The sequence below is a fragment of the Pseudomonas sp. 32A genome, from assembly GCF_052682255.1.
Genome location: NZ_JBQYLY010000001.1, coordinates 1,769,402 through 1,825,277, shown reverse-complemented (window position 1 = coordinate 1,825,277; position 55,876 = coordinate 1,769,402). Strand labels below are relative to the sequence as shown.

General features: G+C 60.5%; 58 protein-coding genes and 1 pseudogene (2 of these 59 cut by a window edge). 35 read left to right on the top strand and 24 right to left on the bottom strand.

Annotation, left to right across the window (positions count from 1 at the left end):
* The 6 genes from alc to ACUN0G_RS08360 form a co-directional block, all read left to right on the top strand.
* Window positions 1-413, top strand: the end of a protein-coding gene (gene alc / locus ACUN0G_RS08385) for an allantoicase (RefSeq protein WP_063032007.1). Its footprint begins 583 nt before the window's first position; 413 of the gene's 996 nt are visible here — the last part of the coding sequence; its start codon lies beyond the left edge, outside the window; the stop codon is at window positions 411-413.
* Window positions 414-565: 152 nt separating this feature from the next.
* Window positions 566-1,069: an ureidoglycolate lyase gene (locus tag ACUN0G_RS08380; protein ID WP_017479983.1), complete on the top strand. Its 504-nt coding sequence runs from the start codon at window positions 566-568 to the stop codon at window positions 1,067-1,069.
* A 50-nt stretch (window positions 1,070-1,119) separates the two neighbouring features.
* A complete protein-coding gene (locus tag ACUN0G_RS08375; protein ID WP_087694785.1) occupies window positions 1,120-2,421 on the top strand; it encodes a urate hydroxylase PuuD in 1,302 nt (433 codons plus the stop codon).
* A 187-nt stretch (window positions 2,422-2,608) separates the two neighbouring features.
* The gene (locus ACUN0G_RS08370) at window positions 2,609-3,961 is read left to right on the top strand and encodes a nucleobase:cation symporter-2 family protein (protein ID WP_445573100.1); all 1,353 of its coding nucleotides are present in this window, start codon (window positions 2,609-2,611) and stop codon (window positions 3,959-3,961) included.
* Window positions 3,962-4,004: 43 nt separating this feature from the next.
* Window positions 4,005-4,400 carry a hypothetical protein gene (locus ACUN0G_RS08365; RefSeq protein ID WP_421553336.1) on the top strand — a complete coding sequence of 132 codons (396 nt, stop codon included), beginning with the start codon at window positions 4,005-4,007 and terminating at the stop codon, window positions 4,398-4,400.
* Window positions 4,397-5,182 carry an outer membrane protein OmpK gene (locus ACUN0G_RS08360; RefSeq protein WP_258344551.1) on the top strand — a complete coding sequence of 262 codons (786 nt, stop codon included), beginning with the start codon at window positions 4,397-4,399 and terminating at the stop codon, window positions 5,180-5,182. The genes ACUN0G_RS08365 and ACUN0G_RS08360 overlap by 4 nt, the downstream gene beginning before the upstream one ends.
* A 139-nt stretch (window positions 5,183-5,321) precedes the next feature.
* Here the strand turns inward: ACUN0G_RS08360 and ACUN0G_RS08355 are convergent, their stop codons facing one another.
* Together ACUN0G_RS08355 and ACUN0G_RS08350 are read right to left on the bottom strand one after the other, a co-directional pair.
* Entirely contained in the window at window positions 5,322-6,473 is a 1,152-nt protein-coding gene (locus ACUN0G_RS08355; RefSeq protein ID WP_445573099.1) for a patatin-like phospholipase family protein, read from the bottom strand.
* A gap of 32 nt (window positions 6,474-6,505) precedes the next feature.
* Entirely contained in the window at window positions 6,506-7,441 is a 936-nt protein-coding gene (locus ACUN0G_RS08350; protein WP_445573098.1) for a lipid A biosynthesis lauroyl acyltransferase, read from the bottom strand.
* 118 nt (window positions 7,442-7,559) lie between these two features.
* On the opposite strand from ACUN0G_RS08350, the gene minC reads away from it, so the two are divergent.
* The 5 genes from minC (at window position 7,560) to ACUN0G_RS08325 (ending at window position 11,857) form a co-directional block, all read left to right on the top strand.
* On the top strand, window positions 7,560-8,297 hold the full coding sequence (minC, locus tag ACUN0G_RS08345; protein ID WP_017479977.1) for a septum site-determining protein MinC: 738 nt from the start codon (window positions 7,560-7,562) through the stop codon (window positions 8,295-8,297).
* 200 nt (window positions 8,298-8,497) lie between these two features.
* Window positions 8,498-9,310, top strand: coding sequence for a septum site-determining protein MinD (gene minD, locus ACUN0G_RS08340; protein ID WP_003209098.1), 813 nt, complete (start codon window positions 8,498-8,500; stop codon window positions 9,308-9,310).
* 3 nt (window positions 9,311-9,313) lie between these two features.
* Entirely contained in the window at window positions 9,314-9,568 is a 255-nt protein-coding gene (gene minE, locus ACUN0G_RS08335) for a cell division topological specificity factor MinE (RefSeq protein ID WP_003175252.1), read from the top strand.
* A 191-nt stretch (window positions 9,569-9,759) separates the two neighbouring features.
* Entirely contained in the window at window positions 9,760-10,395 is a 636-nt protein-coding gene (locus tag ACUN0G_RS08330) for an RluA family pseudouridine synthase (RefSeq protein ID WP_008432172.1), read from the top strand.
* A 172-nt stretch (window positions 10,396-10,567) separates the two neighbouring features.
* Complete coding sequence (locus tag ACUN0G_RS08325; RefSeq protein WP_087694780.1) at window positions 10,568-11,857, top strand: M18 family aminopeptidase; 1,290 nt, start codon at window positions 10,568-10,570, stop codon at window positions 11,855-11,857.
* Between the two features lie 123 nt (window positions 11,858-11,980).
* Here the strand turns inward: ACUN0G_RS08325 and ACUN0G_RS08320 are convergent, their stop codons facing one another.
* Both ACUN0G_RS08320 and moaB read right to left on the bottom strand, forming a co-directional pair.
* Window positions 11,981-13,207, bottom strand: coding sequence for a molybdopterin molybdotransferase MoeA (locus ACUN0G_RS08320; protein ID WP_445573097.1), 1,227 nt, complete (start codon window positions 13,205-13,207; stop codon window positions 11,981-11,983).
* Entirely contained in the window at window positions 13,191-13,730 is a 540-nt protein-coding gene (gene moaB, locus ACUN0G_RS08315) for a molybdenum cofactor biosynthesis protein B (protein ID WP_003209092.1), read from the bottom strand. The genes ACUN0G_RS08320 and moaB overlap by 17 nt, the downstream gene beginning before the upstream one ends.
* A 75-nt stretch (window positions 13,731-13,805) precedes the next feature.
* On the opposite strand from moaB, the gene mobA reads away from it, so the two are divergent.
* Window positions 13,806-14,408, top strand: a complete 603-nt coding sequence (gene mobA, locus ACUN0G_RS08310; RefSeq protein WP_421525781.1) for a molybdenum cofactor guanylyltransferase MobA — start codon at window positions 13,806-13,808, stop codon at window positions 14,406-14,408.
* A gap of 80 nt (window positions 14,409-14,488) precedes the next feature.
* Entirely contained in the window at window positions 14,489-14,710 is a 222-nt protein-coding gene (locus ACUN0G_RS08305) for a YgdI/YgdR family lipoprotein (protein WP_258344546.1), read from the top strand.
* Window positions 14,711-14,775: 65 nt separating this feature from the next.
* Here the strand turns inward: ACUN0G_RS08305 and ACUN0G_RS08300 are convergent.
* The 3 genes and pseudogenes from ACUN0G_RS08300 to ACUN0G_RS08290 all read right to left on the bottom strand — a co-directional run.
* Window positions 14,776-15,651: pseudogene (locus tag ACUN0G_RS08300) on the bottom strand (pseudouridine synthase); the annotation flags it as partial.
* Window positions 15,652-15,721: 70 nt separating this feature from the next.
* Window positions 15,722-16,057, bottom strand: a complete 336-nt coding sequence (locus tag ACUN0G_RS08295; RefSeq protein WP_003209087.1) for a hypothetical protein — start codon at window positions 16,055-16,057, stop codon at window positions 15,722-15,724.
* A 74-nt stretch (window positions 16,058-16,131) separates the two neighbouring features.
* Window positions 16,132-16,368: a glutaredoxin family protein gene (locus tag ACUN0G_RS08290; RefSeq protein WP_445573096.1), complete on the bottom strand. Its 237-nt coding sequence runs from the start codon at window positions 16,366-16,368 to the stop codon at window positions 16,132-16,134.
* 141 nt (window positions 16,369-16,509) lie between these two features.
* Between ACUN0G_RS08290 and ACUN0G_RS08285 the strand changes: the two genes are divergently transcribed.
* Window positions 16,510-18,231: a cation:proton antiporter gene (locus ACUN0G_RS08285; protein ID WP_421553340.1), complete on the top strand. Its 1,722-nt coding sequence runs from the start codon at window positions 16,510-16,512 to the stop codon at window positions 18,229-18,231.
* Here the strand turns inward: ACUN0G_RS08285 and ACUN0G_RS08280 are convergent.
* Window positions 18,218-19,426, bottom strand: a complete 1,209-nt coding sequence (locus ACUN0G_RS08280) for an ammonium transporter (RefSeq protein ID WP_258344543.1) — start codon at window positions 19,424-19,426, stop codon at window positions 18,218-18,220. The genes ACUN0G_RS08285 and ACUN0G_RS08280 overlap by 14 nt on opposite strands.
* 348 nt (window positions 19,427-19,774) lie before the next feature.
* Between ACUN0G_RS08280 and ACUN0G_RS08275 the strand changes: the two genes are divergently transcribed.
* From ACUN0G_RS08275 to ACUN0G_RS08240, 8 genes are all read left to right on the top strand, one after another.
* The gene (locus ACUN0G_RS08275; RefSeq protein WP_026078283.1) at window positions 19,775-20,089 is read left to right on the top strand and encodes a DUF883 family protein; all 315 of its coding nucleotides are present in this window, start codon (window positions 19,775-19,777) and stop codon (window positions 20,087-20,089) included.
* Between the two features lie 2 nt (window positions 20,090-20,091).
* Window positions 20,092-20,478 (top strand): phage holin family protein, encoded by a 387-nt coding sequence (locus ACUN0G_RS08270; protein WP_063032049.1) that lies wholly within the window; start codon window positions 20,092-20,094, stop codon window positions 20,476-20,478.
* The gene (locus tag ACUN0G_RS08265) at window positions 20,475-20,816 is read left to right on the top strand and encodes a hypothetical protein (protein ID WP_421525785.1); all 342 of its coding nucleotides are present in this window, start codon (window positions 20,475-20,477) and stop codon (window positions 20,814-20,816) included. The genes ACUN0G_RS08270 and ACUN0G_RS08265 overlap by 4 nt, the downstream gene beginning before the upstream one ends.
* 92 nt (window positions 20,817-20,908) lie before the next feature.
* The gene (locus ACUN0G_RS08260; protein ID WP_445573095.1) at window positions 20,909-22,072 is read left to right on the top strand and encodes an EAL domain-containing protein; all 1,164 of its coding nucleotides are present in this window, start codon (window positions 20,909-20,911) and stop codon (window positions 22,070-22,072) included.
* 72 nt (window positions 22,073-22,144) lie between these two features.
* Entirely contained in the window at window positions 22,145-23,476 is a 1,332-nt protein-coding gene (locus ACUN0G_RS08255) for a deoxyguanosinetriphosphate triphosphohydrolase (RefSeq protein ID WP_258344540.1), read from the top strand.
* A gap of 225 nt (window positions 23,477-23,701) precedes the next feature.
* Entirely contained in the window at window positions 23,702-24,118 is a 417-nt protein-coding gene (locus ACUN0G_RS08250; RefSeq protein WP_445575532.1) for a response regulator, read from the top strand.
* Window positions 24,119-24,359: 241 nt separating this feature from the next.
* A complete protein-coding gene (locus ACUN0G_RS08245) occupies window positions 24,360-24,986 on the top strand; it encodes a response regulator (protein WP_445573094.1) in 627 nt (208 codons plus the stop codon).
* 8 nt (window positions 24,987-24,994) lie between these two features.
* Window positions 24,995-28,627 (top strand): transporter substrate-binding domain-containing protein, encoded by a 3,633-nt coding sequence (locus ACUN0G_RS08240; RefSeq protein WP_445573093.1) that lies wholly within the window; start codon window positions 24,995-24,997, stop codon window positions 28,625-28,627.
* A gap of 116 nt (window positions 28,628-28,743) precedes the next feature.
* Here the strand turns inward: ACUN0G_RS08240 and ACUN0G_RS08235 are convergent, their stop codons facing one another.
* Complete coding sequence (locus tag ACUN0G_RS08235) at window positions 28,744-29,226, bottom strand: GAF domain-containing protein (protein ID WP_258344537.1); 483 nt, start codon at window positions 29,224-29,226, stop codon at window positions 28,744-28,746.
* A complete protein-coding gene (locus ACUN0G_RS08230) occupies window positions 29,223-30,113 on the bottom strand; it encodes an ATP-binding protein (RefSeq protein ID WP_421525789.1) in 891 nt (296 codons plus the stop codon). The genes ACUN0G_RS08235 and ACUN0G_RS08230 overlap by 4 nt, the downstream gene beginning before the upstream one ends.
* A 167-nt stretch (window positions 30,114-30,280) precedes the next feature.
* On the opposite strand from ACUN0G_RS08230, the gene ACUN0G_RS08225 reads away from it, so the two are divergent.
* Entirely contained in the window at window positions 30,281-32,590 is a 2,310-nt protein-coding gene (locus tag ACUN0G_RS08225; RefSeq protein ID WP_445573092.1) for a response regulator, read from the top strand.
* Here the strand turns inward: ACUN0G_RS08225 and ACUN0G_RS08220 are convergent.
* The 3 genes from ACUN0G_RS08220 to msrB all read right to left on the bottom strand — a co-directional run bounded on the left by ACUN0G_RS08220 (window position 32,574) and on the right by msrB (window position 34,033).
* Window positions 32,574-33,026: a MarR family winged helix-turn-helix transcriptional regulator gene (locus ACUN0G_RS08220; RefSeq protein WP_258344533.1), complete on the bottom strand. Its 453-nt coding sequence runs from the start codon at window positions 33,024-33,026 to the stop codon at window positions 32,574-32,576. The two genes, ACUN0G_RS08225 and ACUN0G_RS08220, sit on opposite strands and share 17 nt — an antisense overlap.
* The gene (locus tag ACUN0G_RS08215) at window positions 33,023-33,508 is read right to left on the bottom strand and encodes a glutathione peroxidase (RefSeq protein ID WP_258344532.1); all 486 of its coding nucleotides are present in this window, start codon (window positions 33,506-33,508) and stop codon (window positions 33,023-33,025) included. The genes ACUN0G_RS08220 and ACUN0G_RS08215 overlap by 4 nt, the downstream gene beginning before the upstream one ends.
* A 132-nt stretch (window positions 33,509-33,640) precedes the next feature.
* On the bottom strand, window positions 33,641-34,033 hold the full coding sequence (msrB, locus tag ACUN0G_RS08210; RefSeq protein ID WP_258344531.1) for a peptide-methionine (R)-S-oxide reductase MsrB: 393 nt from the start codon (window positions 34,031-34,033) through the stop codon (window positions 33,641-33,643).
* A gap of 202 nt (window positions 34,034-34,235) precedes the next feature.
* Between msrB and ACUN0G_RS08205 the strand changes: the two genes are divergently transcribed.
* Together ACUN0G_RS08205 and htpX are read left to right on the top strand one after the other, a co-directional pair.
* Window positions 34,236-35,447, top strand: coding sequence for a pyridoxal phosphate-dependent aminotransferase (locus tag ACUN0G_RS08205; RefSeq protein ID WP_063032067.1), 1,212 nt, complete (start codon window positions 34,236-34,238; stop codon window positions 35,445-35,447).
* Window positions 35,448-35,760: 313 nt separating this feature from the next.
* Window positions 35,761-36,648 (top strand): protease HtpX, encoded by an 888-nt coding sequence (gene htpX, locus ACUN0G_RS08200; protein ID WP_076017354.1) that lies wholly within the window; start codon window positions 35,761-35,763, stop codon window positions 36,646-36,648.
* A gap of 51 nt (window positions 36,649-36,699) precedes the next feature.
* On the opposite strand, the gene ACUN0G_RS08195 is transcribed toward htpX, so the two are convergent.
* On the bottom strand, window positions 36,700-37,356 hold the full coding sequence (locus ACUN0G_RS08195; RefSeq protein ID WP_445573091.1) for a thiopurine S-methyltransferase: 657 nt from the start codon (window positions 37,354-37,356) through the stop codon (window positions 36,700-36,702).
* 101 nt (window positions 37,357-37,457) lie between these two features.
* On the opposite strand from ACUN0G_RS08195, the gene ACUN0G_RS08190 reads away from it, so the two are divergent.
* Window positions 37,458-38,225 carry a DODA-type extradiol aromatic ring-opening family dioxygenase gene (locus tag ACUN0G_RS08190; protein WP_421525795.1) on the top strand — a complete coding sequence of 256 codons (768 nt, stop codon included), beginning with the start codon at window positions 37,458-37,460 and terminating at the stop codon, window positions 38,223-38,225.
* A 68-nt stretch (window positions 38,226-38,293) separates the two neighbouring features.
* On the opposite strand, the gene ACUN0G_RS08185 is transcribed toward ACUN0G_RS08190, so the two are convergent.
* On the bottom strand, window positions 38,294-39,967 hold the full coding sequence (locus tag ACUN0G_RS08185; protein ID WP_003209050.1) for a DEAD/DEAH box helicase: 1,674 nt from the start codon (window positions 39,965-39,967) through the stop codon (window positions 38,294-38,296).
* Window positions 39,968-40,390: 423 nt separating this feature from the next.
* Between ACUN0G_RS08185 and ACUN0G_RS08180 the strand changes: the two genes are divergently transcribed.
* On the top strand, window positions 40,391-41,182 hold the full coding sequence (locus ACUN0G_RS08180) for a crotonase/enoyl-CoA hydratase family protein (RefSeq protein WP_445573090.1): 792 nt from the start codon (window positions 40,391-40,393) through the stop codon (window positions 41,180-41,182).
* An 865-nt stretch (window positions 41,183-42,047) separates the two neighbouring features.
* Here ACUN0G_RS08180 and ACUN0G_RS08175 read toward each other — a convergent pair.
* A complete protein-coding gene (locus ACUN0G_RS08175) occupies window positions 42,048-42,803 on the bottom strand; it encodes a spermidine synthase (protein ID WP_445573089.1) in 756 nt (251 codons plus the stop codon).
* A gap of 118 nt (window positions 42,804-42,921) precedes the next feature.
* Between ACUN0G_RS08175 and ACUN0G_RS08170 the strand changes: the two genes are divergently transcribed.
* Window positions 42,922-44,268 carry a class II 3-deoxy-7-phosphoheptulonate synthase gene (locus tag ACUN0G_RS08170; protein ID WP_445573088.1) on the top strand — a complete coding sequence of 449 codons (1,347 nt, stop codon included), beginning with the start codon at window positions 42,922-42,924 and terminating at the stop codon, window positions 44,266-44,268.
* On the opposite strand, the gene ACUN0G_RS08165 is transcribed toward ACUN0G_RS08170, so the two are convergent.
* Both ACUN0G_RS08165 and ACUN0G_RS08160 read right to left on the bottom strand, forming a co-directional pair.
* A complete protein-coding gene (locus ACUN0G_RS08165) occupies window positions 44,248-45,477 on the bottom strand; it encodes a winged helix-turn-helix domain-containing protein (protein WP_445573087.1) in 1,230 nt (409 codons plus the stop codon). The two genes, ACUN0G_RS08170 and ACUN0G_RS08165, sit on opposite strands and share 21 nt — an antisense overlap.
* A gap of 45 nt (window positions 45,478-45,522) precedes the next feature.
* Window positions 45,523-45,729: a DUF1127 domain-containing protein gene (locus ACUN0G_RS08160; protein WP_173860412.1), complete on the bottom strand. Its 207-nt coding sequence runs from the start codon at window positions 45,727-45,729 to the stop codon at window positions 45,523-45,525.
* A 70-nt stretch (window positions 45,730-45,799) separates the two neighbouring features.
* Between ACUN0G_RS08160 and ACUN0G_RS08155 the strand changes: the two genes are divergently transcribed.
* Entirely contained in the window at window positions 45,800-46,681 is an 882-nt protein-coding gene (locus tag ACUN0G_RS08155) for a LysR family transcriptional regulator (protein WP_445573086.1), read from the top strand.
* Here ACUN0G_RS08155 and ACUN0G_RS08150 read toward each other — a convergent pair.
* The gene (locus tag ACUN0G_RS08150; RefSeq protein ID WP_076017415.1) at window positions 46,671-47,420 is read right to left on the bottom strand and encodes a sulfite exporter TauE/SafE family protein; all 750 of its coding nucleotides are present in this window, start codon (window positions 47,418-47,420) and stop codon (window positions 46,671-46,673) included. The two genes, ACUN0G_RS08155 and ACUN0G_RS08150, sit on opposite strands and share 11 nt — an antisense overlap.
* 108 nt (window positions 47,421-47,528) lie before the next feature.
* Between ACUN0G_RS08150 and ACUN0G_RS08145 the strand changes: the two genes are divergently transcribed.
* The 4 genes from ACUN0G_RS08145 to ACUN0G_RS08130 all read left to right on the top strand — a co-directional run bounded on the left by ACUN0G_RS08145 (window position 47,529) and on the right by ACUN0G_RS08130 (window position 50,725).
* Entirely contained in the window at window positions 47,529-48,479 is a 951-nt protein-coding gene (locus tag ACUN0G_RS08145; RefSeq protein WP_076017344.1) for a LysR family transcriptional regulator, read from the top strand.
* A 77-nt stretch (window positions 48,480-48,556) separates the two neighbouring features.
* A complete protein-coding gene (locus ACUN0G_RS08140) occupies window positions 48,557-49,009 on the top strand; it encodes a MarR family winged helix-turn-helix transcriptional regulator (protein WP_258344526.1) in 453 nt (150 codons plus the stop codon).
* Window positions 49,010-49,262: 253 nt separating this feature from the next.
* Window positions 49,263-49,682: an organic hydroperoxide resistance protein gene (locus ACUN0G_RS08135; RefSeq protein ID WP_076017342.1), complete on the top strand. Its 420-nt coding sequence runs from the start codon at window positions 49,263-49,265 to the stop codon at window positions 49,680-49,682.
* Between the two features lie 26 nt (window positions 49,683-49,708).
* Complete coding sequence (locus ACUN0G_RS08130) at window positions 49,709-50,725, top strand: alpha/beta hydrolase (protein WP_445573085.1); 1,017 nt, start codon at window positions 49,709-49,711, stop codon at window positions 50,723-50,725.
* Window positions 50,726-50,791: 66 nt separating this feature from the next.
* Here ACUN0G_RS08130 and ACUN0G_RS08125 read toward each other — a convergent pair whose 3' ends face one another.
* Both ACUN0G_RS08125 and earP read right to left on the bottom strand, forming a co-directional pair.
* Window positions 50,792-51,364, bottom strand: coding sequence for an elongation factor P (locus ACUN0G_RS08125; RefSeq protein ID WP_003218698.1), 573 nt, complete (start codon window positions 51,362-51,364; stop codon window positions 50,792-50,794).
* Window positions 51,365-51,413: 49 nt separating this feature from the next.
* On the bottom strand, window positions 51,414-52,547 hold the full coding sequence (earP, locus tag ACUN0G_RS08120) for an elongation factor P maturation arginine rhamnosyltransferase EarP (protein WP_445573084.1): 1,134 nt from the start codon (window positions 52,545-52,547) through the stop codon (window positions 51,414-51,416).
* 131 nt (window positions 52,548-52,678) lie between these two features.
* Between earP and ACUN0G_RS08115 the strand changes: the two genes are divergently transcribed.
* Window positions 52,679-53,047 carry a hypothetical protein gene (locus ACUN0G_RS08115; protein ID WP_017477373.1) on the top strand — a complete coding sequence of 123 codons (369 nt, stop codon included), beginning with the start codon at window positions 52,679-52,681 and terminating at the stop codon, window positions 53,045-53,047.
* A 15-nt stretch (window positions 53,048-53,062) separates the two neighbouring features.
* Window positions 53,063-53,545: a GreA/GreB family elongation factor gene (locus tag ACUN0G_RS08110; protein WP_177026766.1), complete on the top strand. Its 483-nt coding sequence runs from the start codon at window positions 53,063-53,065 to the stop codon at window positions 53,543-53,545.
* Window positions 53,546-53,550: 5 nt separating this feature from the next.
* Here the strand turns inward: ACUN0G_RS08110 and cysB are convergent, their stop codons facing one another.
* From cysB to ACUN0G_RS08095, 3 genes are all read right to left on the bottom strand, one after another.
* Window positions 53,551-54,525: an HTH-type transcriptional regulator CysB gene (gene cysB / locus ACUN0G_RS08105; protein ID WP_003218707.1), complete on the bottom strand. Its 975-nt coding sequence runs from the start codon at window positions 54,523-54,525 to the stop codon at window positions 53,551-53,553.
* A gap of 105 nt (window positions 54,526-54,630) precedes the next feature.
* A complete protein-coding gene (locus ACUN0G_RS08100; RefSeq protein WP_445573083.1) occupies window positions 54,631-55,131 on the bottom strand; it encodes a universal stress protein in 501 nt (166 codons plus the stop codon).
* 63 nt (window positions 55,132-55,194) lie between these two features.
* Window positions 55,195-55,876, bottom strand: the 3' portion of a protein-coding gene (locus ACUN0G_RS08095) for a 5'-nucleotidase (RefSeq protein WP_445573082.1). It continues 236 nt past the right edge of the window; only the last 682 of its 918 coding nucleotides appear in the window; its start codon lies beyond the right edge, outside the window; it ends in the stop codon at window positions 55,195-55,197.

Sequence of the window (55,876 nt, the reverse complement as noted above, 5' to 3'; positions counted from 1 at the left end):
ATGAACACTTCGGGCGCATGAGCAACATCCTCAACCCGGGCCGTGGCATCAACATGGGCGACGGCTGGGAAACCGCACGTCGTCGTACGCCGGGCAATGACTGGGTGATCGTCGCACTGGGCCACCCGGGCGAGATCGAGAAGATCGTGGTCGACACCCTGCACTTCAAGGGCAACTACCCGGACACCTGCTCGATCCAGGGCGCATTCGTGAAGGGCGGCACCGACAGCCAGATCGAAACCCAATCGCTGTTCTGGCGCGAACTGCTGCCGGCGCAGAAACTGGAAATGCACGCTGAACACACGTTTGCCGAGCAGATCAAGGCACTGGGCCCGATCACCCACATTCGTCTGAATGTGTTCCCGGATGGTGGTGTGAGCCGCCTGCGGGTTCTCGGTAAGGTCTCGAAGTAAGCGGTGAACCTGACCCGATCGTTCACACGCTCTGCGTGGGAATGCATACCGTGACGCTCTGCGTCACAAGAGCGGACGCAGAGCGTCCAGGGCGGCGTTCCCACGCAGAGCGTGGGAACGATCCAACACAGAATCCGGATAAGAAGACAGCCATGCGCACACTGATGATCGAACCCCTGACCAAAGAAGCCTTCGCCCCTTTCGGAGACGTTATCGAAACCGATGGCAGCGATCACTTCATGATCAACAACGGGTCGACCATGCGCTTTCATAAACTGGCGACAGTGCAAACCGCCACGCCAGAAGATAACGCGATCATCAGCATCTTCCGCGCCGACGCGCAGGACATGCCGCTGACCGTGTGCATGCTGGAACGACACCCGCTGGGCAGCCAGGCTTTCATACCGCTGCTCGGCAACCCCTTTCTGATCGTGGTCGCGCCACTTGGCGATGAACCTGTATCGGGCTTGGTCCGCGCCTTCGTTACCAACGGCAGGCAGGGCATTAATTACCATCGCGGCGTCTGGCACCACCCGGTGCTGACGATCGAAAAGCGGGATGACTTCCTGGTGGTTGATCGCAGTGGCACAGGCAATAACTGCGATGAGCATTTTTTTAAAGAGGATGAGCGGTTGATCCTCGCCCCCCACCAATAAGAGAAGGTCTGATCACTCGACGACAGAGTGACAGGCGAGAGGTAAAGACTGTGGAAGCACATTTGATGGAATGGCTGAACCTGAGCGTGCGCTGGGTTCACATGATCACTGGCGTCGCCTGGATCGGCGCTTCGTTCTACTTCGTCTGGCTGGAAAACAACCTCAACCGCGTCAACCCCAAGGACGGCCTCGCCGGTGACTTGTGGGCGATCCACGGTGGCGGTATCTACCACCTGGAAAAATACAAACTGGCCCCGCCGACCATGCCGGACAACCTGCACTGGTTCAAATGGGAAGCCTATTTCACCTGGATGTCCGGCATCGCGCTGCTGTGCGTGGTGTTCTACGCCAACCCGACCTTGTACCTGCTGGCCCCGGGCAGCAGCCTCAGCGGTCCGGAAGGTGTGTTGCTGGGCCTCGGCTCGCTGCTGGCCGGCTGGTTCATCTACTCCTTTCTGTGCGACTCGGCACTGGGCAAGCGCCCTGCCCTGCTCGGCCTGATCCTGTTCGTGCTGTTGATTGCCGCTGCGTACGGCTTCAGCAAAGTGTTCAGCGGCCGTGGTGCGTACCTGCATGTGGGCGCCGTGATCGGCACCATCATGGTGGGCAACGTGTTCCGCATCATCATGCCGGCCCAGCGTGCGCTGGTGGCGGCCATCGCCGAAAACCGCACACCCGACCCGGCACTGCCGGCCAAGGGTTTGCTGCGTTCGCGTCATAACAACTACTTCACCTTGCCGGTGCTGTTCATCATGATCAGCAACCACTTCCCGAGCACCTACGGCAGCCAATACAACTGGCTGATCCTCGCAGGTATCGCGGTGGCGGCGGTGTTGGTGCGTCACTACTTCAACACCCGTCACAACAGCCAGAAATATGCCTGGACCTTGCCGGTGGGCGCACTGGCGATGATTTGCCTGGCCTACGTGACCGGCCCAAAACCGGTGGCGACTGCACCGGATGTGGCCAAGGCACCGGCGGCCATCGAGTACCAGCCGTTGCCGGAAACGGCGCTGGGTGGCGGGCTTAAACCGGCTGCACCCGCGGCACCTGCACCGGCGCCTGCCGAAGCAGCACCGGCCCAGGCCTCGATTGATTTTGACAAGGTCCATGGGGTGATTCAGGAGCGCTGCGCAGTGTGCCATTCGGCCAAGCCGACAAGCCCGCTGTTCAGCACCGCACCGGCCGGGGTGATGTTTGATACGCCGCAGCAGATCCAGCAAATGGCCCCGCGCATCCAGGCACAGGCCGTGGCCAGCCAGATCATGCCGCTGGGCAATATCACCCAGATGACCCAGCAGGAACGGGACTTGATTGGCACCTGGATCACTCAGGGGGCGCGTACCAATTAATCATCGGCCCCCTCCCCTGTAGGAGCGAGCTTGCTCGCGAAAAGCTCAAGGCCAACGCGCTCAACCTGGATGCGCGCGTTATCGTTGACGACCTTCGCGAGCAAGCTCGCTCCTACAGGGATCAAGGGCAGCTCTACCGGCAATTGAATGCCGAACAACACAACAATAAAAAGATCCGAGGTGTTGCATGTCCCAGCTAGAAACGCAGACTCTTGCCGCGCCCGCCATGGTGCGGCTGCCCCTCTTGCAACTGATTCTGGTAGGCCTGCAACACGTCTTGCTGATGTACGGCGGCGCCGTCGCCGTGCCTTTGATTATCGGCCAGGCCGCAGGCTTGAGCCGTGAAGAAATCGCCTTCCTGATTAACGCCGACCTGCTGGTGGCGGGCATCGCAACCATGGTCCAGTCATTCGGCATCGGCCCGGTGGGCATTCGCATGCCGGTGATGATGGGTGCCAGTTTCGCCGCAGTCGGCAGCATGGTCGCCATGGCGGGCATGCCCGGCATCGGCCTGCAAGGGATCTTCGGCGCGACCATCGCCGCCGGCTTTTTCGGCATGCTGATCGCGCCGTTCATGTCCAGGGTCGTGCGCTTCTTTCCACCGCTGGTGACCGGTACCGTGATCACCGCCATTGGTCTTTCGCTGTTTCCCGTCGCGGTCAATTGGGCCGGCGGCGGCGCGGCGGCGTCCACGTTCGGCTCACCGATTTACCTGACGATTGCCGCGCTGGTGCTGGCCACCATCCTACTGATCAACCGTTTCATGCGCGGCTTCTGGGTGAATATCTCAGTGTTGATCGGCATGGCCCTCGGCTATGGGTTGTGCGGGATGATCGGCATGGTCGACCTCAGCGGCCTGGCCCAGGCACCGTGGGTGCAAGTGGTGACGCCGCTGCATTTCGGCATGCCGAAGTTCGAGTTGGCGCCGATTCTGTCGATGTGCCTGGTGGTGGTGATTATCTTCGTCGAGTCCACCGGGATGTTCCTCGCCCTGGGCAAGATCACCGGCCAGGAAGTCACGCCGAAGATGCTGCGTCGTGGCCTGTTGTGTGATGCCGGCGCGTCGTTTTTTGCCGGCTTCTTCAACACTTTTACCCACTCCTCGTTCGCGCAAAACATCGGCCTGGTGCAGATGACCGGTGTGCGCTGCCGCTCGGTAACGATCATGGCCGGGGCGTTTCTGATTGTGCTGAGCCTGCTGCCCAAGGCCGCGTACTTGGTAGCGTCGATTCCGCCCGCAGTGCTGGGCGGCGCGGCGATTGCCATGTTCGGCATGGTGGCGGCCACCGGGATCAAGATCCTCCAGGAAGCCGACATCGCCGACCGCCGTAACCAGTTGCTGGTGGCGGTGAGTATCGGCATGGGTTTGATCCCGGTCGTACGTCCCGAGTTCTTTGCACAGTTGCCGCTGTGGATGAGCCCGATCACTCACAGCGGCATCGCCATGGCCACCCTCAGCGCGCTGTCGCTGAACCTCTTGTTCAACATTCTGGGCGGCGCCGAACGCGCGGCCGCAAGCGCTCACGCACACCCACATTGATTCCTGCGTCACAACAAAAACAATAACGATCAGGGAATACACCATGCACGCCATTCACCCGGGGCCGGCCACGCGCCGTGCCCCATTCTCGCCCCGCGCGCGCTGTAACGGCGCACTTGAGCACCGGCCTCGGAGTCAGTATTCTCGGCGCCCGCTCAAATCGACTCAAAAAAAAACAGCGAATGTAAAAGCTGACTGCAAGGCCAACTTATCCGGGCCCCAAGTCCGCAGCCAACGTGTGCAAAAACTCTCCGAATTCGACTGTGTTCATCACAGCCGACGGGGATTTTTTGGCTTTTTAAACACCTTGGCGCAGCTCTTGCTAAAAGCATTAAAGCTGACCGAACAGACGATTTTTGCGGCAAGCAAAAAGACGCCACACCAGAGCGTCCGCTTAGAAAAAAAACCAGAAACCTTTACCTCGGGAGCAACCGAATGAAACGTACTGTGAACAGCCTGATGCTGGCGGGATCCCTGCTGGCCGGGGGCCAGGCCATGGCCGGTGATCTGCTGCAGTGGCAGAACAACAGCCTGACTTATCTGTGGGGCAAGAACTTCACCGTTAACCCGCAGATCCAGCAAACCGTGACCTTCGAACACGCCGATGCGTGGAAGTACGGCGACAACTTCTTCTTCCTCGACCGCATCTTTTACAACGGCAAGGAAGACGGCAATGTCGGCCCAAGTACTTACTACGGCGAGTTCAGCCCACGCTTGTCGTTCGGCAAGATCTTCGACAAAGACTTGTCGTTCGGCCCGATCAAGGACGTGTTGCTGGCGTTCACCTACGAGTTCGGCGAAGGCGACAACGAGTCGTACTTGCTCGGCCCGGGCTTCGACCTGGCAATCCCTGGCTTCGACTACTTCCAGCTGAACTTCTACCAGCGCCAGACCGAAGGCAATCGCCCGGGTGATGGTGTGTGGCAGATCACACCGGTGTGGTCGTACACAATCCCGGTGGGCAACTCCAATGTGCTGATCGACGGCTTTATGGACTGGGTCGTGGATAACGACAAGAACGCCCGTGGCACTTACCACGCCAACCTGCACTTCAACCCACAGATCAAATATGACCTGGGCAAGGCGCTGCATTGGGGCGACAAGCAGCTGTATGTCGGTATCGAATACGACTACTGGAAGAACAAGTACGGGATCCAGGACAGCGGCGCGTTCGAGACTAATCAGGATACGGCGAGTTTGCTGGTGAAGTACCACTTCTAACCACACCGCCTATCCCCTGTGGAATCGGTTTATGTGGGAGCGGGCTTGCTCGCGAATACGGTGGGTCAGTGACTTACTTTGCTGACTGACACTGCGCATTCGCGAGCAAGCCCGCTCCCACACAAGCCCGCGCCCACATTTAGTTCGGTGTCAGGCCTAGAAACCGCTGCAACTCTTCGCGCTTGGCCAGCGCATCCCGCCTTCCCAGTTCGATCAATTCGCTGCAATACCCCGCCTCGAACAGCAGGTAACTGAGCACGCCCGCCCCGCTCGTTTTGGTCGCCCCCGGCCCACGCAGAAACAGGCGCAATGCCGCCGGCAATTCCTGACGATGACGCGCCGCGATTTCGTCGATCGGCTGGCTTGGTGCGATCACCAGCACCTCTACCGGCGCCAAACCCTGTATCGCCGCATCGGCAGGCAACACATGACTGAACTGGTTCAGGCGCTCAAGCAATTCAATATCACTTTCCAGGCTGTCGATGAACGTGCTGTTGAGCATGTGCCCACCGATCTGCGCCAAAGTCGGCTCCTGGCCGGTGAAGGTCCGTGCCGGGTTCGAAGGGTCGTTGCCGCGCGGGTTGCCACTGACGCCCACCACCAGCACCCGGCTGGCTCCCAGGTGCAGCGCGGGACTGATCGGTGCCGATTGCCGCACTGCACCGTCCCCAAAATATTCCTGATCGAGTTTGACCGGCGCAAACAGCAACGGAATCGCCGAGCTGGCCAGCAGGTGTTCAACGGTCAGTTGGGTGGGAATGCCGATACGCCGATGGCGCAGCCAGGCGTCGATGGTGCCGCCGCCCTGATAAAAGGTCACGGCTTGCCCGGACTCGTATCCGAAAGCGGTGACGGCCACCGCATGCAGGTGTTTGTGGCGGATCGCCTCGTTGATACCTTCCAGGTGCAGCTTGTCACGCAACAGATCCCGCAGCGGCGAACTGTTGAGCAGCGCCACTGGCACCTGCGCACCCATCCCCAGCAGGCTGTGGATAAGGAAACGACTGGCCTGGCTGATCACTCCGGGCCAGTCACTGCGCAGCACCAGGTGACTGCGAAAGCCTTGCCAGAAGGCGGTCAGGCGCTGGATGGCGGCGGTAAAGTCCATGGCGCCACTGGCCAGGCTCACCGCATTGATCGCCCCGGCCGAGGTGCCGACAATCACCGGAAACGGATTGGCGGCCCCCGGCGGCAACAGCTCGGCAATCGCCGCCAATACCCCCACCTGATAGGCGGCCCGCGCCCCGCCGCCGGAAAGAATCAAGCCTGTGACCGGTTCAGCTGGGCGCATTGCATCACTCCAGGGTGCTTGGGGACTTCAGATCAATGACGGCGTTTTTCGTACAGCTTAGGCTCACCCGGTGGCCGGCTCTTGAAGCGGCGGTGGGTCCACAGGTATTGCTCGGGGCACTCGCGCACGGAAGCCTCGACCCACTGGTTGATGCGCAGGCAGTCGATCTCGTCGGATTCACCCGGGAAGTCGGTCAGCGGCGGATGGATCACCAGGCGATAACCGCTGCCGTCGGCCAGGCGCTCCTGGGTGAACGGCACTACCAGCGCCTTGCCCAGGCGTGCGAACTTGCTGGTGGCAGTGACGGTGGCGGCCTGAATACCGAACAACGGCACAAAGATACTTTGCTTGGCGCCGTAGTCCTGGTCCGGTGCGTACCAGATTGCACGGCCGGCCCGCAGCAGCTTGAGCATGCCGCGCACGTCTTCACGCTCTACGGCCAGGGAATCAAGGTTGTGCCGCTCGCGGCCTCGGCGCTGGACGAAATCGAACAACGGGTTGCCGTGTTCGCGGTACATGCCGTCGATGGTGTGCTTCTGCCCGAGCAAGGCGGCGCCGATTTCCAGGGTGGTGAAATGCAGGGCCATGAGGATCACGCCCTTGCCTTCCAACTGAGCCTGCTTGAGGTGCTCCAGCCCTTCGACATGCGCCAGGCGCGCGAGGCGCGGCTGGGTCCACCACCAGCTCATGGCCATCTCGAAAAAAGCGATGCCGGTGGAGGCAAAGTTTTCCTTGAGCAAATGTTTTCGTTCTTTGGCGGATTTTTCCGGGAAGCACAGTTCCAGGTTTCGCGCGGCAATGCGTCGACGTTCACCGGCCACCCGGTACATTCCCGCACCCAGGACACGGCCAATCCCCAGTAAAGCCCGGTACGGCAACTGCACAACCAGCCACAGCAAACCGAGCCCCAGCCATAGCAGCCAGAAACGCGGGTGAAAAAATACAGCTCGAAAACGCGGGCGATCCATTAAAGATTCCGGTAAAGACAACGGCCGCGCATTCTACAACGGTTCGACCCGGCTTGCGGCTAGCGGATGTTCTCGTTATAAGTCTCGACACTTTTCGTGACAAGCCGCTTTGCCGACCATGAGCCAAACCGAACCGCTAGACCAAGATCCCGTGTTCCAGTTGAAAGGCAGCATGCTCGCCATTACCGTGCTGGAACTGGCCCGCAATGACCTTGACGCCCTGGACCGCCAGCTCGCCGCCAAGGTCGCCCTGGCGCCGAACTTCTTCAACAATGCGCCGCTGGTACTGGCCCTGGACAAACTCCCGGCCGGCCAGGGCGCTGTCGACTTGCCCGGGTTGATGCGTGTGTGCCGCCAGCATGGCCTGCGCACCCTGGCGATTCGTGCCAGCCGCATCGAAGACATTGCCGCGGCGATCGCTATTGAACTGCCAGTACTGCCGCCGTCGGGTGCTCGCGAGCGTCCGCTTGACCCGTTGGTCGGCGAAGAGAAGAAAAAACCCGAGAAACCGCCGGAGCCGACGGTCAAGCCGACAAAGATCATCACCTCTCCCGTCCGGGGCGGACAGCAGATTTACGCCCAGGGTGGCGACCTTGTGGTCATCGCCCCGGTAAGCCCGGGGGCGGAACTTCTTGCCGACGGAAACATCCATGTATACGGCCCCATGCGCGGTCGTGCACTGGCCGGCATAAAGGGTGACACCAAGGCCCGTATTTTTTGCCAGCAGTTGACCGCTGAGCTAGTGTCCATCGCAGGCCAGTACAAGGTTTCGGAAGATTTGCGCCGCGATCCGCTGTGGGGGGCCGGGGTACAAGTCAGCCTGTCGGGCGATGTGTTGAACATCATCCGTCTTTAACGGATACTGCCGCATTTTCCAAGCATCTCTAGACTCTGATAGCACAGCGAAACCGGCAATACTTGTGTAGGAATAATTGAAAGCTGGCGTTTCCCCTACGGAAACCACATCTTTTTCCTACAAAGGCTGTCCGCCTGCAGCGAGTATCAAGAGATGTTTTTCAGGGACTGAACGTCCTTTTTCCTTAGGGGTGAAACACCTTGGCCAAGATTCTCGTGGTTACATCCGGCAAGGGTGGTGTGGGTAAGACCACCACCAGCGCCGCTATCGGTACCGGCCTCGCTCTGCGCGGCCACAAGACAGTCATCGTCGACTTCGACGTCGGCTTGCGTAACCTCGACCTGATCATGGGCTGCGAACGCCGCGTGGTGTACGACTTCGTCAACGTGGTCAACGGCGAAGCCAACCTGCAACAGGCCCTGATCAAGGACAAGCGCCTTGAGAACCTGTACGTGCTGGCCGCCAGCCAGACCCGCGACAAAGATGCGTTGACCAAGGAAGGCGTAGGCAAAGTCCTCGCCGAACTGAAGGAAACCTTCGAATACGTAGTGTGCGACTCCCCGGCGGGTATCGAAACCGGCGCTCACCTGGCGATGTACTTCGCTGACGAAGCCATCGTCGTGACCAACCCGGAAGTGTCGTCGGTACGTGACTCGGACCGCATGCTCGGCCTGCTGGCCAGCAAGTCCCAGCGCGCCGAGAAAGGTGAAGACCCGATCAAGGAACACCTGCTGCTGACCCGCTACAACCCTGAGCGCGTCAGCAACGGCGAAATGCTCGGCGTTGAAGACGTCAAGGAAATCCTCGCCGTGACCCTGCTGGGTGTGATCCCGGAATCCCAGGCCGTCCTGAAGGCATCCAACCAAGGTGTGCCGGTGATTCTTGACGACCAGAGCGACGCCGGCCAGGCGTACAGCGATGCAGTTGATCGCTTGCTGGGCAAGACCGTGGAACATCGCTTCCTCGATGTTAAGAAGAAGGGATTCTTCGAGCGTATCTTTGGAGGCAACTAAACAATGAAATTTCTCGACTTCTTTCGCGCCAACAAAAAGCCAAGTACCGCGTCGGTAGCGAAAGAGCGTCTACAGATCATCGTGGCGCACGAACGCGGCCAACGCAGCACCCCGGATTACCTGCCAGCCTTGCAGAAGGAACTGGTGGAGGTGATCCGCAAGTACGTCAATATCGGTAACGATGACGTGCATGTCGCCCTGGAAAATGACGGCAGCTGCTCGATTCTGGAACTCAATATCACCCTGCCTGATCGTTGATCGAAAAGGCGGTCGCCACGGCGGCTCGGTTACTGGGCTTCTGTAGCAGCGAGCTTGCTCGCGAAGGACGTTAACGATAACGCGCTCATCCTGAATGAGCGTGTTGTTCTTGAGTCTTTCGCGAGCAAGCTCGCTCCTACAGGAACTTCGGCAACCCAGCCGCCGTTGGCGTTTGTTACGAGGCTGTTTTAATGCCGTTGTCCAATGTCCACATCCTTCATCAGGACGCTGCTGTCCTGGTGGTGAACAAGCCTACCCTGCTGCTCTCGGTGCCCGGTCGCGCCGACGACAACAAGGACTGCCTGATCACCCGCCTGCAGGAAAACGGCTACCCCGAAGCCCGCATCGTCCATCGCCTGGACTGGGAAACGTCGGGCATCATCCTGCTGGCCCGCGACGCCGACACCCACCGTGAACTGTCGCGCCAGTTTCATGACCGGGAAACCGAAAAAGCCTACACCGCACTCTGCTGGGGCCAACCGGAACTGGACAGCGGCAGCATCGACTTGCCATTGCGCTACGACCCGCCGACCAAGCCACGGCACGTGGTGGACCACGAGTTCGGCAAGAACGCGCTGACCTTCTGGAAAGTCCTGGAACGATGCGGCGACTGGTGCCGGGTTGAGCTGACGCCGATCACCGGCCGTTCACATCAACTGCGTGTGCACATGCTGTCCATCGGGCATCCGTTGTTGGGCGATGGCTTGTACGCCCATGAGCAGGCCTTGGCTGCCTGGCCGCGCCTGTGCCTGCACGCCAGCATGTTGAGCTTCACCCATCCCCAGAGCGGCGAGCGCCTGCGCTTCGAGTGCCCCGCGCCGTTTTAACCTGTAAACGCAATTAAAATGTGGGAGCGGGGCTTGCTCGCGAATGCGGTGGATCAGTTAGCTCATTCAGCAACTGACACACCGCATTCGCGAGCAAGCCCGCTCCCACATTTGTTCTGTGCACTTATCCCGTCGGACGGTAAACTCGCGCCATTGCTGTCTGGAGCTACTTATGCGCGAAGAGTTGAACCAAGGCCTGATCGACTTCCTCAAGGCCTCCCCTACCCCATTCCATGCCACCGCCGCCCTTGCACAGCGCCTGGAAGCAGCCGGTTTCCAGCGTCTCGACGAGCGCGAGACCTGGGCCACCGAGGCCAACGGTCGCTACTACGTCACCCGCAACGACTCCTCGATCATCGCCTTCAAACTCGGCCGCCACTCGCCCCTGCAAGGCGGTATTCGCCTGGTCGGTGCCCACACCGACAGCCCGTGCCTGCGGGTCAAGCCACAGCCTGAACTGCAACGCCAGGGCTTCTGGCAACTGGGTGTGGAAGTGTACGGCGGCGCGCTGCTGGCGCCTTGGTTCGACCGCGATCTGTCCCTGGCCGGCCGCGTGACCTTCCGCCGTGACGGCAAGGTAGAAAGCCAGTTGATCGACTTCAAGCTGCCCATCGCGATCATCCCCAACCTGGCCATTCACCTGAACCGAGAAGCCAACCAGGGTTGGGCAATCAATGCCCAGACCGAGCTGCCGCCGATCCTCGCGCAATTTGCCGGTGACGAGCGTGTGGACTTCCGCGCGGTGCTTACCGAACAACTGGCCCGTGAACACGGTTTGAACGCCGACGTGGTGCTCGACTATGAGCTGAGCTTCTACGACACCCAGAGCGCCGCGGTGATTGGCCTCAACGGCGACTTTATCGCCGGCGCCCGCCTCGACAACCTGCTGTCGTGCTACGCCGGCCTGCAAGCCCTGCTCACCGCCGAAACCGACGAAACCTGCGTGCTGGTGTGCAACGACCACGAAGAAGTCGGCTCGTGCTCCGCCTGCGGTGCCGACGGCCCGATGCTGGAGCAAACCCTGCGTCGCCTGCTGCCCGAGGGTGATGAGTTCGTACGCACTATCCAGAAGTCGCTGCTGGTGTCTGCCGACAACGCCCACGGCGTGCACCCCAACTACGCCGAGAAGCACGACGCCAACCACGGCCCGAAACTCAATGCCGGCCCGGTCATCAAGGTCAACAGCAACCAGCGCTACGCCACCAACAGCGAAACCGCCGGGTTCTTCCGCCACCTGTGCATGGCCGAAGAAGTGCCGGTGCAGAGCTTTGTGGTTCGCAGCGACATGGGTTGCGGCTCGACCATTGGCCCGATCACCGCCAGCCACCTGGGCGTGCGCACCGTGGATATCGGCTTGCCGACGTTTGCCATGCACTCGATTCGCGAGCTGTGCGGCAGCCACGACCTGGCGCACCTGGTGAAGGTGTTGAGTGCGTTTTACGCGAGTCGTGATTTGCCTTGATCGTCTGACCTCCTGTAGGAGCGAGCTTGCTCGCGAAAATCGCCAACGATAACGTGGGCATCCTGGATGCACGCGGTGTTCTCTGGTTTTTCGCGAGCAAGCTCGCTCCTACAGTGGGGGAGATCAGTTCAGAACTTCACTCAACGGAATGAAGTTGACCCGATCACCGATCTCCAGCGTCGTCCCTTCCAGCACCTCTACCAAACCTTCAGCCCACGCCGCACTGCGCAGCACACCCGAGCTCTGGTTGCGGTAGATGATCGCCTTGCCCTGCTCCAGCCGCCCGCGCAGATACTCACGGCGATTCCCCGGCTTGGCCCAGACAAACCCCACCGGCACTTCAATGCGCAACGGCTGCACGTCTTCCACGCCCTGACGGCGCAACAGGTAGGGCCGCGCCAGCAAGGCAAAGGTCACCAGGGTCGATGCCGGATTGCCCGGCAAACCGATCACCGGTACACCACGGAAATGCCCGAACGTCAGCGGCTTGCCCGGCTTGATCGCCAGCTTCCACAGCGCCAGCTCGCCCTCTTCCCGCAGTGCAATCCCGAGAAAATCCGCCTCGCCCACCGACACACCGCCGGTGGACAGAATCAGGTCCACCGAGCCCAGCGCGCCCAGGCGTTCGCGGGTTTGTTCCAGGTCATCCGGCAGGATCCCGGCGTCCACCACTTCACAGCCCAGGCGCTCCAGCCAGCTGCACAGCACCCGGCGATTGCTGTTGTAGATCTGCCCGGGCCCCAGCGGCAGGCCCGGTTCAATCAACTCGTCGCCGGTGGACAGCACGGCCACGCGGGCGCTTCGCACCACCTCCAGCCGATCACGACCCAGCGAAGCCGCCAGGCCCAACTCGATCGGGCCAAGACGTGTACCAGCAGGCAACACCAGTTCGCCCACCGTGGTTTCCTGGCCTTGGGGACGGATGTTTTGATCCACCTGCAACGCTTCGGTGAAGCTCACCCGCTGATCGGGGTGGACCACGGCGTTTTCCTGCATCTCAACGCAGTCCGCGCCTTCCGGTACCGGGGCACCGGTGAAGATTCGCGCACAGGTGCCGGCGGCCAAAGGCTCCGGTGCCGTGCCTGCGAAAATGCGCTGGCTGACCACCAATGGCTCGCCGGTCCAGTCCGACAGGCGCAGGGCGTAACCGTCCATGGCGCTGTTGGGCCAGGGCGGCAAGTCCAGGGTCGAGATCAGCGCCTGGGCCAGCACGCGACCGTCACACTCGGCCAACGGCAACGTTTCCTGCTCACGAATCGGCGCTGCCTCGGCCATCGCCAGCAGTTGTTCGAGGGCGTCTTCTACCGGCATCAACGCACCGGTCTTGCCCGGCTTACCCACGGGATTCACAGGGCTCGGCCTGCTTCAGGTGCGGGACGAAGTTGCACGGGCGGTGACGGTTATCCAGTTGCTCGGCGAGAATCCCGTCCCAACCGGTTCGCACCGCGTTGGTGGAGCCCGGCAGGCAGCACACCAGGGTGCCATTGGCCAGGCCAGCCAGGGCGCGGGACTGAACGGTGGAGGTGCCGATATCGGCCACGGAGATTTGCCGGAACAGTTCGCCGAAACCGTCCACCTGTTTATCCAACAGGCAGCTCACCGCTTCCGGGGTGCTGTCACGGCCGGTAAAGCCGGTGCCGCCGGTGATCAACACCACTTGCACCACGTCTTCGGCAATCCAGTGCGCCACTTGCGCACGGATTTTGTACAGATCATCTTTAAGCAACACGCGCTCGGCCAGCAGGTGGCCGGCGGCGGTCAGGCGGTCGACGAAGACCTGGCCCGAGGTGTCGGTTTCCAGGGTGCGGGTATCACTGACCGTCAATACAGCAATATTCAGGGGTACAAAGGGCGCATCAGCCTTGGCTTTCATGGCTCGGTCCGGTTGTCGAAGGAACAGCCCGATGTTATATCACAGCCCCCCGTTTCACTGCCCGCAGGAGCCGCCATGCCAAGCCATTCTTCCCCTTTGCCCTGCTCCGTGCTGTTGCTGGCCGGCGGCCGTGGCCAGCGCATGGGTGGCCTCGACAAGGGCCTGCTCGACTGGCACGGCCAGCCGTTGATTGCGCACCTGCATCGTCTGGTGCGGCCTTTGACCGACGACCTGATCATCTCCTGCAATCGCAACCAGCCACAGTACGCGGCCTACGCCGATCAATTGGTTGGCGATGACAGCCCGGATTTCCCCGGGCCACTGGCTGGCATTCGCGCAGGACTGGCGGTGGCGCAGCATGGGCATCTGCTGGTATTGCCGTGCGATGTGCCGCAGATCGACGCGCGATTGCTCGCCGGCCTGCGCAGCACGGCGCAGCAACATCCGTTGTTGCCGGTGATGGTGCGCCACGGCGATTTCTGGGAGCCACTGCTCTGCGTCATACCGACGCGCCTGCGCGAGCGGTTCGATGAGGCCTGGGCCGCCGGCGAGCGCAGCCCGCGCCGGATCATGCAGGCGCTGGGGGCGCTGGCCCTGGATTGCCCCGCCGACGACCCACGCCTGGCCAACCTCAATACACCGGAGTTGTTGCACCGCCCGCCCAGCGTGTCAGAATGAACGTCGAACAAGGAACTTTGCCGACGTTGCACACGTCACAAGGTCAGTACTCAACAAAGCATTCTCTCGGAGACAAACTCATGACTCAACGGACCATCGCCGCTCTCATGCTTGCACTGGGCCTCGCTACCCTTGCCGGTTGCGCCTCGCCTACAGTGATCACCCTGAATGACGGTCGCGAAATCCAGGCCGTCGACACTCCAAGTTTCGACAAAGCCACCGGCTTCTATGAATTTCAACAGCTGGATGGTAAGCAAACCCGGATCAACAAGGATCAGGTTCGCACCGTTAAAGACCTGTAAGTCTTAACGCCAGATACGAAAAAGCCCGCGTAATGCGGGCTTTTTCGTGCCTGGGGTTTACCAGTCAGGGTGATCTCGCTGCGAAAGTTTCGCTCCAGACCGGTGACCGGGTCGATGAAACGCACGCCTTGGGCCAGCAGCTTGAGTGGGTTGGCGTAGTCGTCCTGCGCATCCTTGATGACGTCAGGGTAGAACGGATCGTTGCAGATACTCGCGCCCAACGCCGTCATGTGCACCCGCAACTGATGTTTCTTGCCGGTCACCGGAAACAGACCATAGCGCCACAGGTCGCCATTCTTTTCCCGCACCTCGACGGCCGTCTCGGTATTGCTCGCCCCCTCGCCTTCCTGCATGCGAAAGAACGGCTCGCCATCCACCAGCCGGCTTTTGTGCACCAGCGGAAAGACCAACCCAGGTAATGCCGGAGCAATGGCTTCGTAGAACTTGTCGATCTTGCGCGTGGGAAACAGCTGTTGATACGCCGAGCGCGTCTGCGGGTTTGCCGAAAACAGCACCAGCCCGGCGGTATGCCGATCGATGCGATGCAGCGGCACCAGGGCCGGGTTGTCCAGGCGACGGATCAAACGCCGCAACAGGGTCTGCTCGACGTATTCACCGGCAGGCGTGACCGGCAGGAAGTGCGGCTTGTCGGCCACCACCAGGTGTTCATCGGCGTAGAGGATGGTCTCCTGCACCGGGATCACTTTCTCGTTCGGCACTTCGCGAAAGTAGTAGATGCACAGGCCTTCGCGGTAGGCGAGATCCAGACTGATGGGAGCGCCATTGATGTCCAGCACCCGCCCCCTGGCGACGCGATCCAGCCATTGTTCGCGACTGATGGCCGGAAAGTGCTCACACAGGCAATCCAGCACGGTGGCCCAGGCGCCCGGCGGCAGGTACAAGGTGCTGGCTTGATGCTGGGCAGCGGAAAAAACGGACATGGGCAGGCTCAACGCAGGACATACAGGCGGGCATTATCCCGCATGCGGCCGGATCAGGCCCAGCACAGATTCAAGCCTTGGCCAATTCCGCGCGCAGCACCGGCGACGCACTGGCTGCCTCGGTGAATTCCTTGAGCCAGCGCAGCACATCCACCGCTTCCCAGCGGCCCGGGTCGTAAAGCGCATACAGCAAGCCCTGATAGCCCACCACATCCAACTGCTTGTGATAACCGGCACGCTGAAACAGCGCCTCGATCTCGGCAAAGCAGGTATTGAAGTGCACTTTGTTAAAGGGCGTCTTGCCTTCCGTGACCAGGCCATCGAGGCGCAGCTCGTTCACCGCGTCGCGCACGACGTCGGCAGACATGCGATTGACGCTGCTTTTCAGTTGTTCAACATTCACCACGGGCATTCCCTCTCATTCAATCGCTGTACAAACATACAGTAACCGAATAATCGACAGCTCGCCATCGCCGAGTGCTAGAGGAGAAAGCTCACCACCTGCGCTTGATCAAACGGCCAGTCCAGCTCGGCGCCCGTGTCCACCCGGCGCAGCACCGGAATCCGCAGGCCGTAGGCTTCGAACAAGGCCTCGGAATCGGCGATATCCACCAACTCCACCAGCAGGCCGTGTTCGACCAACGGTATGATTTCCGCTTCGGCAATCTCGCAAAGATGGCAGCCCAAGGTGCCGAACAACTGACATTCAGGAAGCATGGCAAAGGGTCCGAGAAGAATCAGGTGCCTATTCTAACAGCGTCGGGGCACTGCAAAAGCCTGACCCAGATCAGCATGGCGTATAACTGATTCAGCGACTCTCGCGACTTTTTTCCCGTAATACCTGCAATGGAGCTGCACGTGTTTGCCAACCTGCTGATTATCCTGGCCTCCTCCCTGGTGGTGATTGCGTTGTTTCGTCGCCTGCAACTGCCACCGGTACTGGGCTATCTGTGTGTGGGCCTGGCCGTAGGCCCCACCGCGCTCGATTGGGTCAACGACAGCGAAGAGTTGCCAGACCTTGCCGAACTGGGTGTGGTGTTCCTGCTGTTTTCCCTGGGCCTGGAGTTTTCCCTGAGCAAAATGCTCAGCCTGCGCCGGGTGGTGTTTGGCTTGGGCAGCCTGCAGGTACTGTGCTGCGGGTTGCTGCTGGGCGGTTTGCTGGCACTGTTCGGCCTGTCGCCGACGACCGCGCTGTTGCTCGGTGCTGGACTGGCGTTGTCGTCTACCGCCATCGTCAGCAAGGAGCTGACCAGCCTTGGCGAAATCTTCAGCAGCCATGGCCAGAATGCGATTGGAGTATTGCTGTTCCAGGATGTAGTGGCCGTATTGCTGCTGACCCTGGTGCCAGTGTTCGCCGGTAACAGCGAGCAAGCCTGGTACTGGGCATTGCCACTGACCCTGGGCAAAACCGTGGTGCTGTTCCTCGGCCTGCTGCTGGCCAGCCGCTGGTTACTGCCGCGTTTGTTCCGTGAGGTGGCGGCGTCCCATTCGGCCGAGTTGTTCGTGCTGCTGGCACTGGTGATTGTGCTGCTCACCGCCTGGCTGACGCACCTGCTGGGCCTGTCCCCGGCCCTTGGCGCCTTTCTCGCTGGCATGCTGCTGGGAGAAAGCCACTACCGTCATCAGATCGAAGCCGATATCCGACCGTTTCGCGACATCCTGCTGGGACTGTTTTTTGTCAGCATCGGCATGCTGATCGACCTGCAATTGTTTATCAGCCACAGCCTGTTGATTCTTGGCCTGACCCTCACCCTGATGCTGATCAAAGGCTGCGTCGTCGCGCTGCTGGTGCAACTGCGCGGCAGCGACGGCGAAACCGCCTGGCGCAGCGGCTTGGCGTTGGCCCAGGGCGGTGAGTTTTGTTTCGCCTTGATGGCGCAAATGCAGCAGAGCCGCCTGATGCCCGCCGACATCAGCGGCCTGCTGCTGGCCGCCACGTTCTGCTCGATGCTGCTGACGCCACTGCTGCTCAGGGCGGCACCCGCGATTGCCCTGCGCTTGCACCGCAAGCCCAATCAGCAAGTGCAGCTTGAAGAGATCACCGCCCTCAACGCCGAGCTGCGAGGCCACGCGGTGATCTGCGGTTATGGCCGGGTTGGCCAGTCCATCGGGCGCTTCCTGCACCGCGAACAGCAAGCCTTCATCGCCCTGGATGACGACCCGGAGCGGGTCCAGGAAGCCTCCACCGAAGACAGCGCCGTGCACTACGGCGACTGCCGCCGTGGCGCCCTGCTCAGCGCCGTCGGCCTGGAGCGTGCGCGCCTGGTGGTGATCGCGGTGGACAACAGCGACGTCGCCCTGACCGTGCTCAACGAAGCACGGCGGATCAACCCGAACGTCCCGATCCTGGTACGCACCCGCGACGACAGTCAACTGGCCGAACTGAAAGCCGCCGGCGCCACGGAAGTGGTCCCCGAGTTGCTGGAGTCGAGCCTGATGCTCGCCTCCCACGCGCTTATCCTGCTGGGGTTGTCGGACCAGCAGGTGAAGGACCGCGTGGATGAGGTGCGCCAGAGCCGCTATCAGCTGCTACAGGGCTTCAACCATAGCGAAGGTGACACGCCCCTCAATCCTGACTGACCGCCCCAATCTTGTGGATCGACAAGTCCGCGCCGTAATACTCCTCTTCCTGACTCAAGCGCAGGCCGTAAACGCGCTTAATCACCCCATACACCAGGAAGCCGCCGGCCAGGGCTACCACCACACCCAGCGCGGTGCCGATCAACTGGCTGATCAGGCTCACGCCGCCCAAACCACCCAGGGCGGTCTGGCCGAAGATCCCGCAGGCAATCCCGCCCCACACACCACACAGCCCGTGCAGCGGCCATACACCCAGCACATCATCGATCTTCCAGCGGTCCTGGGCCGCGATAAAGAACCAGACGAACAAGCCGCCCGCCACTGCGCCAGTCACCAGTGCGCCCACCGGGTGCATCAGGTCGGAGCCGGCACAGATCGCGACCAGCCCGGCCAGCGGACCGTTGTGCAAGAAGCCTGGGTCGTTACGCCCGATGACCAATGCCGCCACGGTGCCGCCGACCATCGCCATCAACGAGTTGACCGCCACCAGCCCGCTGACCCCCGACAGGGTTTGCGCACTCATGACGTTGAAGCCGAACCAGCCGACAATCAAAATCCACGAGCCCAACGCGAGGAATGGAATGCTCGACGGCGCAAACGCCACCAGGCGCCCTTCCCGATAACGTCCCTGGCGTGGGCCGAGCAGCAACACCGCCGCCAGTGCCAGCCAGCCGCCCATGGCGTGCACCACCACGCTGCCGGCAAAGTCATGGAAGCTCGCGCCGAAGCTGGCCAGCAACCAGGCTTGCAGCCCGTAATTGCCATTCCACACCATGCCTTCGAAAAACGGGTAGATGAAGGCTACGATCAACGCGGTGGCGCACAGTTGCGGCGCAAAACGTGCACGCTCGGCAATCCCCCCGGAAATGATCGCCGGGATCGCTGCGGCGAAGGTCAGCAGGAAGAAGAATTTCACCAGGCCGTAGCCGTGGTCGGCGCTGATCACCGCCGCCGGTTGCATGAAGGTCACGCCGTAGGAGATCCAATAGCCTATAAAGAAATAAGCCAATGTGGAGATGGCGAAGTCACTGAGGATTTTCGACAGGGCATTGACTTGGTTCTTCTGGCGCACGGTGCCGACTTCCAGGAAGGCAAAGCCGGCGTGCATGGCCAGGACCATGACCGCACCAATCAGGATGAACAGCGTGTTGGAACTGTGGACGAGGGTGTCCACCGCGCTTTGCAAATTTTCCATGGAGGATGGCAGGCCTGCACATGCAGGAAAAAGCACCAAAGCAGTTCATGACCTTCATGACGCGCACTAAATTGGCACCAAGGGCTCGACCTTCTTTTGAGGCCGTGAACCGGTTTAGCGCAGCGATCATTGAGAAAGGCAGAATCCGACAGGGTTTTTCCGCGAGTTTTAGTTATTTAGGGTAAGGTTTTTCAGGGTTTGAGCCCCAACCGCCCGGATTCAGCGCAAGGCCCCAGGCCTGCGCACCAAGGCAAAGCAAAAGCTGTACCAGACAATTGCAGTGAACCTTCACCGATGCCGGTGACTCGAAACCAAAAGTAAACAGACCAGCTACTCACGGAGATAACCATGGCCAGAAAAACGGCAAAGACTGCTCAAGAAATACTGATGGCGGATTTTCAAACCCTGGTCAGCGATACCGAGAAGCTGCTGGACGACACGGCGATTCTCGCCGGTGACCAGGCAGACGAGCTGCGCAGCAAGATTCACGACAGCCTGCTCAAGGCCCGTGAAACCCTGCAACTGACCGAAGACTCGCTGCGCGAACGCGGCCAGGCGGCGGTTACGGCTACTGAGGATTATGTCCAGGCCAACCCATGGCAGTCCGTCGGCATTGCAGCCGGCGTAGGCTTTTTGATCGGCCTGCTGGCTACAAGGCGCTAATCATGTCTATCGGCGAATCCGGCTCGACCACGGGCCCAAGTTCTACATCGCGGCGCCTGGGCGCGGCTGTCCTGGGTTTGCTGCACAGCCACGTCGAGCTGTTTGGCATCGAGTTGCAGGAGCAGAAAGCCCGCACCGTCAGCCTGTTGCTGTTCGCCGGCCTGGCGCTGGTGTTCGCCCTTCTGTTGCTGGTGGGCTTGTCGGCACTGGTGATGATTCTGGTGTGGGATACCTACCGCCTGACCGGGATCATCAGCCTGTGTGTGTTCTACATACTGGCCGCAGCATTCTGCGGGTTGCGCCTGAAGGCGGCGGTGTTCGATGAGTCCACGCCGTTCCACGCCACCCTCGAAGAGCTGGCCAACGACCGGGAGCGCCTGCTGCCATGAGCATGACTGAATTGCCGCACAACACTTCCCGGCGAGAAATGCGCAAGGCGTTGATCCGCCTGCGCATGGAAATGCACCGCCAGGAAATCCGTCACGAGTCCCAGCAACTGATGCTGCCGCTGCAAAAGGTCCGCAACATGGGCCAGAGCTGGCAGGACGGTTTTGGCATCAAGCACGCGCCGCTGTGGGGCGTGGGCGTGGTGACACTGTTGGGCTTTCTTACCGGTAAAGGCGCCAAGGGCGGCGGAATCGGCACCATGACCCGCCTGGTGCGGCTTGGCGCCGGTCTGATCCCGTTGATCAAATTGGCCATGCAGGGTGCTTCGCGCAAAAGTTAAGCCGCGCTGGCTGCATTCTTGCAAACAGATCAGGCCCGGCCCTCACCCTCGAGGGCCGGGCCTTTTTTATTCCGGTCTTTTAAGGAGGCCCCGTGATCGACGGGCAACCGCTCGCCTGCTTCCAGCCATTCATCGACACCGCTACCGGCCGCATCGCCGGCGTAGAAGCCTTGGGGCGACTGCGCCAGGCGAACGGTGAACTGCGCTCGGTGGGTCCGTTGTTTGCCGACCCGCGCACTCCCTCCGTGGCCTTGCGCCGCCTGGACCGACAGATCCGCGACAATGCCCTGAGCCGCCTGCATGAAGCCCCGCAAGAGTGGTTCCTCAGCCTGAACATCTCGCCACGCTGGATTACCCGGCTGCGCCCGGGGCAAGCCTTGCCGAGCCTTAGGCAATTGCAGGTGCATAACGTCGACCCGCGCCGCATCGTATTCGAGATCACGGAATTGGGCGGCGATATCCAGCGCCTGGCCGACGTGGTCGAGCGCTACCGCGAGGCCGGGGCGCGGATTGCCATTGATGATTTCGGCGCCGGCTATTCGCAACTGGACCGGGTGCTGGCGTTGCAACCGGACATTCTCAAGCTCGACATGCGTCTGTTCCAGGCTGCTGCCCGGGGCGGCCCCAGCGGGGACGTGGTGCGGGCGCTGGCACAAATGGCGGAAAAAACCGGCTGCTGGATCATTGCCGAAGGCGTGGAGACCGAGGCCCAGCTGAATTTCGCCCTGGAATGTGGTTCGCGTTATGTTCAGGGCTACCTGTTCGCCCAGGCCCAGCTGGACTGGTTCGCCACGGACGCGTTCGTGCCGCGCTTCGCCCAACTGCGCAACGGCTATGTTCAACAGAAGCTGGCCGAGCGTGGTCGGATCATGCAGTTGCGCCAGCAACTGGCGGAACTGATGCAGATCCTGCAAACCTGGGCGCAGGCCCAGGCACCGCTGAGCCAACTGCCGCAATTGCCGGCATTTCCCTGGCTGCTGCGTTTCTACCAGTGCGACCGGCATGGCACGCAACTGACGCCCAATTTCGAATGGCACCAGGGCGCGTGGCAAGCCGACGGGCGCTATCTCGGCCATAACTGGTCCTGGCGCCCGTATTTTTATCACCTGCTGGCCGAAGGTTGGGAGGAGCGGCGGCTGACCCTGTCCTCGACCTATCGCGATGCCACGACCAACCAGTACTGCCTCACTGCCGGACAATTCTTTGATAATGGTCGTCGCCTGCTGTTAATCGATATCGACGCCGTCGGCTTGTAGTTTTTCGCTTGCGAAGGCCCGGCTGAACCGGGAAGCTGGGAGGCGTCATTCACCGCACGGAGAGTACCCGCCTTGGATTGGCCCACCCTGCTTACCCGCGAACGCCTTGGAAAACCGCTGCACAGCCCGGAAGAACTGGGGCGCAGCCCGTTTCACAAAGACCATGATCGCATCATCTTTTCCGGCGCATTTCGCCGCCTGGGCCGCAAGACTCAAGTGCATCCGGTGACCAGCAACGATCATATCCATACGCGGCTGACCCATTCCCTGGAAGTCAGCTGCGTGGGACGGTCCCTGGGCATGCGCGTGGGCGAGACCCTCCGCAGCGCCCTGCCTGACTGGTGTGACCCGAGCGACCTGGGCATGGTGGTGCAATCGGCCTGCCTGGCCCACGACATCGGTAATCCGCCGTTTGGTCATTCCGGTGAAGACGCGATCCGGCACTGGTTCCAGCAGGCGTCAGGACGTGGCTGGCTGGATGACATGACCAGCGCCGAGCGCAATGACTTCCTGAATTTCGAAGGCAATGCCCAGGGCTTCCGGGTACTCACGCAGCTGGAATATCACCAGTTCGACGGCGGCACCCGGCTGACCTACGCCACCTTGGGCACCTACCTGAAATACCCCTGGACCGCGCGCCACGCCGACTCGCTGGGCTACAAGAAACACAAGTTCGGCTGCTACCAGAGCGAGCTGCCGATTCTCGAGCAGATCGCCCAGAAGCTCGGCTTGCCGCAACTGGAAGAACAGCGCTGGGCCCGGCATCCGTTGGTGTACCTGATGGAGGCGGCCGACGATATCTGCTACGCGTTGATCGACCTCGAAGACGGACTGGAAATGGAGCTGCTGGAATATGCCGAGGTCGAGTCCCTGCTGCTGGACCTGGTGGGCGACGATTTACCGCAAACCTACCGGCAACTCGGCCCGCAGGATTCCCGGCGACGCAAGCTGGCGATCCTGCGGGGCAAGGCCATCGAGCACCTGACCAACGCCGCCGCCCGGGCGTTCGTCGAACAACAGGACGCGTTGCTGGCCGGTACCCTGCCGGGGGACCTGGTTGAACATATGCACGGCCCCGCCAAGCGCTGCGTACTGGATGCCAAGGACATGGCGCGCAAGAAGATCTTCCAGGACAAGCGCAAGACCCTGCATGAAATCGGCGCCTACACCACCCTGGAAATCCTCTTGAATGCCTTCTGCGGCGCGGCCCTGGAACAACATGGCGGTCGCACCCCGTCGTTCAAGAACCGGCGCATCCTCGACCTGCTGGGCAACAGCGCCCCGGACCCGTCGTGGTCATTGCACGCCTCGTTCCTGCGCATGATCGATTTCATCGCCGGCATGACCGACAGCTACGCCAGTGAGATGGCCCGAGAAATGACCGGGCGCTCCAGCCCGCAATGAAGCAGCGCCCTGGCTTATGGCCAGGGCTGCTTTTCAAAGAATCGCCCTACGCACGGAACAGAGCGGCCTGATCGAAGCTCTTCCCCGCCGCGATGAATAATCGCGCGCCCAGACCGCAGTCTTTCGACACATTTCTGCGCCCCATCGCTGGCGGGCCCATTAACTTCTCACTACACGCCCTGGCGGAGCGTCTTCAGGGCACTTGGCCATTTCATGGAAAATCCCATGCTCGAACAACTTCGTATCCTGTTGGTGGAGGATCACCCCTTTCAATTGCTGGCCACCCAGTGCCTGTTGCGAAACTACGGCTACCACCACCTGGCCCTGGCTGAGAACGCCGAGCAGGCAATGCGCCTGATGACAGAAACCGACACACCATTCGATATTCTGCTGTGTGATCAATGTTTGCCGGACCTGCCCGGGCTGGAGTTGATTGAAATCGCCAACCGCAGAGGCTTTATAAAATCCGCGATATTGCTCAGCGGCCTGCCCGTCAACGAACTGCAGAACCTTGAGGCCCAGGCACACGAGCGCAACTTTCCGTTACTTGGCTACTTGTCGAAGCCGCTGAACCACCTTGGGCTGAGCGAACTCATACGCCAATCGCGCCCCTCCCCGCTCAACAAAAAAGTAGGAAGTTAAACGCCCGCCCACTTCGAAAATTCTTCGTTATAACGCTGTTCCCCCACAGGTACTTATTTTTAAATTCTACTCACGCAAAATTCTTACACCCGAACAACAAATACCCGACAGAGCGTAATCCCTTGCTTTTTTTGATGTAGGAATATTCTTGTTTTACGTTTGTTCCACATCAGGCTCATCCTCCTGCATTGCCATGTGAGCTAATGTGCCGACTTTATTTGCGCTTGTATGGAATATGATCATGAACTCAGTTTTTATTATCGACGACCACCCCGTTATACGACTTGCCATTCGAATGTTGTTGGAACATGAAGGTTATAAAGTAGTTGGAGAAGCCGACAACGGTTGTGACGCAATACAGATGGTCAAGGAATGCCAGCCGGACCTGATCATCCTTGATATCGGGATTCCTAAACTCGACGGCCTGGAAGTGTTGTGTCGATTCAACTCAATGAGCACGCCGACCAAGACATTGATACTCACCGCCCAGACCCCGAAGCTGTTCGCCACACGGTGCATGCGCTCCGGTGCCGACGGTTATGTCTGCAAGGAAGGTGACTTGAGTGAGCTACTGAGTGCCATCAGAGCGGTCTTGTCAGGTTACAACTACTTTCCGAGCCAGGCCCTTAATGGCAGCACTAACGAATCAGATTGCAATGAAGAGCTCGAACTTTTCAAAGTCGTCAATGATCGCGAACTCATGGTATTGCAACTTTTTGCACAAGGCCGGACAAACAAGGAAATAGCCAAGGGCATGTTCCTCAGCAACAAGACTGTCAGCACCTACAAAAAAAGGCTCATGCAAAAACTAAAAGCCAAATCCTTGGTAGAACTTATCGAGATGGCAAAACGTAACGCGCTAGTGTGAGAAATCGGATGCCCAGGCGTTTAAAGGACTATCTAATCATATTGAGTATCGGGGTGTGCCTCAGCACTGCCGTGCCTGCCGAACAAACGGCTCCCGAGCAATACGCACTGCTGGGGCGCGCCGGTGCCGCTCAACTGGACACACCACTGAACAAGACACAACGCCAGTGGCTGCAGAACAAACGGGAACTGATACTGGGCACGTCTGCGCCAGACTACCCGCCCTTCGACATCACCTCCAGCGGGCGGGATTATGAAGGGTTGACTGCCGATTACGCCGGCCTGGTGGCCAGGACGCTGGCAATACCGCTGAAGGTATTGCGCTACTCCACCCGGGAAGCCGCGATCCAGGCGCTGGAAAACGGTGATATCGACTTTCTGGGCTCCGCCAATGGCTTTGAAGCGGCGAATCCCGACATCGTCCTGTCATTGCCCTACGCGGTGGATCAGCCGGTACTGGTCACCCGTGAAGGTGAAAACCGTAATCTTGGCGACGGCCTGGCGGGCTTGCGCCTGAGCCTTGTCTACCACTACCTGCCCATGGATGAAGTGCAGGCGCTGTATCCAAAGGCGACCATCCACGCCTACCCGTCCTATCAAAATGCCTTGAACGCGGTGGCATTCGACCAGGCTGATGTATTCCTGGGCGATACCATTTCCACTCACTACATGATCAACAAGGGCTACCTGAAAAATATCCGCATGGCCAACTTCGGCAAGCACGAGGCACACGGATTCAGCTTCGCCTTGCGCAAGGATCAACCCATTCTCCTGAGCATCATCGATTCAGTGCTCGATGGCATATCCACCTATGAGCGCGACAGCATCGCCAAGCGCTGGAGTGCGGGCAGCGACATTCTCCTGACCGACCGCAAACTGCAACTGACCCTGCGTGAAGAGCGCTGGCTCAAGGACCACCCGGTGGTGAAGGTGGTGGTCAATGAAACCCTGGCGCCCCTGACATTCTTTGACACTGATGGCAACTTCCGGGGTGTCACAGCCGACCTGCTGGAGCTGATCCGCCTGCGAACCGGCCTGCGCTTCAAGATCCAACACGAGCGTAACGTCGCCAACATGATCGAACTGGTGCAAACCGGCGCTGCCGACATCATCGGCGCAATTACCCCCAGCACCGGCCGCGAGTCCCGGCTGAACTTCAGCCGCCCCTACCTGGAAAACTCCTATGTATTGCTGACCCGCAAAGAGCCGGGCGCGCCCACAAGCCTTGAACAAATGGCCGGCAAGCGCCTGGCGATTACCCAGGGCAATCAGCTGGAAACATTCCTGCAACAGGCGTTTGCGCAGATAAACCTGGTGGAAACCGGGGATACTTTCAAAGCATCGGAATTGTTGGCACAAGGGCAAGTGGACGGCGCGGTGAACCCCTTGGTGATCGCCAACTATCTGCTTTCTTCTCCGGCATTCCAGGACAAATTGCAGATCAGCTCCAGTATCGGCACGTTGCCCGCGACCTTTGCCCTGGCGACGTCCCGTGACGCCACGGAGCTGAGTTCGATTCTGGACAAGGCGCTGCTGAGCATCGCCCCGGATGAGATGGCGGCGATCAATAGCCGCTGGCGCGGCTACAACGCGGCGTCCGATGGCTACTGGCGCAATTACCACCGCCTGATCGCCCAGATCATCATCGGCACCGGGCTGCTGCTGTTGATTTCCCTGGCCTGGAACGGCTACCTGCAGCGTCAGATCAAGCATCGAAAACTGGCCGAGCGCGCCCTGAACGACCAGTTCGAGTTCATGCGGGCACTGGTCAATGAAACGCCCCATCCGATCTACGTACGCGACCACAACGGCTTTCTGCAAACCTGCAACGACAGCTACCTGCAGACCTTCGACGTCAAGCGTGAAGATGTCATCGGCAAGAGCATCACCCAGATGAGCATGGCGCTGGAAACGGAGTCGGCCCAATACCATGCCGACTATCAGCGGGTAGTGGCCGAGGGCAAACCGCTGATCCTTGATCGCACCCTGCATGTGCATGGGAAAAAACTCACGATCTACCACTGGATTCTCCCGTACCGCGACTCCATGGGCGAAGTCCAGGGCATCATTGGCGGCTGGATCGATATCAGCGAACGGCGCCAGTTGTTTGATGAACTTCGCGCCGCCAAGGAGCGTGCCGACGAAGCCAACCGTGCGAAAAGTACGTTCCTGGCCACCATGAGCCACGAAATCCGCACACCGATGAACGCCGTCATCGGCATGCTCGAGTTGACACTCAAGCGTGCCGACCAGGGGCACCTGGATCGCCCCGCCATCGAGGTCGCCTACAACTCGGCCAAGGACCTGCTGGAGCTCATCGGCGACATTCTGGACATCGCACGCATCGAATCCGGCCGCCTGAGCCTGGCGCCGGAGCGGGTCAACCTGCGCGAGGTGATCGAGTCGGTGGTCCGTGTGTTCGACGGTCTGGCGCGCCAGAAAACCCTGAGCCTGGTGCTGGAATTCACCCCCGATGCCGGCGACACCGACGTGCTGATCGATCCGTTGCGGTTCAAGCAGGTGCTGTCGAACCTGGTGAGCAATGCGATCAAGTTCACTGAACGCGGGCAGGTGAAGATCAAGGTGCAACTGAAGGCGACCGGGCAACCTCAACAGATCGAGATGAAACTGGTGGTGGAGGACACCGGCATCGGGATCAATCGCGAAGACCAGTTACGCCTGTTCGAACCTTTTGCCCAAGCCGACAACTCCGGGCACCTGGCCAGGAGCGGCGCCGGCCTGGGCCTGGTGATCTGTCGCAGCCTGTGCGCCATGATGGGCGGGCAATTGAGCCTGAGCAGCGTGCCCATGGTGGGCACCCAGGTGCACGTCAGCCTGAAGATGACCAGCCTGCAGCCGGTCAAGGCGGTAGACAAACTGGAACCTGCCGCGACCACACCGGCACCGGTACTCAATGTGCTGGTGGTGGATGACCATCCGGCCAACCGCTTGCTCATGTGCCAGCAACTGGGCTTCCTGGGGCATCAGTTCACCGCGGCCCATCATGGCGCTGCGGGGTTCCAGGCCTGGCGCGAGGAACACTTCGACCTGGTTATCGCCGATTGCAATATGCCGATCATGAACGGCTACGAGTTGAGCCATTCCATCCGCGAGTATGAGCAGCGTGAACAAAAAACGCCCTGTGTGATACTCGGTTTTACCGCCAACGCCCAACCCGAGGAGAAACAACGTTGCTTCGACGCGGGCATGAATGACTGCCTGTTCAAACCCATCAGCCTCTCCGCGCTGGAACAGCAACTGGCACAAGTCTGCCCGCTGCCCATGCGCAACGTGTTCACCCTTCAAAGCCTGGACGCGATGACAGGCGGCGACCCTCAGTTGAGCCGGCGCCTGCTTGAAGAGTTACTCAGCAGCAGCCGGCATGATCGAGCCGAGCTGATGGCCCTGCTGGCGCAACACGCCGCCCCCCAGGACCTGATCGAGCAGGCTCACAAGATCAAGGGCGCCGCACGGATCATCCAGGCGGACATTCTGGCCGGGCAATGCGAGGCGCTGGAGCAGGCCTGTGGCCAGGGCGAGAATCAGCACGTTGTCGAGGTGGGTATCAAGGCGATGGAGAAATCCATGCTTGAGCTGGAAAGGATGCTGCAAATGCAACTGGACGTACTGGACCATCGATAATTTGCAGGAGCGAGCTTGCTCGCGAAAATCGTCAACGATAACGCGGTCATTCTGGATGCGCGCGGCGTTCTCTGGTTTTTCGCGAGCAAGCTCGCTCCTACAGGAGGCTCAGTCCATCAGCAATCGGTCAACCGCAGGAAAATCGCCGCCAACTGCTCAATGCCGGCCTGATCCTGCGGGGTAAATCGCGACAAAGATGGGCTGTCCAGGTCCAGCACACCAATCAGGCGCCCGTCCTTGACCAGCGGAACCACCAACTCACTGTTGGACGCGCTGTCGCAGGCGATATGCCCCGGAAATTCATGTACGTCTTCCACCCGCTGGGTTTGCCGCGAGGCCGCTGCCGCGCCGCACACCCCACGACCGAACGGAATACGCACACAGGCGATCTGCCCCTGGAAAGGCCCAAGCACCAGCTCTTCATTGCGGTTGAGGTAGAAACCCGCCCAGTTCAAATCATCCAGCTGGTTGAACAGAAACGCCGAAAATTGCGCCGCATTGGCGATGAAATCCCGCTCATCCGCCAACAGCGATTCCAGCTGTGCATGCAGCATGGCGTAGCCATCAAGGCCGGCTCCGGACTGTTGCAAATCGATCATGGTTGACGCTCCAACAACTTGAGGCCCACCCAATAGCGGGCGAACTGATAGGCACAACGTCCGTTGCGATTGCCGCGCCCGGTTGCCCAACGCACGGCGAGGATGTCCAGCTCCTCATCGCGCTGCCACTGCAAACCGGCCTTGTTCGCCAGCTCACCAATCCAGTGCTCGACCACATCCAGGAAGTGCTCTTGATTGAACGGGTAAAACGACAGCCACAAACCGAAACGGTCAGACAGGGCAATCTTGTCCTCCACCGCTTCGTTGGGATGCAGCTCGCCGTCTATCGTTTTCCAGTTTTCGTTATCGCTCTGGTTCTCGGGCACCAGGTGACGACGGTTGGAGGTGGCATACAACAGGACGTTTTCCGGCGCCTGCTCCAGGGAACCGTCGAGTACACTCTTGAGCACACGGTAATCGCTCTCGCCGGCTTCGAAGGACAGGTCATCGCAGAACAACACAAAGCGCTGTGGCAACTTGATCAATTGCTCCACCACTCGCGGCAGGTCCGCCAGGTGATCGCGCTCGATCTCGATCAGGCGCAACCCGGCCTTGGCATGCTGGGCCAGCAAGGCACGCACCATGGACGATTTCCCGGTACCGCGCGAGCCCCAGAGCAACGCGTGGTTGGCCGGCAAGCCGTCGAGAAACTGCTGGGTGTTGCGGGCCAATTGTTCGCGTTGTTTGTCCACGCCGATCAAGTCGGACAGGCGCATATCCAGGCTGACTTCCAGCGGCAATAAAAAGCCGTTGCGACCTTCGCGCTGCCAGCGGGCAGCCAGGCAATGGTTCCAGTCAATGGCCTCGCGTGGGGCGGGCAACAAGGGCTCCAGGCGAGCCAGTACCGCGTCGGCACGCTCAAGAAAGGCATTCAATCGAGAATCCACGACTATTCCTCTGGCAAGTTCTTGTAAAAGATGGCGTATTGGCAACCCTGGGGCAGACCGTGCAGGGCTGCACCGAATAAAATCGATTCATGCCGGGCAAGTTTGAGCCTGTGGATGTTCAGCTATGCTTGCCGGGCGAAAGGAAACGTAAAGTGGTACAGCACCCGATGGATATCAAGTTCGCCCACCGCTTGTCTTATAAACAAGCCAGACTGACAGTGCTGGTCGGATTCGTCTTGGGAACCCTGCTCAGCCTGCTACAGATCGGGATTGATTATGCCAGTGAAGACGCTTCCATCAACCGGGAAATACGCGCGCTGATTGAAATCAGTCATAACCCGGCTTCACGCATCGCCTACAACATTGACGCCGAACTGGCCCAGGAACTGACCCTGGGCCTGCTGCACTCCCCTGCCATCACTCGGGCACAACTGGTCGACAACAACGGTTTGGTACTGGCCGATGTCCAGCGCCCGCGCAAGGAAAGCAGCTACCGTCCCATCAGCGACTTTCTGTTTGGCGCCAACCGCCAATTTGAAGACCGGCTGTACCTCACCCACATGCCCAATGACGCCCTTGGCGTATTGCGCCTGGACGTCGACACCTACGCGTTCGGCAGCCGCTTCCTGCGGCGTGCAGAGATCACGCTGTTCAACGGCTTTGCCCGCAGCCTGATCCTTACCGGCATTCTGCTGGCGCTGTTCTACGTGATGCTGACCAAGCCGCTGGTGCGCATTATTCGCGAGCTGAGCTCACGCAAGCACGAGCGCCTGGACTGCCCGCCGGGGCACGAGCACGACGAGATCGGCGTACTGGTCAACGTTGCCAACCAGCAGTTTGAAAACATGGAGACCGAAATCCAGCAACGCCGCCACGCCGAAAACCGCCTGACTGAATACCTCGGCCAACTGGAAGACATCGTTTCTGCGCGCACCACCGAGCTCAAGGCCATCAATCATCGACTGACGCTGTCGAACGACGAACTGGAAGCGGCGAAGATGACGGCCCTGGCCATGGCCCAGGCACGCGCGGCGTTCCTGGCCAACATGAGCCATGAAATCCGTACGCCGCTCAACGGCCTGCTCGGGATGATCGCCCTCTCCCTCGACAGCCCGCTGAATGCCGAGCAACGCCAGCAACTGTCGATCGCCCATGACTCGGGCAAGGTGCTGGTGGAGTTGCTCAACGATATCCTCGACCTGTCCAAGTTCGACGCCGGCCAGTTGGAACTGGAAAGCATCCCGTTCGACCTGGGCGCACTGGTGGAGGACACCGCCAACCTGCTCTCGCAAAACGCCGCGCCCAGCGTGGAGTTGACGTGCCTGATCGACCCGCAGTTTCCCGCCCAGGTGCTGGGCGACCCGACGCGGGTACGGCAGATTGTCAGCAATTTGCTGTCCAACGCCCTGAAGTTCACGCGCTTTGGCCGGGTGGACGTGCGCCTCAGTGCCCAGGCCGACCGGGTCAGAATCGAGGTGTGCGACACCGGCATCGGGATTGCGCAGGATGCTCAGGTCAAGATCTTCCAGCCGTTCACCCAAGCCGGTGCGGGCATCACTCGCCAGTTTGGCGGCACCGGGCTGGGCCTGGCGCTGACCCACAACCTGTGCGAGGCCATGAAGGGCCGCCTGAGCATCAGCTCCGAGGCCGGCTTTGGCAGCCAGTTCTGCGCCGACCTGCCACTGCCGACGCATTTACCGGCGATGCGCCTGGCGCCGCTGGCAGGCGACGTCATCGCGATCACCAGCAGCAGTAGCGGCCTGGCGGAACTGCTCAACAGCCTGCTGCCGAGTTGGGGGCTGACGCCGCGCTGCTACTCCATTGACGATGACTTGAGTGGGCAGAACCCTGACCTGTTGATCACCGACTGCCCCGAATGCCTGTTTCGCCTGCGCCCGTCGATCACCGCCCCGATCCTGGTGGTGACCGCCTACGGCAACTTCATGCCCAGCGAAGAAGTTGCGGCCCTGGCGCCACTGCAACAACAAGCCCGTCCCCTGAGCCGCACGGCGCTGTACCAGATTCTGCAACGCAACCTGCGCATCGATCCGGACGTGGTGCTTGACCTGATCCAGCTGGAAACCGGCCCCCTCGCTCACCGGGCACGCGTCCTGCTGGTGGAAGACAACCCGGTGAATCAACTGGTGGCCAAGGGCATGCTCGCCAAGCTCGGCTGCGAGGTGATCGTCGCCGCCCACGGTGGCGAAGCCCTCAAGCTGCTCGAAGAACAAAGCTTCGACATGGTGCTGATGGACTGCAATATGCCGGTGATGGATGGCTATGAGGCCAGCCGGCAGATCCGTCGCAGCGGTCGCTGGCCGGACTTGCCGATTGTCGCGCTGACGGCCAACGCCATGTCCGAGGAACGCGAGCGCTGCCGGGCGGCAGGCATGAATGACTACCTGGCCAAGCCGTTTCGCCGGGAAGAACTCAAGGCCTTGCTCGACCTGTGGGTGCCGACTACGACAAGTCTTTGATCTGTCGCAACAGCTCATCCAGACCGTCACGCAAGGCATCGGCCTGGTTCAGGTCAACCCCGCTGTCACACAACAGCCGGGCCTTCAGCGGCTGCACCTGGTCACGCAAGTGTCGACCTTCATCGGTCAGGCTCAGGTGCACTTCACGCTCATCCTGCGCACTGCGCTGACGCCGTACCAGAGCAAGCTGCTCCAGGCGCTTGAGCAACGGCGTCAACGTGCCGGAATCCAGCATCAAGCGCTCGCCCAAGGCCTTGACCGTCGGCTGGGGCATGGCTGCAGCCTGCCATTCCCACAACACCAGCATCACCAGGTATTGCGGGTAGGTCAGCCCCAACTGATCGAGCATCGGCTTGTAGGCCCGGGTGACCGCGCGGGAGGCGGCGTAGAGCTTGAAGCACAGTTGGTCGTCAAGGGACAGGGACAGGTCGGTCATTTGAGCAGGGCTTCAATCTCTTGGGTCAGGTCCTGGGGCTTGGTGGTCGGGGCGAAACGCTTGACCACCTGACCGTCGCGACCGATCAGGAACTTGGTGAAGTTCCACTTGATGCCCTTGGAGCCCAGCAAACCGGGAGCCTGTTTTTTAAGCTGCACGAACAACGGGTGGGCGTCGCTGCCATTGACGTCGATCTTCTTGAACAGCGGGAAGCTGACACCGAAGTTCAGCTCGCAAAACTCGGAGATGGCACCTTCGTTGCCCGGCTCCTGCTTGCCAAACTGGTTGCAGGGAAAGCCCAGCACCACCAAGCCCTGGTCCTTGTACTGTTGCCAGAGTGCTTCAAGCCCCTTGTACTGCGGAGTGAAGCCGCACTTGCTGGCGGTATTGACCACAAGAATCGCCTTGCCGGCGAAATCGGCCAAGGTCTTTTGCTCACCCTTGATGGTGGTGCAAGGGATGCTCAGCAGGTTGTCGCTCATGGCAGTGCCTCGAAAGAAATAAGAAGAACTGAAAGATAGTAGGCAATTCAATTGCGTGCAATTTAATTGCCCGGGCTTATGCCTTGGTATAACGGCTCCTGCGGGCACGGAGGCCCGCAGGAGATAGACGGTTTAGCGCGGCACCAGGTCCAGGCACACCGAATTGATGCAGTAACGCAACCCGGTCGGCGGCGGACCATCCGGGAACACGTGGCCCAGGTGCGCATCGCACTTGGCGCAGGTGACTTCAGTACGGATCATGCCGTGGCTGACATCGCGAATCTCGACCATTGCCTGCTTTGCAATCGGCTCGTAGAAGCTGGGCCAGCCGCAGCCGGAGTCAAACTTGGCCTTGGAATCGAACAGCGGTTCATTGCAGCAGATGCAGTGGTAAACGCCGTCGGTCTTGGTGCCGTTGTACTTGCCGCTGAACGGTCGCTCGGTGCCTTTGAGGCGGCACACGTTGTACTGCTCCGGGTCGAGCATGGCTTTCCATTCTTCAACGGTTTTCTGCAACTTTTCCATCGGTACACCTCGGCAACTGAAAAAGCCTGATCTGTGTCTTTTCCATGGATCAGGCGGCACGTATGATTGCGCCTCTTCAAAGCGCCAGTCTGGCACCCGCGTTACCGGCATTCAAACGTATTTATGGGTCAGGCCAACGCAGGATTCTCAGCACGGTAGTCCTCACACCGTCTGGATCGTTCATTTTCAGGATCACATCGCCATGCAGGTCAGCAAATCGAACAAGCTCGCCAACGTCTGCTACGACATTCGCGGCCCAGTGCTCAAGCACGCCAAACGCCTGGAAGAGGAAGGCCATCGCATCCTCAAGCTGAACATTGGCAACCCGGCACCCTTTGGTTTCGAAGCGCCGGACGAAATCCTTCAGGACGTGATCCGCAACCTGCCGACCGCCCAGGGCTACAGTGACTCCAAGGGCCTGTTCAGCGCGCGCAAGGCCGTCATGCAGTACTACCAGCAGAAGCAGGTTGAAGGTGTCGGCATCGAAGACATCTACCTGGGCAACGGCGTGTCCGAGCTGATCGTCATGTCCATGCAGGCCCTGCTCAACAATGGCGACGAAGTGCTGGTGCCGGCTCCCGACTACCCGCTGTGGACCGCCGCCGTCACCCTGGCCGGTGGCCATCCGGTGCATTACCTGTGTGACGAGGGCGCGGACTGGTTCCCGGACCTGGCCGACATCAAGGCCAAGATCACCCCGAATACCAAAGCCCTGGTGATCATCAACCCGAACAACCCCACCGGCGCCGTCTACTCCAAGGAAGTGCTGCTGGGCATGCTCGAACTGGCGCGCCAGCACAACCTGGTGGTGTTCTCCGACGAGATCTACGACAAGATTCTGTACGACGACGCCGTGCACATCTGCACCGCGTCCCTGGCCCCGGACCTGCTGTGCCTGACCTTCAATGGCCTGTCGAAATCCTACCGGGTGGCGGGTTTCCGTTCCGGCTGGATCGCGATTTCCGGTCCCAAGCACAATGCCCAGAGCTACATCGAAGGCATCGACATGCTGGCCAACATGCGCCTGTGTGCCAACGTGCCGAGCCAGCACGCGATCCAGACCGCCCTGGGCGGCTACCAGAGCATCAACGACCTGGTGCTGCCACAAGGCCGCCTGCTGGAGCAGCGCAACCGCACCTGGGAACTGCTGAACGCAATTCCGGGCGTCAGCTGCGTCAAGCCCATGGGCGCGCTGTATGCCTTCCCGCGGATCGACCCGAAAGTATGCCCGATCCTCAACGACGAGAAATTCGTGCTCGACCTGCTGCTGTCGGAAAAGCTGCTGGTGGTCCAGGGCACAGCGTTCAACTGGCCGTGGCCGGATCACTTCCGAGTGGTCACCTTGCCGCGGGTGGATGACCTGGAGATGGCCATCGGCCGTATCGGCAACTTCCTGAAGTCCTATCGCCAGTAATGGACATTGCGCTGTACGACCCGCCCATGGTCGTACAGCGATTATCTGGCAACACTTCTCTGCCTTGCGCAGGCCCCGCGCCGTTCACACGCACCGGTTACCCCCTCGGTCGAGCATCACCCTATAATTACAGGGCTGCAAGGTAATGGAGCGAGACTGCCGAGCTACCCCGAAGCTCGGAAATTCCCTTCAAGGCTCTACATTCAGTCTGTAGGACACAGTTTGAAATAGTCCCTCGGTTGAATAGCCCCATGCTGCACCTTATATACCCCGCAGTACGCGACATATTTAGCATGAGGAGAATTCTACAACCATGATGCGCATTCTGCTGTTCTTGGCCACTAACCTGGCGGTCGTGCTGATTGCCAGCATCACGCTGAGCCTTTTTGGCTTCAATGGGATCATGGCGGCCAACGGGGTTGATCTGAACCTCAATCAGCTGCTGATCTTCTGTGCGGTCTTTGGTTTTGCCGGCTCGATTTTCTCGCTGTTCATCTCCAAGTGGATGGCGAAGATGAGCACCAGCACCCAGATCATTACTCAGCCACGCACCCGGCATGAGCAATGGTTGCTGCAAACCGTCGAGCAACTGTCCCGCGAAGCCGGGATCAAGATGCCTGAAGTCGGGATCTTCCCGGCCTATGAAGCCAACGCCTTTGCCACCGGCTGGAACAAGAACGACGCCCTTGTGGCCGTCAGCCAGGGTTTGCTGGAGCGTTTCTCGCCCGACGAAATCAAGGCGGTGCTGGCCCACGAGATCGGCCACGTGGCCAACGGTGACATGGTCACCCTGGCGCTGGTACAGGGCGTGGTGAACACCTTTGTCATGTTCTTTGCGCGGATCATCGGCAACTTCGTCGACAAGGTGATCTTCAAGAACGAACAGGGCCAGGGCATGGCCTACTACGTGGCGACCATTTTCGCCGAACTGGTACTGGGCTTCCTCGCCAGCTCGATCGTGATGTGGTTCTCGCGCAAACGGGAATTCCGTGCAGACGAAGCCGGCGCGCGCCTAGCCGGTACCGGCGCAATGATCAGCGCCCTGCAACACCTGCGCTCCGAACAAGGCTTGCCGGTGCATATGCCGAACACCCTGACTGCCTTTGGCATCAACGGTGGCATCAAGCAAGGCATGGCTCGCATGTTCATGAGCCACCCGCCGCTGGAAGAGCGGATTGACGCGCTGCGTCGTCGCGGCTGACAGCAAAAAGAAGAAGGGGCGATTTGATCGCCCCTTTTTTGTGGGCGCGATTCAGCGCCTGGCTAACCGGTACGCCCGCTCTTCCAGGCGTATGACGCCGTCCTGAACAAACTTCCAGCTCTGCCCCAGAATGTCCTGCTGCTCCAGTACCTCGGGGCTCCACTGCGCGCCAAGCAGCAGTTGCACTTCTTCGTCGCCCACTGCAAACGGCGGGCCTGCCTTCTGCGCCTGTTCATAGTCGAGGGTGATCAACAGGCCGCGACTGCCTTGCGCCAGGAGCCCGTTCAAGTGCGCGGCATACTGCTCCCGCATCAACGGAGGCAGGGCAATCAACGCCGCCCGGTCGTAAAGCGCCCGGCAATCAGCCACTGCGCCTGCATCCAGGGCGAAGAAATCCCCGCACCACAGCTCAATGGCACCCGCCTGGTAGACCTTGAAGGCACCGCGCTGACTGATCTGCGGCGTCAGTTCCTGCTCGCTGAAAAACTCCTCAACGGCCTTTTCCGACAGCTCGACCCCCATCACCCGATGCCCAACGCTCGCCAACCACACCAGGTCCAGGCTCTTGCCGCACAACGGCACCAGCACCTGCGCCCCGCTCGCCACACCCAGGCCGGGCCAGTGGCGCAGCAGGTAAGGGTTCACCTCGGGCTGATGGAAGCCCGTCTGATTGCGCGCCCAACGCTCATGCCAAAATCCAGGCTCCATGATTCACCCTAAAACTTGATCAAATAGCGCTAAAACTTATATTAGATTTAGATCAATGATCTGATTGAAGATGGTCCCATCTTAACCCTCAGGACCCGATCATGCTCCCCAGCCTGTTTATCTCCCACGGTTCACCGATGCTTGCCCTGCAACCCGGTGCCAGCGGCCCGGCACTCAAGCGCCTGGCCGCCGAGTTGCCACGACCCAAGGCCATTGTGGTGGTCTCGGCACACTGGGAAAGCCAGGGCCTGCTGGTGACCGGCAGCGCCGCGCCCGAGACCTGGCACGACTTCGGCGGCTTCCCGCGGGAACTGTTCGCCGTACAGTACCCGGCGCCCGGCGACCCGGCATTGGCCGCCGAGATTGTCCAATTGCTCAAGGCTGACGGCCTGGAGGCGCACATTGATGACCAGCGCCCCTTCGACCACGGCACCTGGGTGCCCCTGTCACTGATGTACCCGGCTGCCGATATTCCGGTGGTGCAAGTATCGCTGCCAAGTCGTATGGGCCCTGCCCTGCAAACCCGTGTCGGTCACGCACTGGCGAGCCTGCGGGAACAAGGCGTGCTGCTGATCGGCTCCGGCAGCATTACCCATAACCTCGGTGAACTGGACTGGCATGCCGGGCCGGAGAGCATCGAGCCCTGGGCGCGGGATTTTCGCGATTGGATGGTCAGCAAGCTGGCGGCCAACGATGAAGCCGCCCTGCACGACTATCGCCGCCAGGCACCCCATGCCGTGCGCAGCCACCCCAGCGATGAGCATTTGCTGCCGCTGTATTTCGCCCGGGGCGCCGGCGGTGAATTCAGCGCAGCCCACCAAGGCTTCACCATGGGCGCGCTGGGCATGGATATTTATCGTTTCGCTTAATCGCAGGCAAAAAAATCCCCGAACCAGTCGGGGATTTTTTATGTTCGATCAATCAGCCCAAGGGCGGATCAATCTTCGCGGTAGCGACGCAGCTTCAACTGCTTACCGGCAACGCGAGTGTCCTTCAGCTTGGTCAGGAGCTTCTCCAGACCATCTTCCGGCAGCTCCACCAGGGAGAAGCTGTCACGCACCTGGATGCGACCGATCGCTTCACGTGCCAGGCCACCCTCGTTGAGGATAGCGCCCAGCAGGTTCTTGGCAGCGATGCCATCACGCGCGCCCAGCGCGGTACGGCAGCGAGCACGGCCTTCAGCCAATGGAACCGGAGCACGACGCTCGCGATCACCACGGTCTGGACGGTCGCCAGTACGTTCTGGACGATCACCGCGCGGAGCGTTGTTCGGCACCAGTGGACGTTCTTTCTCGATGGCTGCCAGGGTCAGGGCCTGACCGTTGGTAGCCTTGCGCAGCAGGGCTGCAGCCAGGGCACGCGGGGTGCAACCGATATCGGCAGTCAGGCGGTCCAGCAGGTCGCCGTGGGTCGATTCAGCGTCAGCCACCAGCGGCGACAGGCTGTTGGTCAGTTTCTTGATGCGTGCATCGAGAACAGCCTGGGCATCCGGCAGGCGGACTTCGGCAACTTTCTGACCGGTTACACGCTCGATCACTTGCAGCATGCGGCGCTCACGTGGAGTCACCAGCAGCAATGCACGACCTTCGCGACCGGCACGGCCGGTACGACCGATACGGTGAACGTAGGACTCTGGATCGTAAGGCATGTCAACGTTGAACACGTGAGTGATACGTGGAACGTCGAGGCCACGAGCGGCAACGTCGGTCGCCACAACGATGTCCAGACGGCCATCCTTGAGGGAGTCGATCACGCGCTCACGTTGGTTCTGGGCAATGTCACCGTTCAGCGCAGCGGCTTTGTAGCCTTTGGCTTCCAGGGCACTGGCCAGGTCCAGGGTGGCTTGCTTGGTGCGCACGAACATGATCAGGGCGTCGAAGTCTTCGACTTCCAGCAGGCTCAATACAGCCGAGGTCTTCTGGTCAGCGTGAACCAACAGGTGAGCCTGTTCGATCGCGGTAACGGTCTGAGTCTTGGTCTGGATCTTCACGTGTTGCGGATCGCGCAGATGGCGTTCGGCAATGGCACGGATCGACTGTGGCAGGGTGGCCGAGAACAGTACGGTCTGACGGGTTGCTGGCAGCGCCTTGAAGATGACTTCCAGGTCGTCCATGAAGCCCAGCTTGAGCATTTCGTCAGCTTCGTCCAGAACCAGGTGGTTCACGGTCGACAGTACTTTTTCGTCGCGACGCAGGTGGTCGCACAGACGGCCCGGAGTGGCGACAACGATCTGTGCGCCGTTACGGATTGCTTTCAGTTGTGGGCCCATAGGCGCGCCGCCGTAAACGGCCACAACGGTAACGCCCGGCATTTGCTTGGCGTAGGTTTCGAAAGCGGTTGCTACTTGCAGCGCCAACTCACGGGTTGGCGCCAGGATCAGGGCTTGCGGCTCGCGCTTGGCAGGATCGATGCAGTGCAGGATTGGCAGGGCGAACGCGGCGGTTTTACCGGTACCGGTTTGCGCTTGGCCAATCATGTCTTGGCCGGCCATGATGATCGGGATCGATTGCTGCTGAATAGCCGAAGGTTCTTCGTAGCCAGTCGCGATGACGGCAGCAAGAATATTCGGGTTAAGATTAAAAGCGGCGAAGCCGCCGGTTTCCTGGGTCATGGGTCTGCCTCTAAGTGCATCCGCAAAGACCCATGCTCCAAAGCTGCGCATGCCGTGTTGAGACTCAAGAGTCGCCCTGGCTGCTTTGTCGGCGGGGATTTGCGAAAACGAATGAATGAAAAAGATTCGTCAAGGAAGAGTCCGCTGTGCGGACGTGCAGCCGAAGCTGACTTCGGGGAATTGCGCTACCTAAACGCGGCCCGGTTAAAGGCCGGCGCGCACTATACCGGAAATCGCTGAAAAAGGGAGCTTTTTTTATCGGAAACCACAGGTGAACGGCTCTGCATCAAAGGCTTTGCGCATTGCGGTGAGCGGGTCTATTTTTCAAAGGCCCGGCCCTGTTGGTCATGACGCTTAAACGGTTCACCTTTAACAGCGGGCCCTTCGGTCCGAAACCTCCCTTTGCGCCCGAGGGCACACCCCATGAACCAAGCCAGCAGCAGCCGCGTCAGCCGTGAACAGCAGGGCCATATCCTGTTGTTGGGTCTGGATCGCGTGGCCAAGCGCAATGCGTTCGACCTGGAATTGCTCAATGAGCTGAGCCTGGCGTATGGCGAATTTGATCGCAATGAGGAGGCGCGGGTGGCCATTGTCTTCGGGCATGGCGATCATTTTACCGCCGGGTTGGACCTGGCCAATGTAGGGCCGACGATGGCACAAGGCTGGCAACCGCCTCTGGGTGGCTGTGATCCGTGGGGAGTTTTCGCGGGGCCCCGGGTGAGTAAGCCGGTGATTGTTGCGGCTCAGGGGTACTGCCTGACCATTGGTATCGAGTTGATGTTGGCGGCGGATATCAATCTGTGTGCCAGCAATACCCGCTTTGCGCAGATGGAGGTGCAGCGTGGGATCTTTCCTTTTGGAGGGGCGACGTTACGTTTTCATCAGATTGCTGGGTGGGGGAATGCCATGCGCTGGTTGCTCACCGGGGATGAGTTTGATGCTCATGAAGCGCTGCGGTTGGGGTTGGTGCAGGAGGTGATGGCCAGCGAGGATTTGTTGCCTCGGGCGGTGGCGCTGGCGAACCGCATAGCCCAGCAGGCGCCACTGGGCGTGCAGGCCACGCTGATGTCGGCACGCCAGGCACGGATCGAGGGGGAGACCGCGGCGGCGGCCGGGTTGCCCGTTTTGGTGGAGAAACTGCTGAATAGTGAGGATGCCAAGGAAGGTGTACGGGCGATGGTCGAGAAGCGGCCTGGGGTTTTTAAAGGCTGTTGATTTTTTGGGGGGGCTTGGGGCGGGGTACATATCCGTTATTTAGGTAACGGCCACTATGGGTTCCGCTCTTACAGCGGCTCACTTTTGAAGAGCGCAAAAGTAAGCAAAACGCTCTTGCCCCACCACTCGGCACCTCGCCTAGGCTCGGTGTGCCCTCACTCCGGCTTTGGACCGTGGGCCGCCGTCATGGGCCATCCCTGGCCCAGGACGGCTAACCTGGCGTCCTGCCAGGTTACCCACGCTCCAAAGCCTGCGTTCGGCCAGCGTGGTTTAACGGGGCGCCTAAGATCAAAATCAAAAGCAAGAGCACAGCGGCCTCCCGGCCGGCTTGAGTGTTGAAGAGCAAAAGCCAAATCAAAAGCTAAAGCGGGCACGGTCCAAATGTGGGAGCGGGCTTGCTCGCGAAGGTCGTTAACGATGATGTGGGCATCCTGATTCAACGCGGCGCCCTCAGGTTTTTCGCGAGCAAGCCCGCTCCCACAGAAAAGCAGATTTGTTTTCGCTCTGGTTTTCGCTTTGGCTTTTGATCTGGCTTTTAAACACTCAAGCCGGCCGGGAGGCCGCTGTGCTCTTGCTTTTGATTTTGATCTGCGGGCCCCGTTAACCACGATGGCCGCAAGTAGGCACGGTGGAGCGGGTAAATCGGCAGGGATGCCGATTTAGCCGCGCCGGGCCATGGATGGCCCGTCGCGGCGGCCCGCGGAATCGGGCCGGAGTGCGGGCATGCCGAGCCTAAGCGAGGCACCGAGTGGTGGGGCAAAGACCTTTTGGTTACTTTTGGGGCGTTTGCCAAAAGTGACCCGCTGTAAGAGCGGAACCCTAAGTGGCCGTTACCGCAGCAACGGATATGTACACAATCAAAACCCTACGTAGCCGGCCGAATCGCCTTAATCAGCGACTGCAACGAATACCCCAACCGCGACGCCAACCCCTCAGCCCGCGCAGACACCGCAGCCAGATCAAGCCCCTGATCCAGGTCCGCCGGCACCAAAAGAATCACATTCCCCTCCTTCACCGGCAGCTCCCAATAATGCCGGTGATACAACCCACGTAACAACGCCGCCCCCAACGGCTTGCCGTCATCCGTAGCCCACTGATTAATCACCAACCACCCACCCGGATTCAGCTTCTTCTGGCAGTTCTCCAAAAACGTCCAAGCCAGATGCCCAACGCCCGGGCCAACATCCGTATACAGGTCGACAAAAATCAGGTCCGACGACTCAGCGGAAGGCAGCAATTCCAAAGCATCCCCAACCCGGATATACAGCCGAGGATCATCATCCAGCCCCAAGTACTCAATGGCCAGACGCGGCACATCAGGCCGCAACTCGATGGCCTCAACATCTTCCAAAGGCAAAAACTTCAGACAAGCCTGGGTCAACGTCCCAGCGCCCAAGCCCAGGAACAACGCACTCTCCGGCTGCTCATGACACAACGCGCCAATCAGCATCGCCCGGGTGTAATCGTATTCCAACCAACTCGGGTCAGCGGTAAACACGCAACTCTGCTCGATGGCATCGCCGAATTCGAGAAAGCGGTAATCGGCCACTTCCAGCACGCGGATCATGCCGAAGTCATCATGGACCTCGGCCAGCAGGCGCTCGACGCGCTCCTCAGACATTGCAACTCCTAACGCAGGGCCAACAGGAAAGGCGGGATTGTGGGCGAACCGGCAGCAGCAGGTCACGTACTAATTGCTGATAACATGACGGCCCGACCGCAAATCACTCGAGTTCATGATGAGCCAACCCTGGAGCCCCGACAGCTGGCGCGCCCTGCCGATCCAGCAACAACCCCGGTACCCTGACGCTGCGCACTTGGCGCAGGTCGAGCAGAACCTGGCGAGTTATCCGCCGCTGGTGTTTGCCGGTGAGGCCCGTGAATTGCGCCGTCAGTTTGCCGAGGTAACCCAGGGGCGCGCCTTCCTGTTGCAAGGCGGCGATTGCGCCGAGAGTTTTGCCGAGTTCTCGGCGGCGAAGATTCGCGACACCTTCAAGGTGCTGCTGCAGATGGCGATTGTGATGACCTTCGCCGCCGGTTGCCCGGTGGTCAAGGTCGGGCGCATGGCTGGCCAGTTCGCCAAGCCGCGCTCTTCCAACGATGAAACCATCGACGGCATCACCCTGCCCGCCTACCGCGGCGATATCGTCAACGGCATCGGTTTCGACGAAAAAAGCCGCGTGCCGGACCCGGAACGCCTGCTGCAGTCCTACCACCAGTCCACCGCCACCCTGAACCTGCTGCGGGCCTTTGCCCAGGGCGGTTTTGCCGACCTGCACCAGGTGCACAAGTGGAACCTGGATTTCATCGCCAACTCGGCCCTGGCCGAGAAGTACAGCCAACTGGCCGACCGCATCGATGAAACCCTGGCGTTCATGCGCGCCTGTGGCATGGACAGCTCGCCGCAACTGCGCGAGACCAGTTTCTTCACCGCCCACGAGGCGCTGCTGCTCAACTACGAACAAGCCTTCGTGCGCCGCGACAGCCTGACCAATGACTACTACGACTGCTCGGCCCACATGCTGTGGATCGGTGATCGCACCCGCCAGCTGGACGGTGCCCACGTCGAATTCCTGCGCGGGGTGAACAACCCGATCGGGGTCAAGGTCGGCCCGAGCATGAACCCCGATGACCTGATCCGCTTGATCGACATCCTCAACCCGGACAATGACCCGGGCCGCCTGAACCTGATTGCGCGCATGGGTGCGAACAAGGTCGGTGACCATCTGCCGAACCTGATCCGCGCGGTGCAACGTGAAGGCAAGCAGGTGCTGTGGAGTTCCGACCCGATGCACGGCAACACCATCAAGGCCAGCAGCGGCTACAAGACCCGGGACTTCGCGCAGATCCTCAGCGAAGTGAAGGAGTTCTTCCAGGTGCATGAAGCCGAAGGCACGTATGCCGGCGGGATTCATATCGAGATGACCGGGCAGAATGTCACCGAGTGCATTGGCGGCGCGCGGCCGATTACCGAAGACGGGCTGTCGGACCGCTATCACACCCACTGCGACCCACGGATGAATGCCGATCAGTCGCTGGAATTGGCGTTCCTGATCGCCGAGACGCTAAAACAGGTCAAGCGCTAAGAGCGCCACCCGCAACCGTGCCGCACTGGCCCGCTGGCAATTGAGCTGGATCTGCTCAAGCCCGAGCCAGTCGGCCATCTGCCGCAGATTCAGGGCCAGCGCCTGCATGCCCTCCTCGTCCAGCCCCGGCTCTTCCTCGTGAACAGCATGCACCGCCAGGCGTCCGGCCGCCCGCTCCGCGCGTAGATCCACCCGCGCGGCGATCCGTTCATTGTGCAGGAACGGCAACACGTAATAGCCGTACACCCGCTTGTCCTGAGGCGTGTAGATCTCCAGACGATAGCGGAAATCGAACAACCGCTCGGTACGGCTGCGCTCCCAGATCAGCGAATCAAAAGGCGATAACAGCGCGCTGGCGGGCACCTTGCGCGGGACTTTTGGCTCGGGCAGGCAATAAGCCGGCTGTTTCCAGCCCTTGACCTCGCACGCGATCAGTTGCCCGTCCTCGACCAGTTCCGCCAGACGCCCACGGCTGTCGGCCGGGTCGAGGCGGAAGTAGTCCCGCAGGTCTTTTTCAGTGCCCACGCCCAACGCCGTGGCGCTGTGCAGCAGCAAGCCGCGCTGCGCTTCAGCCTCGTCCAACGGGGTTTGCTGGAGGATGTCGGCCGGGATCACACGCTCCGGCAGGTCATACAAACGCTCAAAACCACGCCGCCCGGCGACGGTCACCTGGCCGGCGGCAAACAGCCATTCCAGCGCATGCTTTTCATCGCTCCAGTCCCACCAGGGGCCGGCGCGCTCCTCGCGGGTCGACAAACTGCCCGCACCCAAGGCGCCTTGCTGCTCAACGATGCTCAGCACCCGCGCGATGGTGGCCTGCTGCTCACGACCAAACCGCGCCATTTGCTGATAGATGCCCTGCCCCTGGGCCGCCCGCGCCATGCGCCAGCGCATCAGCGGGTACAGCGCCATCGGCAACAAAGAAGCCTCATGCCCCCAATACTCGAACAACGAACGGCGCCGCCCCGAACTCCAGGCGGCCTGTTCAAGAATCAATGGAGCGTAGTTACCCAGCCGGGAAAACAGCGGCAGGTAGTGCGAGCGCACCACCGCATTCACCGAATCAATCTGCAACACGCCCAAACGCTCAACCAGGCGATTGACCTGTGCGGCCTTGATCAATGCCGGCGGCTGGCGCCCGGAAAAACCTTGGGCAGCCAGCGCCAGGCGTCGCGCCTGCTTGAGGGAAAAGGATAACTTTGCGGGCATGTGACTCTCCTTGTGTGCTCGCGAACCACCCTACTGCATCCCGCGTCATTTTCGCAGCGGATCTTCCCAAAAGTGCCGGCGGCTTTCCTGCTCGACATCGCCACGGTTGAGCCCGATATCCTTGAGCGCATCATCGCTCATACCCATCAACAATTGGCGCTCACGGTGCACGGCCAGCCACCGGGAACCCAGTTGAAGCAGCCCGGAAAACGGCCGCTTCGCCATCAGAACAAAGCCTCTTTGACCTTTCATCATCTCGCCCTCCAGTGGGGATGACTGAAGTCTGTGCCTGGGGCTATGATCAATCCAACGAATGTTTCTTATGCAATACATCTCGGAGATTGATCGATTGTCCAGCTACCCGAGTATCGACACTGAAGTGCTGCGCACCTTCGTCGCCATCGCCGATCAGGGTGGTTTCACCCGCGCCGGCGAGCAGGTCAACCGCACGCAGTCGGCGGTGAGCATGCAGATGAAACGCCTGGAAGAAGATGTGTTGCAGCGCAAGTTGTTCGAGCGCGATGGCCGCCAGGTACGGCTGACGCCGGAAGGCCAGGTGCTATTGGGCTATGCCCGCAGGATCCTGAAGTTGCACAGCGAGGTGTTCAACACCCTGCGCGAGCCGCACATGGTCGGGCTGGTGCGCATCGGCACACCCGACGATTACGTGATGCGCTACTTGCCGGGGATTCTCAAGCGCTTCTCCAAGGCTTACCCGCTGATCCAGATTGAAATGCACTGCGAGTCGTCGCCGGTACTGATGCAGCGCCGGGACCTGGCCCTGACGGTCATCAGTCGTGAACCCGGAAATGAGATGGGCGAACTGCTGCGTAATGAGCGGATGGTCTGGGTGGCCGCCCCGTGTTTTTGCCTGGACGATCACAGCGCCCTGCCCTTGGCGATTTCCGGCATGGACAGCTTCTGCACCCAATGGACCCGCGCTGCACTTGATGCCATTGGCCGTGATTATCGCCTGGCGTACCACAGCTCCAACGGCGCGGCGATCCAGGCAGTGGTCGGCGCGGGCCTGGCGGTCACCGTCAGCATGGAGAGTCTGGTGACCGAGGACTTGCGGGTGCTGGGCAGTGAAGAAGGTTTCCCACCGCTGCCCTCGGTCAATCTGCGGCTATTGCGCAATCCCGGGATGACGTCACCGATTACCGAATGCCTCGCCGAATACATCCTCGAAGGCTTCAAACTTTAAAGGTCAGCATCACCGCGCAAACGGCCAGGAACCCGCAGAACAGCCCGCGCAACATACGCTCCGGCATGGCGTGGGCAACTTTCACGCCCCAACTGATGCTGAGCAGGCCGCCGACGGCCAGTGGTACACCGATGACCCAGTCCACTTCATGGTGCCAGGCGTAGGTCACCAGGGTCACGCTGGTACTCGGCAAGGCCAGGGCCAGCGACAGCCCTTGAGCGACCACCTGGCTGGTGCCGAAAATGCTGGTCAGCACCGGCGTGGCCACCACAGCGCCGCCCACCCCGAATAAGCCGCCCATGGACCCGGATGCTGCACCCAATACCCCCAGCCATGGCCAGGAATAGCGCATCTGCGCCGAAGGCGGTGCGTTGTGGGTAAACATTCGCAGCAAGTTGTAGGACGCCAATACCAGCAGAAAGGCGATAAACCCCACACGCATCACGTCAGCATCGATCCCCACCGCCCAGATCGAACCCAGCCAGGCGAAGGAAAATCCCATCACGCCCAGCGGCAATGCATGGCGCAGTTCGATCCGGTTGCGCTGGTGATAACGCCACAACGCGAGCATCACATTCGGCACCACCATCACCAGGGCCGTGCCTTGAGCGATCTGTTGGTCCAGGCCGAAGAACACGCCCAACACTGGAATCGCAATCAGCCCACCGCCAATACCAAACAAGCCACCGACAGTGCCCAACGCGACACCCAGTGCCAAATACAAGGCTAAATCTGCCACCACTTCGCTCCCGCCATTCCCGAGCCTTGCATGCTACGCAGTCCGCCCTGGCGCGGAAACGCACAGCAACGCACAATGGCTGTGCCAACTTCGCATAAGCGGCCGCTGATGAACCCTAATACGCTGACCGACCAACTGAGCCTGTTTCTGGATGTACTGGAAGCGGGCAGCTTTTCCGCCGCTGCGCGACGTCATCCGCTCACGCCCTCGGCGGTGGCGCGGCGTATCGACAGCCTGGAAAGCTCGGTGGGCAGCCGGCTGTTCCAACGCAGCACCCATGCGGTGGTGCCAACACCCGCCGGCCTGGCGTTTGCCGAGCGCGCCCGCCGGATCGTCAGCGAGCTGCAACTGGCGCGGGCCGAAGCGGTGTCGCTGAGCCATGCGCCTGAAGGGTTGATCCGCGTGGACGCCCCGGCCGCCTTCGGTCGGCGGCACCTGGCGCCTGCCATCGCCGACTTTCTCAACGTCTATCCAGGCCTGGACGTGCACCTGCACTTGATCGACAGCTTTGTCGACATGCAGGGCGAGCATTTGGGCAAGGTCGACCTGGTGCTGCGGGCCGGGCATATCGTCGACACCCGGCTGATCGCCACGCCCCTGGCCAGCATCGTGCGCATCGCCTGCGCCAGCCCGGCCTACCTCAAAAGCCGTGGCACACCGACTCATCCCAGCCAGTTGAACGAACACGACGGCCTGGACTGGGAAGGCCTGGCACCGATGTTCGCCTGGCGTTTTGAGTTGGACGGGCGCAAGGCCACCTACCGCCCGCAACGCATTCGCATGAGCGCCAACAACGCCGAAGCCCTGCTTTCAGGCGCCCTGGCGGGGTTGGGCATTGCGCACCTGCCCACCTGGCTCGCCAGCGAATACCTGGTGCGCGGCGAGCTGGTGCCACTGTTCTGCGAGAACGGCTTGCCGACACCTGAAACCGCCGGAATCTACGCCCTGCGTCTGGAACAACATGCCAATGCCCGCAGCCGGTTATTGCTGGAGTACCTCAAGGCCCGCTTCAGCCCGGTGCCGCCGTGGGATCTTGCGCTGCAAAGTGCTTTCGGCTGACCGAGCGGACAGAATTGTCTGGCGCGTTAAAGATTTGCCCGCTAGATTCGAAACCAGACATGTTTTAAGGCACTGCCATGACCAAGCCCCTCGATACCTGCGAATCCTTGCTGCTAGACAACCAACTGTGTTTTGCCCTGCATTCCACCTCGTTGTTGATGACCAAGGTCTACAAACCCCTGCTGCAAGCCCTCGGCCTGACCTATCCGCAGTACCTGGCCATGATGGTGCTCTGGGAAGAGGATGGATTGACCGTAGGTGAAATCAGCAATCGCCTGCTGACGGATCCCGGCTCCCTCACCCCCCTGCTCAAGCGCCTGGAAGCCGAAGGCCTGCTCAGTCGCACCCGCAGCCGTGAAGACGAGCGTGTAGTGGTGGTTGAGTTGACCGATGCCGGGCGTGCCCTGCGGGACAAGGCGATGGATATACCACAGTGCATTCTGGGCGCCAGCGGGCTGGACATCGAACAACTGCGCAAGCTGCAGGGCGATTTGCTGGTGCTGCGAAAAAACCTGCAAGTCTCCCTCTAACGGCACCACGCATCAAAAAATGTGGGAGCGGGCTTGCTCGCGAATGCGGTGTGACAGTCACTGGATGCATTGACTGATCCACCGCATTCGCGAGCAAGCCCGCTCCCACATTTGTTTGTGCAATACCTGGCTATCAAAGCAGGCAAAATATTTTTCAAATATATCTTGCGCGCTAATTATTAGCGCGATACATTCACCTCGCCATTTACTTAGCGCACAAACAATTAGCGCGAAAACTGACGAGGAAATCACCATGCAAACTCTCTATACCGCAGTAGCCACCGCCACCGGCGGCCGCGATGGTCGCGCTGTTTCCAGCGACAATATCCTCGATGTAAAACTCTCCACGCCAAAAGAGCTGGGCGGCGCGGGTGGCCAGGCCACCAACCCGGAACAACTGTTCGCCGCCGGCTACTCCGCCTGCTTTATCGGCGCGCTGAAATTCGTCGCCAGCCAGACCAAACGCAAAATCCCGGATGACGCTTCGATCACTGCCCACGTCGGCATCGGCCAAATCCCCGGCGGTTTCGGCCTGGACATCGACCTGCACGTCAGCCTGCCCGGCCTGGCCCAGGACGAAGCACAAAGCCTGGTCGACGCGGCCCACCAGGTCTGCCCGTACTCCAACGCCACCCGTGGCAACGTCGATGTACGCCTGCACGTGACCGTCTAACCCCACGCGGTTTTTTGGAGAAGAACATGAACACACTTGGCAAAGCACTCACCGGCACCCTGCTCGCCTTCTCGATCACCAATGCCTTTGCGGCCGGCGGTGACGTGGAGCACAACACCCAGGCGTTCCTGGATGCACTGAACGCCGGCACCGGCAAACCGATGGAGCAACTGACGCCCAAAGAAGCTCGCGCCGTGCTGACAGGTGCCCAGTCGGGAGTAAAACTGACGCTGCCCAAGGCCGACGTCAGCCAGAAGACCATTCAGGTCGATGGCCAGCCGCTGAGCCTGACCATCGTGCGTCCGGCCGGGGTCGAGGGCACATTGCCGGTGTTCATGTTCTTCCACGGCGGTGGCTGGGTGCTCGGGGATTTCCCGACCCACGAGCGGCTGGTGCGTGACCTGGTGGTGGGGTCGGGAGCGGCGGCGGTATTCGTCAACTACACGCCATCCCCTGAAGCGCACTACCCGGTGGCGATCAACCAGGCGTACGGCGCAACGAAGTGGGTGGCCGAACACGGCAGCGAGATCAACGTCGATGGCAATCGCCTGGCCGTCGCCGGCAACAGCGTCGGCGGCAACATGGCGGCAGTCGTCAGCCTGATGGCCAAAGACAAAGGCACACCGAAGATCAAGTTCCAACTGCTGTTGTGGCCGGTGACCGATGCAAACTTCGACACAGGCTCCTACAACCAGTTTGCCGAAGGCCACTTCCTGACCCGAAACATGATGAAGTGGTTCTGGGACAACTACACCACCGATGCCAGCCAGCGCGCCGAGATCTATGCGTCGCCGCTGCGGGCCACCACTGCACAGCTCAAGGGTTTGCCACCTGCGCTGATTCAGACCGCAGGCTCGGACGTGCTGCGTGACGAAGGCGAAGCCTATGCCCGCAAGCTGGATGAAGCCGGTGTGCCGGTGACCGCCGTGCGCTACAACGGCATGATCCATGACTACGGTTTGCTGAATGTCGTCAGCCAGGTACCGGAGGTTCGTTCGGCGCTGCTGCAGGCGTCCGAGGAGCTGAAGCAACACCTGAAGTAAAAACCGGCACCCACAAAAAAGCCCGACGCATGGTCGGGCTTTTTTATCGTACCGGTGGCGCAAGAATTACTTCTTGGCGCGACCTTTGTACGAACCACCTTCACGGGTGTCGATCTCGATCAGGTCGTCGATTTCGATGAAATCGGCTACTTGCAGTTCGGTACCGTTAGCCAGCTTGGCAGGCTTCATCACCTTGCCCGAAGTGTCGCCGCGAGCGGAACCTTCGGTGTAGGCAACCTTACGCACGATAGTGGTCGGCAGCTCTACGGAAACCAGACGGTCTTCGAAGAAGATAGCTTCGCAGACGTCTTCCATGCCTTCTTCCACGAACGGCAGAACGGCTTCGATGTCTTCAGCGTTCAGCTCGTACATGGTGTAGTCGGTGGTGTCCATGAACGTGTAGGTGTCGCCGCTGATGAAGGACAGGGTCGCTTCTTTGCGGTCGAGGATCACGTCGTCCAGTTTGTCGTCGGCGCTGTAGACGATCTCGGTCTTGTAACCGGTCAGCAGGTTCTTCAGCTTGGTCTTCATGATTGCGCTGTTACGACCAGACTTGGTGAACTCAGCTTTCTGAACCAGCCAAGGGTCGTTTTCGAGACGGATCACTGTACCGGGTTTCAGTTCTTTACCAGTTTTCATTGCGAATATCCGAAATTTGGATGGGATTTACAAAAATCAAGGTCGCGTATCATATCCAATTTACATAAAACTGTACCAGCGCCGTCGCAAGATCGGGCCGCGAGCCTTGTTCCAGAGCCCATTTCTCGGCATTCGCGGTCACTTCCGGCCAGTGTTCCAGCAGCATTTTCCAGCTATGTGCCATATCGCCATCAGCGTTCCAGGCTTGCCAAAGGCTGACCAACGCGGTTTTCGCGGCGGGTGACAGGCCGTTGGTATACAGCTCGAGGAAGGCATCGAGTTTGTCCAGGTGAATGTCTTCGTCCTGGCGATAGATGTGCCACAACAACGGCCGACCCGCCCATTGCGCCCGCACAAACGAGTCTTCACCGCGTACGGCGTTGAAGTCGCAACACCACAACAGGCGGTCGTATTGCTCCTGGCGCACGAATGGCAGCACTTGCACCGTCAGGGCATCGCGCTGGAGCACATCGCCGACGCTCAACGACTCGACACCAAGCCAGCGCTGCACGTCACCGAGAATTCGCCCTTCGGGCACCAGCAGATGAGTGGCGCGTCCATCGGCCGCCAGCACGTCGAGCCAACTGGCCAGCCCGGCGTTTTCATAGGCGAACAACGACATCAGCCGCGCACCGGCTGCCGGGAAAACCCCGAGCGCCTGCAAAAAGTGTTGCCGGGCGATGGCATCTTGCTGGAAGGCATCGCGCTGTTCCAGCAGCCCGTCCTCGCGCAGCAAGCCGCCGGTACCGGGACGGAACCCCGGAAAAAAGAAGTACTTTTGCACGCCTTTGAATTTCACCGACGGCAAACCGTGGCAACCCACGACCCAATCCTCGGCGCTCAGGTAATCCAGGTTCATCCACAGCGGCGTGCGTTCGCGCGCGGCCATCGCTTCCATATAGTCCGGCGGCAGTTGACAGGCGAACGCAGCGATCACCACGTCTGCCGCCTCGGTCACCGGCCAGTCGGAGGGCCAGTAGCGCACATCAACGCCCTCTTGCCACTGCTGGTGCACCTGCACGTCAATCTCGGGGCACATGCGTTCGAACGCCCGCAGGTCATCAACCCACAGGCGCACCGCACAACCGTGTTCCGCCACCAATTGCCGGGCCAGGCGCCAGGTCACGCCGATGTCGCCGTAGTTATCGACGACGCTGCAAAAAATATCCCAGCGGGCTTTCATTCCGGGCTCCAACGCTCAAAGGCTCGATTGTCCGTATAAATGCCTCGATTGCGAAGGGTTGATCGCGATTATTCTGCGCGTGGCTGTGGGACAATCGGCGCCATGCCGCACGTGCCTGCCAGGAGGCCATCATGTCTGATCGTTCGTTCTCGCTGTTCAAACTCAGTATCGCCGTGGCCTTCGGCCTGTGGCTGGGGTTTATCGCCATTGTGCTGAGCCTGTGGCTGGCGTCCCGCTACCTGCCTGAGCAAACCGTAGCCCCAGTGGCCCGAGTGGTGCAGCAGTTGGGCAAGCCGGAAGTGGTTGCACCGGAGCCGCCGAACCGGATGTTCGAGCAGTACCAGGAGAACCTGCGCAAGCAGGAGCAACAGCAGACCCTGGACCAGGCTCGCAACAACCCGCGCAACCTGTCCAACCCCAAATGCCAGTTCTGGCTGCAACAGGACCAGAACGCGCCCAACGACAAGAGCCGGGCCAACGTCCTGCAATTTTGCGATTGATCACGAAAGCCGCCCATGAATAAGCACGCCGTTCACCAACTGGTCCTGGACAAGCTCGCGGTCGATCTCGATATCGCCCAGCGCGCCGCGCAAACCGCGTATGAAACCGCGACCCACGAAGAAAACATCGCCGAGAACAAGTACGACACCCTGGGGCTGGAGGCGTCCTACCTGGCCGCCGGCCAGGCCCGGCGCGTCGAGGAGATCAAGCAGGCGCTGACGCTCTGCCAGAACATGCAACTGCGTGCCTACGATGATCAGCGCGGGATCGAGGTGGGCGCATTGCTGGGCCTGGTGGATGAAAACGATCGCCAGCAGTGGCTATTCCTGGCACCGGACGGCGCAGGATTGAAGGTTGATGTGGTGGGGCAACCGGTGACCGTCATCACCCCACGCTCGCCCCTGGGCAAAAGCCTGCTGGGCAAGTTCGAAGGGGATGAGGTGGAGATCCTGGTGGGGGGCGCTCGGCAACAGTTTGCTGTTACCGAGGTCAAGTAAGCCGATCAGTGAACCGGCAGTTCAACGCCGTCGAACAGTTCTTCCAGTTCCTGCTTGTTGTGGCACTGGATGGCCTTGGCCATCACTTCGCGCGTCAGGTGCGGCGCGAACTTCTCGATGAAGTCGCACATGAAACCTCGCAGGAAGGTGCCGCGACGGAAACCGATCTTGGTCACGCTGGACTCGAACAGTTCGCTGGCATCGAGCACCACCAGGTCGTTGTCGAGCTTGGTGTCGACCGCCATCTTGGCGACGATACCGACGCCCAGGCCCAGGCGCACATAAGTCTTGATGACGTCGGCGTCGGCCGCGGTGAACACCACTTTCGGCGTCAGGCCACGATGGCTGAAGGCTTCGTCGAGTTTTGAACGGCCGGTAAAACCGAACACGTAAGTCACGATCGGGTACTCAGCCAGGGCTTCCAGGGTCAGCTTAGGCAGCTTGGCCAATGGGTGACCTTGAGGCACTACCACGCAGCGGTTCCAGCGGTAGCACGGCATCATCACCAGGTCGCCGAACAACTCCAGGGCTTCGGTGGCAATCGCGAAATCGACGGTGCCGTCGGCGGCCATCTCGGCGATCTGCATCGGCGAACCCTGGTGCATGTGCAACGCCACGTCCGGGTACTGCTTGATAAAGCTGCTGATCACCGGCGGCAGCGCATAACGTGCCTGGGTGTGGGTGGTGGCGATCGACAGGGTGCCTTTCTTCTCGTTGGAGAATTCCTGGGCGATCTGCTTGATGCTTTCGACCTTGCGCAGGATCTCGCCGGCGGTGGTGATGATGCGCTCACCGGCCGGGGTGACGCGGGTCAGGTGCTTGCCGCTGCGTGCGAACACTTCAACGCCCAACTCATCTTCGAGCAGGCGGATCTGCTTGCTGATACCGGGTTGCGAGGTGTAAAGGCTTTGAGCAGTAGCGGAAACGTTGAGGTCGTGGTGCGCCACTTCCCAGATGTAGCGCAGTTGTTGAAGCTTCATATGTGTCCCTCAAAGCGGATAGACGCCACGGGTATCAGCGACGGTATATAACTATATTAAAGGTTAGACTTATAAATCTAGAACTTTTTATCGTTTTTCTACCCATCACACATCATCACTGCGGCGGCGCTGTAAAAGTGGCACCATGTACACCGGCACCTGAGACAGCTGCAGCACCCGTGCAGCGGTTCTTCCCAGGGGTGTCGCCACACCGACCGCCTGGCTGTGACTACCTACGATCAACAAATCCACAGAGAGTTTCTGCGACTGCTCGAGAATCACTTCACAGGGGTCGCCCTGGATCACCCGCACTGAACGGATCAACTTGAGGTCCTGCTCCCCTTCCCCCAGTTCCTCGCGAAAACTGTCGAGCACCCGTTGCTCGATGGTCGCCATCACTGTCGTCAGGCCCTGGCTTTGCCATTCACTCAAGGCCTTCTCATCAAGGTAGCTCTGCAACACGGATTCGGCGAACAGCCCGATGGGCTCGACCACGTGAATCACATACAGATCGGCCTTGAACGTTCGCGCCAGCGCCAGGGCATGTTGCATCACATAAGGTGCATATAGACCGAGGTCAGTGGCGTACAGCATCGAACGAATCATAGAACCTCCTGGGTAGCCAGGATGGCGGGGATTGATTCAGCTTAGCAGCGCCTTTGGCAGTGCTCAGCCCTCGGTCTGAATTTTCAACTCGTTACTGATGCCGTGGGGGACGTGCCCGGTGGCCACGAACTCCCGGGCCTTCTCGCAATGCCCTTCCTGGTCATCGAAAAACACATCGGCGGCAAAGGCCTCAAGGAATGCCGACTTCTCCAGGCCACCGAGAAACAGCGACTCGTCGAGACGGATATCCCATTCCCGCAGCGTGCGAATCACCCGCTCGTGGGACGGCGCCGAACGGGCGGTGACCAGCGCGGTGCGGATCGGGCAGGACTCGTCCGGGAACTCACGCTGCAACAAGTTGAGCGCCGCCAGGAAGCCCTTGAAGGGTCCGCCGCGTAACGGCTCGCGGGCCGACTCCCGCTCGCTGGCCTGGAAGGCTTCAAGACCTCCCGACTGATAGACGCGCTCGGACTCGTCGGAAAACAGCACCGCGTCACCATCGAAGGCGATCCGCAATTCAGCACTCGAGGCCCGACGTGCACCGCCCGACAGAATCGTCGCTGCGGCAAACCCGGCATCCAGGGCGCTGCGCACATCCTCTGCATGGGTGGACAGAAAGAGGTGGCAACCAAACGCCGCCAGATAAGGATAAGGACTGCGCCCGCCGACAAACGCGGCGCGGGAGATATCCAGCCCGTAATGCTGGATCGAATTGAACACCCGCAGGCCGGTGTCGGCACTGTTG

Coding starts and splice junctions, on each gene's coding strand:
- ACUN0G_RS08170 (WP_445573088.1), top strand. CDS start 42,922: ATGAGCCAACCCTGGAGCCCCGACAGCTGGCGCGCCCTGCCGATCCAG.
- ACUN0G_RS08250 (WP_445575532.1), top strand. CDS start 23,702: ATGCTCGAACAACTTCGTATCCTGTTGGTGGAGGATCACCCCTTTCAA.
- ACUN0G_RS08355 (WP_445573099.1), bottom strand. CDS start 6,473: ATGCGCCCAGCTGAACCGGTCACAGGCTTGATTCTTTCCGGCGGCGGG.
- moaB (WP_003209092.1), bottom strand. CDS start 13,730: ATGAAAGCCAAGGCTGATGCGCCCTTTGTACCCCTGAATATTGCTGTA.
- ACUN0G_RS08305 (WP_258344546.1), top strand. CDS start 14,489: ATGACTCAACGGACCATCGCCGCTCTCATGCTTGCACTGGGCCTCGCT.
- ACUN0G_RS08225 (WP_445573092.1), top strand. CDS start 30,281: ATGGATATCAAGTTCGCCCACCGCTTGTCTTATAAACAAGCCAGACTG.
- ACUN0G_RS08350 (WP_445573098.1), bottom strand. CDS start 7,441: ATGGATCGCCCGCGTTTTCGAGCTGTATTTTTTCACCCGCGTTTCTGG.
- ACUN0G_RS08360 (WP_258344551.1), top strand. CDS start 4,397: ATGAAACGTACTGTGAACAGCCTGATGCTGGCGGGATCCCTGCTGGCC.
- ACUN0G_RS08100 (WP_445573083.1), bottom strand. CDS start 55,131: ATGATTCGTTCGATGCTGTACGCCACTGACCTCGGTCTATATGCACCT.
- ACUN0G_RS08215 (WP_258344532.1), bottom strand. CDS start 33,508: ATGAGCGACAACCTGCTGAGCATCCCTTGCACCACCATCAAGGGTGAG.
- ACUN0G_RS08175 (WP_445573089.1), bottom strand. CDS start 42,803: ATGTCTGAGGAGCGCGTCGAGCGCCTGCTGGCCGAGGTCCATGATGAC.
- ACUN0G_RS08330 (WP_008432172.1), top strand. CDS start 9,760: ATGCCGTTGTCCAATGTCCACATCCTTCATCAGGACGCTGCTGTCCTG.
- ACUN0G_RS08265 (WP_421525785.1), top strand. CDS start 20,475: ATGAGCATGACTGAATTGCCGCACAACACTTCCCGGCGAGAAATGCGC.
- ACUN0G_RS08190 (WP_421525795.1), top strand. CDS start 37,458: ATGCTCCCCAGCCTGTTTATCTCCCACGGTTCACCGATGCTTGCCCTG.
- cysB (WP_003218707.1), bottom strand. CDS start 54,525: ATGAAGCTTCAACAACTGCGCTACATCTGGGAAGTGGCGCACCACGAC.
- msrB (WP_258344531.1), bottom strand. CDS start 34,033: ATGGAAAAGTTGCAGAAAACCGTTGAAGAATGGAAAGCCATGCTCGAC.
- ACUN0G_RS08140 (WP_258344526.1), top strand. CDS start 48,557: ATGACCAAGCCCCTCGATACCTGCGAATCCTTGCTGCTAGACAACCAA.
- ACUN0G_RS08165 (WP_445573087.1), bottom strand. CDS start 45,477: ATGCCCGCAAAGTTATCCTTTTCCCTCAAGCAGGCGCGACGCCTGGCG.
- mobA (WP_421525781.1), top strand. CDS start 13,806: ATGCCAAGCCATTCTTCCCCTTTGCCCTGCTCCGTGCTGTTGCTGGCC.
- minE (WP_003175252.1), top strand. CDS start 9,314: ATGAAATTTCTCGACTTCTTTCGCGCCAACAAAAAGCCAAGTACCGCG.
- ACUN0G_RS08205 (WP_063032067.1), top strand. CDS start 34,236: ATGCAGGTCAGCAAATCGAACAAGCTCGCCAACGTCTGCTACGACATT.
- ACUN0G_RS08240 (WP_445573093.1), top strand. CDS start 24,995: ATGCCCAGGCGTTTAAAGGACTATCTAATCATATTGAGTATCGGGGTG.
- earP (WP_445573084.1), bottom strand. CDS start 52,547: ATGAAAGCCCGCTGGGATATTTTTTGCAGCGTCGTCGATAACTACGGC.
- ACUN0G_RS08195 (WP_445573091.1), bottom strand. CDS start 37,356: ATGGAGCCTGGATTTTGGCATGAGCGTTGGGCGCGCAATCAGACGGGC.
- ACUN0G_RS08155 (WP_445573086.1), top strand. CDS start 45,800: ATGCAATACATCTCGGAGATTGATCGATTGTCCAGCTACCCGAGTATC.
- htpX (WP_076017354.1), top strand. CDS start 35,761: ATGATGCGCATTCTGCTGTTCTTGGCCACTAACCTGGCGGTCGTGCTG.
- ACUN0G_RS08290 (WP_445573096.1), bottom strand. CDS start 16,368: ATGCTTCCTGAATGTCAGTTGTTCGGCACCTTGGGCTGCCATCTTTGC.
- ACUN0G_RS08275 (WP_026078283.1), top strand. CDS start 19,775: ATGGCCAGAAAAACGGCAAAGACTGCTCAAGAAATACTGATGGCGGAT.
- ACUN0G_RS08135 (WP_076017342.1), top strand. CDS start 49,263: ATGCAAACTCTCTATACCGCAGTAGCCACCGCCACCGGCGGCCGCGAT.
- ACUN0G_RS08365 (WP_421553336.1), top strand. CDS start 4,005: ATGCACGCCATTCACCCGGGGCCGGCCACGCGCCGTGCCCCATTCTCG.
- ACUN0G_RS08110 (WP_177026766.1), top strand. CDS start 53,063: ATGAATAAGCACGCCGTTCACCAACTGGTCCTGGACAAGCTCGCGGTC.
- minC (WP_017479977.1), top strand. CDS start 7,560: ATGAGCCAAACCGAACCGCTAGACCAAGATCCCGTGTTCCAGTTGAAA.
- ACUN0G_RS08325 (WP_087694780.1), top strand. CDS start 10,568: ATGCGCGAAGAGTTGAACCAAGGCCTGATCGACTTCCTCAAGGCCTCC.
- ACUN0G_RS08160 (WP_173860412.1), bottom strand. CDS start 45,729: ATGAAAGGTCAAAGAGGCTTTGTTCTGATGGCGAAGCGGCCGTTTTCC.
- ACUN0G_RS08370 (WP_445573100.1), top strand. CDS start 2,609: ATGTCCCAGCTAGAAACGCAGACTCTTGCCGCGCCCGCCATGGTGCGG.
- ACUN0G_RS08185 (WP_003209050.1), bottom strand. CDS start 39,967: ATGACCCAGGAAACCGGCGGCTTCGCCGCTTTTAATCTTAACCCGAAT.
- ACUN0G_RS08245 (WP_445573094.1), top strand. CDS start 24,360: ATGAACTCAGTTTTTATTATCGACGACCACCCCGTTATACGACTTGCC.
- ACUN0G_RS08125 (WP_003218698.1), bottom strand. CDS start 51,364: ATGAAAACTGGTAAAGAACTGAAACCCGGTACAGTGATCCGTCTCGAA.
- ACUN0G_RS08130 (WP_445573085.1), top strand. CDS start 49,709: ATGAACACACTTGGCAAAGCACTCACCGGCACCCTGCTCGCCTTCTCG.
- ACUN0G_RS08280 (WP_258344543.1), bottom strand. CDS start 19,426: ATGGAAAATTTGCAAAGCGCGGTGGACACCCTCGTCCACAGTTCCAAC.
- ACUN0G_RS08380 (WP_017479983.1), top strand. CDS start 566: ATGCGCACACTGATGATCGAACCCCTGACCAAAGAAGCCTTCGCCCCT.
- ACUN0G_RS08235 (WP_258344537.1), bottom strand. CDS start 29,226: ATGATCGATTTGCAACAGTCCGGAGCCGGCCTTGATGGCTACGCCATG.
- ACUN0G_RS08220 (WP_258344533.1), bottom strand. CDS start 33,026: ATGACCGACCTGTCCCTGTCCCTTGACGACCAACTGTGCTTCAAGCTC.
- ACUN0G_RS08145 (WP_076017344.1), top strand. CDS start 47,529: ATGAACCCTAATACGCTGACCGACCAACTGAGCCTGTTTCTGGATGTA.
- ACUN0G_RS08115 (WP_017477373.1), top strand. CDS start 52,679: ATGTCTGATCGTTCGTTCTCGCTGTTCAAACTCAGTATCGCCGTGGCC.
- ACUN0G_RS08270 (WP_063032049.1), top strand. CDS start 20,092: ATGTCTATCGGCGAATCCGGCTCGACCACGGGCCCAAGTTCTACATCG.
- ACUN0G_RS08180 (WP_445573090.1), top strand. CDS start 40,391: ATGAACCAAGCCAGCAGCAGCCGCGTCAGCCGTGAACAGCAGGGCCAT.